We start from the raw sequence: 56413 nt of genomic DNA, 5'->3' as shown, positions 1-56413 counted from the left end.
TCCGCATCTTCGAGCGCAAGGGCAACACCAACCACGGCATCGCCGCCAGCGTGTTCCGCATCATCCGCGCGATCGAGTGCAACGAGCAGTCGATCCTGCCGCTGGGCGTGCTGCTGAAGGGCGAGTACGGCGTCGACGACCTGGTGATGAGCGTGCCCTGCGTCGTCGGCCGCGGCGGCGTGCAGCGCATCCTGGCGCACGAGTTCACGGCCGAGGAGGAGGCCCAGTTCCGCGCGTCGGAGCGGCATCTGCGCAGCCTGCTGGCGCTGGCCTAGGGTCTGCGGCCGGGGGCAAGGTCGCGCCAGCGGGCTCCGGCACTCTGCCGGAGTGCGCCCAATTACCGAAACATCGAACACTCCGGCGGGCGCGGACACCCGCCACGGCCGATCGGTGAAGAATGTCGAACGTGGGCGGTCCCGCGAGTGTTTCGCCGCCCGTTCAACCGATGCCGTTTCGACTTCGTGATCTGCGCCTGAGCATCGCCACCTGGATGGTGGTGGTCATGTTGCTGGCCTGGCTGCCGCTGCTGGGCTTTGCCGGCGCTGCCACCTGGCGCCTGATCGAATGGCGTGAAGGCGATGCGTTCTCCGCGCTGGAGCGGCGGGCTTCCGTGACGGCCAGCGCCGTGGCACGGGAGCTGGCGAGCATCCGGTCGGCCGCCAAGGCGGTCGTGCTCAGCCAGGCGGCACTGTCCGGCGACCTCGCGCAGCTGCACGCGCACTGTGCGCGCCTCGTGCAACAGGACACGCGCCTGCTGTCGATCAGCGTGCACAACCTCGCGGGTGAGCAGTTGTTGAACACGCGGGCGGCGTTCGGCACCCCGGCAGCCGATGTCGCGGAGGTCAAGACACTGCACGCGTCGCTCGACGGGAGCGTCGACGGGGCTTCGGCGCTGACCATCGAGCCGGGCTCCGGACGGCTGGCGCTCGTGCTCGAGGTGCCGTTCTCCACGTCAAACGGGCAGCCGCTGTTCCTGCACGTCGTCGTCACCCCGCAACTGCTCAACACGGTGCTTGCCGAGCAGCGCTGGCCGGCCTCGTGGCTGGGCTCCGTCGTCGATCAGCGTGGAACGATCATCGCGCGCTCCCGCGACGCCGAGCGCTACGTCGGCCAGATGGCCAGCGCGACGCTGCGGGAGCGGCTTCGCGGCCAGCCGACAGGCGTCTACGAATCCGTGACGAACGACCAGATCCCGGTCTACACGGCCTCGCACGAGGTACCGGGCACACGGTGGTGGGTCAACGTCGGGCAACCCATCGGCACCCTGAAGTCCGAAGCCCGCGACGCCCTGGTCGGCTTGGCCGTGGTCGGAGCCCTGTGCCTGGGCGGAGGCTTGATCGGAGCACTTTGGCTCGCGCGGGCAGTCGCCGAGGCCTCGCGCCGCGGCGATCCCAGCCGAAACGTCGTGCGCGAGATCGGCCACCTCCAGGCACAGCTGCATGGCGCCCAGCTCGACCCCCTGACGGGCCTGGCCGGTCGTCGGGCCTTTCTCGAGATGGGCCACCAGCTCCTGACCGCGGCCGCGCACGCCCCCGGCAGAAGCCTTGCCCTGCTCTTCCTCGACCTCGACGGTTTCAAGGGCCTGAACGACCGGCTCGGACACGCCGCCGGCGACCGGGCGCTCCAGGATGTCGCCAAGGTGCTGCGCGAACATGCGCGCAGCGACGACCTGACCGCACGACTGGGCGGTGACGAGTTCGTGCTGGCGTTGCAGGCGCCGCGGGACTCGCTGGACAAGGTCAGCCACGAGGTCGGCACGCGCCTCATCCAGGCGGTCAGCGAGCTTCCTCACGAAACTGGGATGCAGCATCGGGCTGGCCATCGCACGCGACGGGGAGGCGCTGGACGCCCTGCTGGAGCGCGCCGATCGTGCGATGTACGAAGCCAAGCGCGCGGGCCGCGGGCGGGTCATCACAGCCACCTGAGCCGGGCGCTGTCGCGCCGCAGACCACGTCTTGCACGCGGCCTTGCGCGCGGGGAGGACACCCGGGCGGACCCACCGAGCCCGGCCCGCCGGGAACTGCCGCGGATGCCCGCCGCGACGGGCCGAGAACATCCGGCGCAAAAACGAAAAAGGACTTGGCGTTTCCGCTAAGTCCTTGTCGCTCAACGCTTATGGCGTCGAAAATGTTGGTGGGCCCTGTAGGATTCGAACCTACGACCAACGGATTAAGAGTCCGCTGCTCTACCAACTGAGCTAAGAGCCCTGATTCGGTATCCGCTGTTCGCTTGGTGGGTCGTGCGTGACTCGAACACGCGACCAACGGATTAAAAGTCCGCTGCTCTACCGACTGAGCTAACGACCCCGTCGTCTGCGGAGCCTCGCATTATAGGCAGTGTTCAGCGGGCTGTGCAAGAACTTTTTGCGTGCACGATGCGATCAACCGCTTGCGCCGCCGCGACGAGGCCGAAGGTGGCCGTCACCGTGACCGCAGAGCCGTAGCCGGCACAGTTCAGGCTGCCGTCGGTCGCGCAGGCGCCGGCCTGCGGCGGGGCCACCGGCTCGCGCGAGAAGACGCAGGTCAGGCGCGCCGCGCCCTGGCGCGGCACGACGCCGTCGCGGCGCAGGCGCTGGCGCAGGCCGGCGAGCAGCGGGTCGTGCGTGGTCTCCGACAGATCGGCGACCTCGACCCGCTGCGGCTCGCGTTTGCCGCCGGCGGCGCCGACGCAGATCACCGGCACGCCGGCGGCGATGCCCCAGGCCGCCAGCGCGGCCTTGGCGCGCGCCTGGTCGCAGGCGTCGATCAGCACGTCGACCGGGCACGGCAGCAGCGCCGGCCAGTGGTCGGGTTCGACGAACTCCTCGACGCGCACGACCTCGCAGCCGGGGTGGATGTCGGCGATGCGCGCGGCCAGCGCGTCGACCTTGGCCATGCCGAGCGTCGCGCCCAGCGCCTGGATCTGGCGGTTGATGTTGGATTCGGCGACCTGGTCCAGGTCGATCAGCACCAGCCGGGCGACACCGCTGCGCGCCAGGGCCTCGACGGCCCAGGAGCCGACGCCGCCGACGCCGACGACGGCCACACGCGCCGCACGCAGCCGCTCGTAGCCGGCATCGCCGTACAGGCGCCGCAGCCCGCCGAAACGCCGCTCCAGGTCGGCGGCGGCATCGTCGAGCACTGCGCTCACTTCAGCGACGCCAGGCGCTCCTTGCCGGCCACGGCCGCCTCGGACTTCGGATAGGTCTTCAGCAGCTCGTCGATGGTGCGGCGGGCGGCGCGTGTGTCCTTGGCCTCGGCCTGGCTGTTGGCCAGCGCCAGCAGCGCTTCGGGTGCACGCGGATGCTGCGGCGCGGCGGCGACGAAGGCGCGGAAGCTGGCGATCGCGCCCTTGTAGTCGCGGCGGCCGTACTGGGCGTTGCCGAGCCAGAAACGCGCCGAGTCGACATAACCGCTGGACGGGTAGCGCGTCAGGAAGCCCGACAGCGCCGTCGAGGCCTTGTCGAAGTCGCCGGTGCGCAGCACGCCCATCGCGTCTTCGTAGGCCGCCCGCTCGTCGGCGGTGACCTCGAACTCCTTGCCGTCGATGCTGACCTTGGTCGGCTCGAGCTTGCGCAGCCGGTCGTCGAGCACCTGGCTGGCGTCCTTCTGGCGGCGCTGCAGTTCGGAGACGTCGCGCACGAGCTGCTCGTCGCTGCCGCGCAGCCGCGCGACCTCGGCACGCATCGCCTCCAGGTCGTTGTTCAGGGTCAGGATGGTGCGGCGCAGCGAATCGATGGTCTCGTTCTGCTGCGCCGCGGTCGCGGCCGTCTGGTCCTCCACCGCGCGCAGGCGCTGGCGGAGGTCCAGGATGGCCTTGCGCGCCTCGTCGTCCTCGAACAGGCCGGCCTGCGCCGGCATGCTGACGACGACCAGCGCGGCCAGGGCCACCGCAGCGGCCCCGGGCAGGCGACGAATCGTTCCCCGCAGGCCCGGCAGACGGCCCGACGGAGCACTGCGGCCCATCAAGCTGCCGCCATGCACCGGCTTCGCCGGGGCATCGGCGGCGCCACCTTGTGGGGCCGAGCCGGGACGTAGAGCGTCCAGTGGACGCTCTGCGCCAAGCGAGGGGCCGGGCGCACAGCCCGGCGCGGCCTGCAAGGCAGCGCCGAAGGCGCTACGGGGGTGGTTCATCACTTGTCCTTCAGCTCGACGCGACGGTTCTTGGACCAGGCGGCTTCGTCATGGCCCGGATCGGCCGGACGCTCCTTGCCGAAGCTGACCGGCTCGACCTGGCCGGCGGCCGCGCCCATCACCTGCAGCGCCTTGACGACGGCTTCGGCACGCTTCTGGCCCAGGGCCAGGTTGTACTCGCGGCCGCCGCGCTCGTCGGTGTGGCCTTCGGCGGTCAGGCGCACGCTCTTGTCCAGCGTCAGGAACTTGGCGTTGGCGTCGATGACGGGCTTGTACTCGTCCTTGACGACGTAGCTGTCGAAGTCGAAGTAGACGGTGCGCGCCTTGGCGGCAGCCGCGGCAGCGGCATCACGGGCCGACAGTTCGACGGTGGCCACCTTGGACTGCGGCGTCGCGTTCGCGTTGGCGTTCGCGTCGGCGGTGGGACGCGTCTCGACCGGGGCCTTGTTCTCGGACAGGTCGGTCGTCGTGCCGCAGGCAGCCAGCAGCACGGCCGCGGCAGACAGCGCGGAGACGAGCGGCAGGCGGTGGAATCGGGTCATGGGAATACTCCTCTTGGGGGAAAAAACGGAAACAGGAAGAACAACGTCGGCGGGGCGCAACCGGCCGACACGGTCAGCGTTCGAACGGCCCCCAGGCAGGTTCGCGCATGTCGGCGCCGCTGCTCACCAGCCGCGTCTTGAACGAACCGTCGAGCGTGGTCGTCATCAGCACGTCGCGGCCTTGCTGACGCGTCGCGTAGACGATCAGCTTGCCGTTGGGCGCGAAACTCGGGCTCTCGTCGTCGCGCGTGTCGGTGAGCGTGCGCACACCGCCGGCGGCGAGGTCGAGCGTCATCAGCTTGAAGGCGTCGCCCTGGCGCGAGATGTAGGCCAGCAGCTTGCCGTCGGGGCTCACCGCCGGGCTGATGTTGTAGCCGCCGGTGAAGGTGACGCGCTGCGGGCCGCCGCCGTCCAGCGGCAGGCGGTAGACCTGCGGGCCGCCGCCGCGGTCGCTGACGAAGAAGATCGAGCGGCCGTCGGGCGCGTACACCGGCTCGGTGTCGATCGCCGAGCTGCTCGTCAGCCGCCGCGGCGTGCCGCCGGCACGCGGCATCGCGTAGAGCTGCGAGATGCCGTCACGGGTCAGCGTCATCGCCAGCTCGCGGCCGTCGGGCGACCAGGCCGGGGCGCTGTTCGAGCCGCGGAAGTCGGCCAGCTTGCGCCGGCTGCCGGTGATCAGGTCCTGCACCCAGACCACCGCCTTCTGCGTCTCGAACGAGACGTAGGCCAGCTCGCGGCCGTCGGGCGACCAGGCCGGCGAGATGATCGGCTCGGGGCTGGCCAGCGCGACTTGCCCGCCTTCGCCGTCGGCGTCGGTGACGTTCAGCGTGTAGCGCTTGCCGGCCTTGACGACGTAGACGATGCGCGTCGCGTTGACGCCGCGCTCGCCGGTCAGGGCCTCGTGGATGGCGTCGGCGATGCGGTGCGCGGTCAGGCGCAGGTCGGCGGCCAGCACCAGCTTGCTCTGCGCCACCAGCTGCTCGCCCTTGACGATGTCCCAGAGCGTGAAGCGGATGTCCAGGCGGCCGTCGGCCATGCGTGTCACCGAGCCGGCGACCACGGCATCGACACCGCGCGCGCGCCAGTCGGCGGCGGCGACGACGCTGCGCTCGTCCAGCGCCACCGGCGAGCCGGCGACGCGGAACATGCCGCTGCGCGCGAGGTCGGCGCCGACGATGCCCGAGACGGGCGTCGGCAGCGCGCCTTCGTCACGGAAGGGGGCGATCGCGATCGGGATCTGGCGCGCGCCGACGCCGGAGACGTCGACGCGGAACTGCGCGGCCGCCGGGAAGGCGGTGCCGGCGGCGGCCAGGGCGGTGAGGAAACGACGGCGCGGCCAGGCAGGGCTGCTGGACCGGTCTTCGAGGACTGTGTTCAAAGCGGGTAACGGCTTCGCGTCGGCAACCGGAAACGCGCCATTGTAGGCAGCCATCGCAGTGGCCCCTGTGAGCGGCGGTACAAGCCGCGGGTCGCCCCGGGTGGCGGCACGCCGCGCCGGCCGCGAGACTGCGGCGTCGCCACCTAAGCCGATGCCGCCGATGAGCCCCGTGTCCCGCTACCCCGTGCCCGAACTGAAGGACCTTCCCGAGGACCTGCGTGCCCGCATCCTCGAGGTGCAGGAGAAGGCCGGTTTCGTGCCCAACGTCTTCCTCGCGCTGGCCCACCGGCCGGCCGAGTGGCGCGCCTTCTTCGCCTATCACGACGCGCTGATGGCCAAGGAGACCGGCAGCCTGACCAAGGGCGAGCGCGAGATGATCGTCGTCGCCACCTCGGCGCGGAACCAGTGCCTGTACTGCGTCGTCGCGCACGGCGCGATCCTGCGCATCTACGAGAAGAAGCCGCTCGTCGCCGACCAGGTGGCGGTCAACCCCCTGAAGGCCGACATCAGCCCGCGTCAGCGCGCGATGCTGGACTTCGCGCTCAAGGTCTGCAGCGCCTCGCACGAGGTCGGCGAGGCCGACTTCGAGGCCCTGGCGGCACACGGCTTCGATGCCGAGGACGCCTGGGACATCGCCGCGATCACCGCCTTCTTCGGCCTGTCCAACCGCATCGCCAACGTCATCGGCATGCGGCCCAACGACGAGTTCTTCGTGATGGGCCGCGTGCCCCGCAGCAAGAGCTGATCAGCGCGCCGGCGGCAGCAGCGCACGCAGCGTCGCCAGCGTGTCGGCCTCGTGCAGCGGCTTGTCGGGGCGCAGCCGCAGCATGCGCGGGAAACGCACCGCGATGCCGCTCTTGTGGCGGCTGCTCTCGGCCAGGCCCTCGAAACCGAGTTCGAAGACCAGCGTCGGCCGCACGCTGCGCACCGGGCCGAACTTCTCCAGCGTGGTCTGCCGGATCACGCGGTCGACGGCGGCGAACTCGGCGTCGCTGAGGCCCGAGTAGGCCTTGGCGAAGGACACCAGGCGCAGCGGCGGCTCGCCGGCCTCGACCTCGACCTCGGCGTCGGGCTCGGCGGCGCTGCGGCGCCCGGCCGCGGCGACCAGCGCCTCGACCGCCGCCTCGGCTTCGGCGGCGTCGCGCGGCGCGCGGTTCCAGACCGCGAAGCTGTAGTCGGTGTAGACGCTCGCGCGCCGGCCATGCCCGGCCTGGGCGTAGACCAGCACGCAGTCGACCGCGTAAGGCTCGATCTTCCACTTCCACCAGATACCGTCGGCCTTGGTGCGGCCGACGCCGTAGGCCGCACCGCGCTGCTTGAGCATCAGCCCTTCGACGCCGCGCTCACGCGCCTGCGCACGCAGCGCGGCGAGGCCCGCCCAGTCGGGCGCCGTCACCTCGGGCGAGACACGCAGCGGCGTCGGCGCCAGCAGCGCCTCGAGCCGCGCCCGACGCTCGTGCTGCGGCACGGCGCGCAGATCCTGGCCGCCGGCTTCGAGCAGGTCGTAGGCGACGAAGACCACCGGCGCGTCGGCCAGCACCTTCTTCGTCAGCGTCTTGCGGCCGATGCGCTGCTGCAGCAGCGCGAACGGCGCCGGGCGCTCGTCGCCGGGGTGCCAGGCGAGGATCTCGCCGTCGAGCACCGTGCCGTCGGGCAAGCCGGTCGCGGCCGCGACGACCTCCGGGAAACGCTCTGTGACCAGTTCCTCGCCACGCGACCAGATCCAGCAGCCGCCGGCGCGGCACACCAGCTGGGCGCGGATGCCGTCGTACTTCCATTCGGCCAGCCAGTCGGCGACCGGCCCCAGCGTCGGCGGCTCGGCCTGCAGCGGGTGGGCGAGGAAAAACGGATACGGGCGGCCGGCGTCGGTGGCGGCGTCTTCACCCGGGGCGACCAGCGCCCGGTAGCGCTCGGCGCTGGGCGTCGCGCGTGCGTCGGTGTAGCCCATCATGCGCTGGGCGATGCGCTGGGCGTCCAGCCCGGAGGCCTGGGCCAGCGCACGCTGCACCAGCAGCCGGCTGACGCCGACGCGAAAGCCGCCGCCGATCAGCTTGACGTGCAGGAAGCGGCCGGTGGCGTCCAGCGCCGCCCAGTGTTCCGCCAGGCGCGCGGCCTGCTCGGCCGGGGCCAGCCCGCGCAGCGGCAGCAGGCGCTGCTCCACCCATTCGGCCAGGCCGCCGTCGGACGCACGTTCGGGCGCCGGCAGCACGTGGGCGATGGTCTCGGCGAGATCGCCGACGGCCTGGTAGCAGGCCTCGAACAGCCAGTCGTCGAGGCCGGCGAGCTGCTGCGCGGTGGCACGCAGCACGGCCGCCGGCACGAGCTGGCGCGGCCGGCCGCCGGCCAGGAAGTAGACCGCCCAGGCGGCATCCTCGGCCGGCGCCTCGGCGAAGTAACGCGCCAGCGCCGCCACCTTGTCGCCGGTGGCGGTGCTGGCGTCGAGCTGCAGGTACAGCGCGGCGAACTGGCGCATCGTGCGGCCGGCGCCGCCCGGCTTACGGCTCCAGGTCCGCCTGGGGCTCGACCGGCACCGGCGGACGCACGACGGTCACCGGCACCGGGCAGCGCTCGAGCAGGGCCATCGCCACCGGGCCGACGCCCTCGCCTTCTTCCTGCGCGCCCATGATCACGGCGTCGCAGCCGTAGGTCTCGACCAGGTCGACGAGCACGTGGCCCGGCTCGCCACCGGCCACCTCGCTCTCCCAGGAGGCGCCGGCAGCCTCGAGCAGCGCCTCGGCCGGCGCCAGCAGGTCGGCACCGGCGGCGCGGCGCACGTCGTCCAGCACCACCGGGTCGTGGGCGGTCATCACCTCGTACAGCGACGGCGGGGTCTGCACGTTGGCGAGCACGTAGCTCGCGTCCAGGCCCTCCTGGCGCAGGCGCAGCGCGTGCTGCACGGCGAACAGGGCGGACGGGGTGCCATCGACGGGCAACAGGATCTTCATCACCGGGACTTTCGGGTTTCGAGTCAACTCTCGCGCTTAGGTTAACCCTAGACTGGGCCCATGAGCACCCGCCACCTGGATTCGTTGTTCGAACCCCGCTCGGTGGCGGTGTTCGGCGCCTCCGATCGCCCTGCCAGCCTCGGGGCCACCGTCTGGGCCAACGCCGCCGGCAGCGGCTTCGAGGGCCCGGTCTGGGCCGTCAACCCGCGCCGGCCGGTGCTGGGCGGCCAGCGCGCCTACGCCCGCGCCGCCGACCTGCCCGAGGCGCCCGAGCTCGCCGTGCTGTGCACGCCGCCGGACACCGTCGCCAAGCTGGTGGCCGAACTCGGCAAACGCGGCACCCGCGCGGCGATCGTGATGACTGCCGGGCTGTCGCCCGAGCAGCGCCGGGCCGTGCAGGACGCCGCCCGCCCGCACCTGCTGCGGGTGCTGGGCCCGGACTGTCTGGGGCTGTTGAACCCGCGGCTCAAGCTCAATGCCAGCTTCGCCCACGTCACCGCGGCACCGGGCACGCTGGCCTTCGTTTCGCAGTCGGGCGCGCTGGTCACGGCGCTGCTGGACTGGGCGGCGGCGCGCGGCGTCGGCTTCTCGCTGTTCGCGTCACTGGGCGAACAGCTCGACGTCGACTTCGGCGACCTGATCGACCACCTCGCCAGCGACGCCCACACACGCGCCATCCTGCTCTACGTCGAGACGGTGACCGACGCGCGCAAGTTCATGTCGGCCGCACGCGCGGCGGCGCGCAACAAGCCGGTGCTGATCGTCAAGGCCGGCCGCACCCAGGCCGGCCAGCGTGCCGCGGCCTCGCACACCGGCGTTCTGGCGACCTCCGACCTGGTCTTCGACGCCGCGATCCGCCGCGCCGGCATGCTGCGTGTGCAGACGCTGCAGGAACTCTTCGCCGCCGCCGAGACGCTGTCGCACCCGCGGCTGTCGCTGCGCGGCCCGGCCGCCGCCGAGCGCGAGCGCCTGACGGTGCTGACCAACGGCGGTGGCGCCGGCGTGCTGGCTGCCGACGCGGCGCAGGCCGCCGAGGTGCCGCTGGCCGAACCCAGCGCCGCGGTCTATGCCGCGCTGGACCGCGTGCTGCCGCCGCGCTGGTCGCGAGCCAATCCGGTGGACATCGTCGGCGACGCGCCGGTGCAGCGTTATGTCGACGCCATCGCCGCGCTGCACACCGACACCTCGCCGGGCACGCTGCTGTTCGTGCACGCGCCGACGGCCATCGTGCCGGCGGTCGAGGTCGCACGCGCGGTGATCCCGGCGCTGCAGCGTTCGCCGCTGCAGCCGATGACCTGCTGGCTCGGCGGCGACGCGGTGCGCGAGGCGCGTGCGCTGTGCCACGCCGCCGGGCTGCCGACCTACGACACGCCCGAGGACGCGGTGCGGGCACTGGGCATGCTGCAGACCTACCGCCGCAACCAGGAGCTGCTGATCCAGACGCCGCCGGCCGCCCCGCCCGAGCCGCTGTGGCATGCCGCCCAGGTGCACGCGCCGATCGACGCCGCGCTCGCCGAAGGCCGCGAGTGGCTGACCGAGCCCGAGGCCAAGGCGGTGCTGGCCGCCGTCGGCGTGCCGGTCGTCGCCACGCACTCGGTCGCGCCCGACCCCGAGGCCGCGGTCGCCGCAGCGCAGGCGCTGGGCTTCCCGGTGGCGCTGAAGATCGTCGCGCCGGAGCTCGGCCACAAGAGCGACATCGGCGGCGTCGCGCTCGACCTCGACGACGCCGCCTCGGTGCGCGACGCCGCCACGGCGATGCTGCGCCGCGTGCGCGAGCGCCAGCCGGGCGCCGCGATCACCGGCTTCTCGGTGCAGACGATGGTGCGCCGCGCGCGTGGGCTGGAGCTGATCGTCGGCGCGACGCTGGACCCGCTGTTCGGCCCGGTGATCCTGTTCGGCGCCGGCGGCACCGCGGTGGAAGTCGTCGCCGACCGCGCCGTCGCGCTGCCGCCGCTGAACCGGCCGCTGGCGCGCGCGCTGGTCGAACGCACGCGTGTCGCCCGGCTGCTGGCCGGCTGGCGCGACGTGCCGGCAGCCGACGTCGACGCCGTCTGCGACGTGCTGGTGCGCGTCTCGCAGCTGCTGGCCGACGAGCCGCGCATCGCCGAACTCGACCTCAACCCGCTGGTCGCCGACGCCCACGGCGTGCTGGCACTCGACGCCCGCATCCGCGTCGACGCGCGTGGCCCCGGCGGCAGCCGGCGCTTCGCGATCCGGCCCTACCCGGCCGACCTCAGCGAAACCGTCGCCTGGCAGGACCGCCAGCTGACGCTGCGCCCGATCCGCCCCGAAGACGAGGAGCAGCATCTCGAGTTCCTGGCCAAGCTGGACCCGAACGACATCCGCATGCGGGTCTTCTACAGCCGGCGCAGCATCGAGCACAGCGAGCTCGCGCGGCTGACGCAGATCGACTACGAGCGCGAGATGGCCTTCCTCGCCACCGCGCCCAAGACCGACGGCCCCGGCGAGGAGACGCTGGGCGTGGTGCGCGCGCTCTGCGACCCGGACAACGTCGAGGCCGAGTTCGGCATCGTCGTGCGGTCGGACATCAAGGGCGGGCGCCTGGGCGAGCGCCTGATGCGCAAGCTGATCGCCTACCTGAAGGCGCGTGGCACGCAGCGCCTGGTGGCCACCGTGCTCAGCGAGAACCGCCGCATGCTGGACCTGGCCGGCCGCCTGGGCTTCGACTACGACGTCGAGCAGCCCGAGCCGGGCACCCGCCGCATCGTGCTGACGCTCTAGGCCGGCTCGTCGTCGCTGGCGCCGTACTCGGTGCGCAAGCCGCCGGCGTCCAGCCCCTGCTCGCAAAGCCAGCGCACCATCACCGCCTCGTCGCCGTGCGTGACGATGATGCGTTCGGCGCCGGTGGCGACGATGGCGCGCTGCAGCCCCGGCCAGTCGGCATGGTCGCTGAGCACGAAACCGCGGTCCACGCCCTGGCGCCGGCGTGCGCCGCGCAGCTGCATCCAGCCGCTGGCGAAAGCGTCGGAGCAGTCGCCCAGCCGGCGCGCCCAGGCGCTGCCGCGCACCGCCGGCGGCGCGACGACCAGCGCCCGCGACAGTGCCGCCTTGTCGAGCGTGTCGATCGCCTGCGTGGCCGGCAGCGCGACACCGGCGGCGCGGTAGGCCTCGTTGACCGACTCGACCGCGCCGTGGGCGACGATGGGCCCGATCGACGCGTCGACGCCGGCCAGCAGGCGCTGCGCCTTGCCGAAGCTGTAGCCCAGCAGCAGGCTGGCGCGCCCGGCCTCGGCGTTGGCGCGCCACCAGGCGTCGATCTCGGCGAAGACCTCGGCCTGGCGCCGCCAGCGGTAGATCGGCAGGCCGAAGGTGCTCTCGGTGATGAAGCAGTGGCAGCGCTGCGGCTCGAACGGCGGGCAGGTCGGGTTGCGCTCGTCGGCGTGGGCGCTGGCGTAGTAGTCGCCCGAGGCCACCCAGACCCGGCCGCGGTGCTCCAGCCGCACCTGGGCCGAGCCGAGCACGTGGCCGGCCGGGTGCAGGCTGACACGCACGCCGCCGACGTGGACGGCTTCGCCCCAGGCCAGCGTCTGCAGGTTGATGTCGCCCAGGCGCGCGCGCAGCACGCCGGCGCCGTCGGCCTGCGCCAGGTAGGCGCCGTGGCCGCGGCGCGCGTGGTCGGCATGGGCGTGGGTGATGACCGCGCGCGCCACCGGCCGCCAGGGGTCGACGTGGAAGTCTCCGGCCGGGCAGTACAGACCTTCGGGGCGCTGGACGAGCAGGTCCCCGTTCATCGGCACAGCGCCGCGGCCGGCGTGGTGTCGTGCGGGCGCCGCGCTGCGGCGCCGGCCGCGGCCCGGCCCGACGACAATCGACTCATGAGCGGCCCCCGAGAACTCCGTCTGCTGGACGACGACGATAGCGCCAACCCGCTGCGCGTGATGCTGGACCCGCGCGGGCGCGTCTCGCGCCGCACCTTCTGGCTGTACGGCGTCGTCGCGCTCGGCGGCCTGGGGCTGCTGGGGCGCGCGCTGCTGGACATCGCGCGCATCGAGGCCGAGCACCGCGACGCGCTCCTGAACATGCTGCTCGTCTGGCCCGGCATCGCCGTCTCGGCCAAACGCTGGCGGGACCGCAACCGCTCGGGCTGGTGGGTCGCCGTCGGCCTGATCCCGGTGATCGGCCAGCTCTGGATGCTGCTGGACAACGGCTTCGTGCGCGGCACGGCGGGCGCGAACCGCTTCGGCCCGCCGCCCGTGCGCTGACTCAGCGCCCTGCCTCGCGCAGCCAGCAGGCCACGCGCCGCCCCGCCACCTCGGCCAGCGCCGGGCGCTCGCCGGCGCAGCGCGGCTCGGCGATCGGGCAGCGCGCGTGGAAGGCGCAGCCGGCCGGCGGCGACAGCGGCGACGGCAGTTCGCCGGCCAGCACGATGCGCTGGCGGCGCGCCGCCGGGTCGACGGTCGGCGTGGCCGACAGCAGGGCCTGCGTGTAGGGGTGCTGCGGCGCGTCGAACAGCGCGTCGCGAGCGCCCTGCTCCACCGCGCGGCCGAGGTACATGACCATCACCTCGTCGGCCATGTGGCGCACGACGCCCAGGTCGTGCGAGATGAAGACGTAGGCCACACCGAGCTCGGCCTGCAGGTCGGCCAGCAGGTTGAGCACCTGGGCGCGCACCGAGACGTCGAGCGCCGAGACCGGCTCGTCGAGCACCAGCACGCGCGGGCGCAGCATCAGCGCGCGCGCGATCGCGATGCGCTGGCGCTGGCCGCCGCTGAACATGTGCGGCCAGCGGCCGTAGTGCTCGTCGCGCAGGCCGACGCGGCGCAGCATCTCGCGCGCCGCCGCCTCGCGCGACGCGGCGTCGCCCTCGCCCTGCACCTCGAGCGGCTCGGTCAGCGCGGCGCCCACCGTCTGGCGCGGGTTCAGCGAGCCGTAGGGGTTCTGGAAGACGATCTGCACCGCGCGGCGCAGCGCCCGGCGGCGCTCGGCGTCGGCGCCGGCGACGTCCTGGCCGTCGACCAGCAGCCGGCCGCCCGAGGGCGGCTCGATCATCGTCAGCACGCGCGCCAGCGTGCTCTTGCCGCAGCCCGACTCGCCGACCACGGCCAGCGTGCGCCCGGCCTCGACGGCGAACGAGACGCCGGCCAGCGCGTGCACGACACCCGGCTTGGCGAACAGCCCGCGGCGCAGCTCGTAGCGGCGCTGCAGGTCCTCGGCGACCAGCACGGCGCTCACGTCGGCACTCCTCGGATCAACGGAAAGTGGCACAGCGCGCGGCCCAGTTCGTCGGCCGCCGGGCCCGGCGGCGTCGCGCAGCGCGGCTGGGCGTGCGGGCAGCGCGGCGCGAACAGACAGCCTGCCGGGCGGTCGAACTGGCCCGGCACGACGCCGGGGATGGCCGCCAGGCGTTCGCCGACGGCACGCTCGGGCAGCGCCGCCAGCAGCGCCGCGGTGTAGGGGTGGTGCGGGTCGGCGAACAAGGCGTCGACCGGCGCCGTCTCGACCTGGCGCCCGGCGTACTGCACGACGACGCGGTCGGCGGTCTCGGCGACGACGCCCAGGTCGTGCGTGATCAGCACCAGCGCCATGCCGGTGTCGCGCTGCAGCGCCAGCAGCAGGTCCAGGATCTGGGCCTGGATCGTCACGTCCAGCGCGGTGGTCGGCTCGTCGGCGATCAGCAGCCGCGGCTGGCAGGCCAGAGCCATCGCGATCATCACGCGCTGGCACATGCCGCCCGAGAGCTGGTGCGGGAAGGCCGAGGCGCGGCGCGCGGCGTCGGGGATGCCGACCTGCTCCAGCAGTTCGACGACGCGCCGCTTGCGCGCCGCACGGTCCAGCCCGAGGTGCGTGGCCAGCGCCTCGCCGACCTGCCAGCCGACCGTGAAACACGGGTTCAGCGAGGACATCGGCTCCTGGAAGACCATCGCGACGTCGCGGCCGACCAGCGCGCGGCGCTGCCTGGCGCTCAGCGTGCGCAGGTCCTGGCCGTCAAAGGCCATACGGTCAGCGGTGACGGTGGCCGTCCACGGCAGCAGGCCCATCACGGCCAGCATCGCCACCGACTTGCCCGAGCCCGACTCGCCGACCACGGCCAGCACCTCGTCGCGCTCGACGACGAGGTCGATGCCGTCGACGGCGGTGAAAGCGCCGTGGCGCGTCGCGAAGCGCACACGCAGGTTGCGGATGTCGAGGAGGCTCATGAGCTGTGGTTCGGCAGGATTCGCACGCACAGCGGCGGGCGGATCGGGCGGCAGCCGCCGGGGGTTCCGCCTCGGCGGTCGGCCCTGCGGGCCGACTTCGCTGCGCTGCTCGGCTTCGCGGTCGCGCGGCCCAACTCGCTGCGCTCACTGCGTGAGCTCCGCTCAAACAGTCGGCCGCGAGTCAGATCACGATGCGCGCTGACGCGCGCCGACCGCGAAGCCTGCGCTGCTCGCCGCCTCCAGTCACCCCCGACGGCTGCCGCCCGCTCCGCCTGCACACGACAGTGGAACGCCGCCCGGCGCACCAACGCTGGACGCCGGCGCACGTGTTCCAAGGACACAGCCCCGCCCATCACGACCGCCTCATCTTCGGATCGAGCGCGTCGCGCAGCCCGTCGCCCATCAGGTTGATCGACACGACGGTGATCAGGATCGCCAGGCCGGGCAGCGTCACCATCCAGGGGTCGGAGCGGATGAACTCGCGTGCGTCGGCGAGCATCGTGCCCCACTCGGCGGTCGGCGGCTGCGCGCCCAGGCCGAGGAAACCCAGCGCGGCGGCCTCGAGGATCGCGTCGCTGACGCCGAGTGCCGCCTGCACGATCAGCGGCGACAGGCAGTTGGGCAGCACGGTGCGGAACATCAGCCGCACCGGGCCGACGCCGGCCACGCGCGCGGCGACGACGTAGTCCTTGCCGAGCTCGGCCAGCGCCGAGGCGCGCACCAGGCGCACGTAGCGCGGCAGGTAGACGATGGTCACCGCGACGATGGTGTTGACCAGGTTGGGCCCGAGCACCGCGACGACCAGGATCGCCAGCACCAGGCTGGGCACGGCCATGATCAGGTCCATCAGCCGCGTCACCGCGGTGTCCACCGCCAGCCCCAGCGGGCCCTTGAAGGACACGCAGGCCAGGCCCAGCAGCACGCCGAGCACGAAGGACACGCCCATCACCGCCAGGCCGATGAACAGCGACACGCGTGCGCCGTGGATCAGCCGCGACAGCATGTCGCGGCCCAGGCTGTCGGTGCCGAAGACGAACTGCGCGCTGCCGCCCTCGGCCCACATCGGCGGCATCCGCACCGCCTCGCGGAACTGCTCGGTCGGCGAGTACGGCGCGATGACGTCGGCGCCCAGCGCCAGCAGCACGACGAAGGCGACGACGACCAGGCCCGCCACAGCGCCGCGGTTCTCGCGGAACGCGGCCCAGAAGGCGCGCAGCGGCGACAGCTCGGCGACGGGTTGGGCGGAAACCGTTGCGATCTCAGCCTTGCAGGCCGCGTCGGGCCGGTGGCCCGACCCTTCGACCGGCGAGGCCGGCCCACCGGGCCGTCCACGTCCGTTCTCAGCCATGCCGGATCCTCGGGTTCAGCAGCCCGTAGGCCAGGTCGACGAGCAGGTTGACGCCGATGACGACCGCCGAGATCAGCATCACCCCGCCCTGCAGCGCCGGGTAGTCGCGGCGCGAGATCGACTCGATCAGCCACTTGCCGACGCCGGGCCAGGAGAAGATCGTCTCGGTCAGCACCGCGCCGGCCATCAGCGTGCCGACCTGCAGGCCGACGATGGTGACCACCGGGATCATCGCGTTGCGCAAGGCGTGCAGCCCGACGACACGCCACGGCGGCAGGCCCTTGGCGCGTGCGGTGCGCACGTAGTCCTCGCCCAGCACCTCCAGCATCGCCGAGCGGGTCATGCGCGCGATGACCGCCAGCGGGATCGTGCCGAGCACGATGGCCGGCAGCACCAGGTGGTGCAGCGCGTCCTTCACCGCGCCCTCCTGGCCCGACAGCCAGGCGTCGATGACCATGAAGCCGGTCACCGGCTCGAAGTAGAACTGGATCAGGTCGATGCGCCCGGACACCGGGGTCAGGCCCCAGCGCTCGGCGACGAACATGATCAGCAGCAGGCCCCACCAGAAGATCGGCATCGAGTAGCCGGTCACCGACAGGCCCATCAGCACCTGGTCGTAGACGCTGCCGCGGCGCGCCGCGGCGATGGTGCCGGCCGGGATGCCCAGCAGCACCGCCAGCAGCATGCCAGCGGCGGCCAGTTCCAGCGTCGCCGGGAACAGCGCCGCGAACTCGGTCAGCACCTTCTGGTTGGTCGCCAGCGAGGTGCCGAAGTCGCCCTGCAGCAGCTGGCCGCAGTAGTCGAGGAACTGCTTCCAGACCGGCTGGTCGAGGCCCAGCTCGTGGCGGAACATCGCCAGCCGCTCGGGGCTGATGCCGCGTTCGCCGACCCGCACCTCGACCGGATCGCCCGGCACCAGGCGGATCGCGACGAAGGTCACGAACATCAGCGCGACGAAAGTCGGCACCGTCAGCGCCAGGCGGCGCAGGAGGAAACGGAACATTCCGGAATCTCAGCCGGCAAACGGCGCGGATGCCTGCCGACCAGCCGCCATGCCCCCCCGGGGACCGGTCGCCGCAGGCGACCAGGGGGAGCGGCGGTGGAAGACGGGCCGAACCCGATCCGGGTCTCCCGGTCGGGTTCGGAGCCCCCTCGGGGGGCGGCCGCCAGACGGCCGGGGGCTCATCACTTCAGGCTCACGCCGGTGAACTCGTGCGAGCCGAACGGGCTCTGCTTGAAGCCCGTGACCTCCTTGCGCATCACCTCGTAGACCACCGAGTGCGCGATCTTCATGTCGGGCACCTCGGCGGCCTCGATGGCCTGCATCTCCTGGTACAGCTTCAGGCGCGCCTTCTGGTCGGCCATCGTGCGCGCCTTCTCCAGCCGGTCGTCGAAGTCCTTGTTGCACCACTTGCTGAGGTTCTGGCCGCCGGCACGCGCGGCGTCGCAGCCGTGCAGGAAGAAGAAGTTGTCGGGGTCGCCGTTGTCGCCGGTCCAGCCCAGCATGCCGGTCATGTGCTCGCCCTGCTGCATGCGCTTGCGGTACTCGCCCCACTCGTAGGTGACGAGCTTGGCGTTGACGCCGATCTTGGCCAGGTCGGCCTGCATCATCTCGGCGATGCGCTTGGAGTTCGGGTTGTAGGGCCGCTGCACCGGCATGTACCAGAGGTCGATCTCCAGCGGCGTCTTCACGCCGGCCTTGGCCAGCAGCGCCTTGGCCTGGGCCGGGTCGTGCGGGATGGCCTTGGTCTTGTCGTCGTAGGCCCACATCGTCGGCGGGATCAGGTTCTTGGCCGCCTGGCCGGCGCCGAGATAGACGTCGCGGATGATCGCGGCCTTGTCGATCGCCATGTTGAAGGCCAGGCGCACGTCCTTCTTGTCGAACGGCGGCTTCTGGTGGTTGAAGGCCCAGTAGGCGATGTTCAGGCCCGGCTTGCTGATGACCTGCAGCTTCGGGTCCTTCTGCATCTCGGGCAGGTCGGCCGGCCGCGGCGCGATGACGAAGTGGCACTCGCCGGCCTTGAGCTTGCTGTAGCGCGCCGTCGGGTCCGGCGTGATCGCGAACACCAGGCTGTCGACCATCGCCTTCTCGGCGCCCCAGTAGGCCGGATTCGCCTTGTAGCGGATCACCGCGTCCTTCTGGTAGGCGACGAAGCTGAACGGCCCGGTGCCCACCGGCACCTGGTCGAACTGCTCCTTGCGGTTGGCCTTGGCGAGGAAGTCGGCGTACTCGGCGGAGTGGATGGCGGCGAAGTCCATCGCCAGGTTGGCGAGCATCGTCACGTTCGGGCGCTTCAGCGTGATGCGCACCGTGTACGGGTCCAGCTTCTCCAGCGCCTGGAGATCCTGCGCCAGGCCCATGTCGGCGAAGTAGTCGTACTTGCCGCCCGAGACCTTGGCGTAGGGGTGCTCGGCCTTCCACTGGCGCTCGAACGAGAACAGCACGTCGTCGGCGTTGAACTCGCGTGTCGGCGTGAAGCCGTTGACGCCGGCGTGGAACTTGACGCCCTTGCGCAGCTTGAAGGTGAAGACCTTGGCGTCGGGCGACACCGTCCAGCTCTCGGCCAGGCCCGGCTCGACCTCGGTGCTGCCGCGCACGAAGTGCGTCAGCCGGTCGTAGACCGGACGTGCGGCGTCGAAGCTGGTGCCGGTGGTGTTGAGCGCCGGGGTGAAGTTCTCCGGCGAACCTTCGGAGCAGTAGACCAGGGTCTTGGCCTGGGCCGCGGCGCCGAAGGCGAGCAGCGCGGCGGCGGCGACGGCGAGACGGACGGACGGGAGTCGGGTCATCGAAGAGTCCTCCTGTGGGGTGCGGGCGATGCTAAACACTTCGGGCGCGGCATCGGTTGCCGCGCATGCAGGCGCGGAGGCGCCGGCGTCCGGTCCGCGCCACGGCCTTCAGTAGCGCCCGCCGATGCCGGCCAGCCGCAGGTAGACGCCGGCGCACCAGGCGACGAAACCGCGGTGCAGCCAGCTGCGCCAGCCACGCCCGGCGGGCTGGGTCTTGACCTCGTGCGAGGCCTCGATCGCGTTGTCCAGCCGGTCGGCCAGCGCCCGCGCGAACAGCGGGTCGCGCACGACGACGTTGGCCTCCAGGTTCAGCAGCAGCGACAGCGGGTCGATGTTGGAGCTGCCGACCGTCGCCCAGTCGTCGTCGACGACCGCCACCTTGGCGTGCAGGAAGGCCGGCGTGTACTCGTAGATGCGCACGCCGTGGGCGCGCAGCTCGTCGTACAGCGCACGCGCGGCCAGCGCCGCGATGCGGTAGTCGATCTTGCCCTGCAGCAGCAGGCGCACGCGCACGCCGCGCGCGGCGGCGCGGCGCAGCGCGCGGCGGAAGGTCTGGCCCGGGTAGAAGTACGGCACCGCGATGTCGACCCGCTCGCGCGCGCCGCGGATCGCCTCGACGTAGCTGCGTTCGATGGCGCGGCGCTGGCGCAGGTTGTCGCGCACGACGAAGGCCGCACGCACCGGCTCGCCGCCGTCGTCGCCGGGCACCGGCTGCGGCCGCGCACGCAGCTGGCGCAGCAGCTGCACGGTCCGCTCGACCGGCGCCGAGCTGCGCGCCAGCGCCCGCAGCTCCTCGCCCCAGAAGTGGCCGAGGTGGGCGCGGGCCCACATCGCGCGGGCGGTGTCGCGCACCTGCCGGGCGATCGGGCCGCGCAGCTCGACGGCATAGTCCAGCCGCGGCGCGTCGCCCCAGCCGTGGTGCAGGTCGTGACGGTCGTCGATCAGGTTGATGCCGCCGACGTAGGCGATGTCAGCATCGACGACACACAGCTTCTGATGCAGGCGCCGCAACTGCCCCGGCTGCAGCCAGGCCCACCAGCGGTCCAGCGGGCGGAAGACCTCCAGCCGCACGCCACCGGGCAGCAGCCACTCGCGCAGCGTGGCCATGGTCTGCAGCGAACCGAAGCCGTCGACGACGACGTGGACCTCGACGCCGCGCCCGGCGGCCGCCGACAGCGCCGCGGCCACGGCCCGCGCGGCATCGTCGGAATGGAAGATGTAGGTCGCCAGCCAGACCTCGTGGCGCGCGGCGTCGATGGCCTCGACCATGCGCGGGAACAGCTCGTCGCCGCCCTGCAGCAGGCGCACGTCGTTGCCGCCGACGAACCGTGGCCGGGGCACCCCCGACCAGGCCCAGGCCGAGGGATCGTCCAGCGGCAGCGGCATCAGGCCGGCTCCAGTTCCGCGACCAGCGGCAGGTGGTCGGACATGCGCGCCCAGGCCATGCCGCGCGGCACCATCGTCGAGACGCAGCGCAGGCCGCGCAGGTAGAAGCGGTCGAGCGCGAACACCGGCGCCAGCGACGGGAAGGTCAGGCGCTGCTGGCGCGTGGACTCGGGCGCGAAGGCGCGCTGCAGGCCGACCGTCGCCATCGGCGAGTCCAGGCGCTCGCCCCAGTCGTTGAAGTCGCCGGCGACGATCAGCATCTCGCCGGGCGGCACGGTCGCGTCGATGAACTCGGCCAGCCGCGCGACCTGGCGCAGCCGGCTGGCGTGCACCAGGCCGAAGTGGGCGACGACGGCATGCACCGTCATGCCCTGCCACTGCACCGGCACGTGCAGCAGGCCGCGCTGCTCGAAGCGGTGGTCGCTGACGTCGTGGTGGCCGATGTCGCCGATCGGCCAGCGCGACAGCAGCGCGTTGCCGTGTTCGCCATGGCGCGTGATGGCGTTGGTGCGGTAGGCGACGTCGTAGCCCTCGGGAGCGAGGAACTCGGCCTGGCCCTGCTCGGGCCAGCCGAAGGAGGTGCGCTGGAAACGCCGCGACTCGCGCGTGTTGAACAGCCGCACTTCCTGCAGGAAGACCATGTCGGCGTCGAATGACTCGACCGCCAGCCCCAGGTTGTGGATCTCCAGCCGCTTGCCGCGGCCGACGCCGCGCACGCCCTTGTGGATGTTGTAGGTGGCGACACGCAGCGCCTCCAGCCCGGTGGCCGGGGGCATCAGCGTCGACTGCAGCGGGTTCAGCCGGTTCACGCGAAGGTCACGAAACGTGGCAGTTGCAGTATCGCCTCGGCGTTGCTGGGCGAGAAGCAGCGGTCGGCGGCTTCTCGCCACGGCAGCCAGCATGCGTCGCGGTGTTCACGCGGGTTCAGGATGACCGTCGTGTCCGCAGGCACGGTGAGGCCGAAGACGTGCTCGGTGTTGTGCGTGACGCCCGGCGCGTAGCGGTGGCGCCACACCGGGTAGATCTCGTAGACGTTGGAGAGCTGCCAGTCGACGAGTTCGCCACCGGTGATGCCGGTCTCCTCGGCGACCTCGCGCCGCGCCGCGGCCTCCAGCGGCTCGCCGTCGAAGTCGATGGAGCCGGTGACGCTCTGCCAGAAGCCGGCCGGCTGGGCGCGCTCGATCAGCAGCACCTGGCCGTCGAGCCGGTGGATGACCACCAGCACCGACACCGGGATCTTGGGCGGGCGCGTCATCGTGCGCGACGCGCGCGCACGGCCTCGGCGAGGCCGCGCAGCAGCGGCACGGTGTCGTCCCAGCCCAGGCAGGCGTCGGTGATCGACACGCCATGGGCCAGCGGGCAGCCCGGCGTCTGGTCCTGGCGGCCTTCGTGCAGATGGCTCTCGACCATCACGCCGACGATGCGGCGGTCGCCACCGGCGATCTGGCGGCCGACGTCGGCGGCGACCTCGATCTGGCGCCGCGGCTGCTTGGCCGAGTTGGCGTGCGAGCAGTCGATCATCACCTGCTCGCGCAGCCCGGCGCGGCGCAGCACGGCGCAGGCCGTTTGCACGGCGTCGGCGTCGAAGTTGGGCACCTTGCCGCCGCGCAGGATGACGTGGCCGTCGGGGTTGCCGCGCGTCTCGAAGATCGCCGCGACACCCATCTTGGTCATGCCCATGAAGCTGTGCGGCGCGCTGGCGGCCATCAGCGCGTCGGCGGCGACCTGCACGCCGCCGTCGGTGCCGTTCTTGAAGCCCACCGGGCACGACAGGCCGCTGGCGAGCTGGCGGTGGCTCTGGCTCTCGGTGGTGCGGGCGCCGATCGCGCCCCAGGCGATGAGGTCGGCCAGGTACTGCGGCGACAGCAGGTCCAGGAACTCGGTGGCCGCCGGCAGGCCCAGCGCGCTGACGTCCAGCAGCAGCTCGCGCGCGCGGCGCAGGCCTTCGTTGATGCGGAAGCTGCCGTCCAGGCGCGGGTCGTTGACGAAGCCCTTCCAGCCCACCGTCGTGCGCGGCTTCTCGAAGTAGACGCGCATCACCATGACGATCTCGCCGGCCAGCTCGTCGGCCAGCGGCTTCAGGCGCCGCGCGTACTCCATCGCGGCCTCGTAGTCGTGGATCGAACACGGCCCGACGACGGCGACGAGGCGGTCGTCGCGGCCGTGCAGCACCTCGCCGATGGCGCGCCGGGCGCCGTCGACGACGGTCTGCACGGCGGCGGTGGCCGGCAGCTCGTCGAGCAGCACGGCCGGCGAGACCAGCGCGCGCACGGCGGCGATGCGGGTGTCGTCGGTGCGGGTGCTGTCCTGCGTGGCGGGGTCGCGCGGGCCGGCCTCGTGGTCGTGCACGGCGGAGTCTGGAGCGGTGGTCATCGGCGGGCGTCCTGGTGCCGCGGCGGGCGGCAGCGATGCGCCGCCGGGGGCGCCGCAGTATAGCCAGCGCCCCCGGCCGGGCCGGGCCGCAAGGCCGGCCAGAAAAAAGCGGCCCCAAGGGCCGCTTCTTCGTTCAGGCCGCGAGACCTCAGGCCTGCACCGGGTTGCGCAGGCGGATGTGCAGCTCGCGCAGCTGGGCTTCGTCGACGTTGCTCGGCGCGCCGGTCAGCAGGCACTGGGCGCGCTGGGTCTTCGGGAAGGCGATGACGTCGCGGATCGACTCGGCCTTGGTCATCAGCGTGACCAGGCGGTCCAGGCCGAAGGCCAGGCCGCCGTGCGGCGGCGCGCCGTACTGCAGCGCGTCGAGCAGGAAGCCGAACTTCACCTTGGCGTCCTCGGCGCTGATGTTCAGCGCCTTGAAGACCTTGCTCTGCACCTCGGCGCGGTGGATGCGCACCGAGCCGCCGCCGAGCTCCCAGCCGTTGAGCACCATGTCGTAGGCCTTGGCGACGCAGGCGCCCGGGTCGGTGTCCATCAGGTCCTCGTGCCCGTCCTTGGGCGCGGTGAACGGGTGGTGCACCGCGTTCCAGCGGCCGGCCTCGTCGTCGTGCTCGAACATCGGGAAGTCGACGACCCACAGCGGCGCCCACTTGTCCTCGAACAGCCCGTGCGTGCGGCCGAACTCGCTGTGGCCGATCTTCACGCGCAGCGCGCCGAGCGCGTCGTCGACGACCTTGCGCTTGTCGGCGCCGAAGAAGATCAGGTCGCCGGCGGCGGCGCCGGTGCGCTTGAGGATCTCCTCGAGCGCCGCGTCGTGCAGGTTCTTGACGATCGGGCTCTGCAGGCCTTCACGGCCCTTGGCGAGGTCGTTGACCTTGATCCACGCGAGGCCCTTGGCGCCGTAGATCTTGACGAACTCGGTGTAGGCGTCGATCTCGCTGCGGCTCATCTCGGCGCCGCCGGGGATGCGCAGCGCCGCGACGCGGCCGCCCTTCATCGTCGCCGGGCCGGCGAAGACCTTGAAGTCCACCGTCTTCATCACGTCGGTCAGCTCGGTGAACTCGAGCTTGACGCGCAGGTCGGGCTTGTCCGAGCCGTAGCGATGCATCGCCTCGGCGTAGGTCAGCCGCTCGTAGACCGGCAGCTCGACGCCCAGCGCGTTGCGGAAGACACGACGCACCATGCCTTCGGTGATCTCGCGGATCTGCTCCTCGCCGAGGAACGAGGTCTCGATGTCGATCTGCGTGAACTCGGGCTGGCGGTCGGCGCGCAGGTCCTCGTCGCGGAAGCACTTGGTGATCTGGTAGTAGCGGTCGAAGCCCGCGACCATCAGCAGCTGCTTGAAGAGCTGGGGCGACTGCGGCAGCGCGAAGAACATGCCGTCGTGCACGCGGCTGGGCACGAGGTAGTCGCGTGCGCCTTCGGGCGTGCTCTTGGTCAGCATCGGCGTCTCGATGTCGACGAAGCCCTGCTCGTCGAGGTACTTGCGCACCTCCATCGCGACGCGGTAGCGCAGCATCAGGTTTTTCTGCATCGTCGGGCGGCGCAGGTCCAGCACGCGGTGCGTCAAGCGCACCGTCTCCGACAGGTTGTCGTCGTCGAGCTGGAACGGCGGCGTGACGCTGGGGTTCAGCACCTCGAGCTCGTAGGCCAGGACCTCGATCTTGCCGCTGGTGAGGTTGGCGTTCTCGGTGCCGGCCGGACGCGCGCGCACCTTGCCGACGACCTTCAGGCAGAACTCGTTGCGCACGCCTTCGGCGGCCTTGAACATCTCGGGGCGGTCGGGGTCGCAGACGATCTGCACGAGGCCTTCACGGTCGCGCAGGTCGATGAAGATCACGCCGCCGTGGTCGCGGCGACGGTGGGCCCAGCCCATCAGGGTCACGGTCTGGTCCATCAGCGTTTCGCTGACCAGGCCGCAGTACGTCGTTCTCATCGGGACACTCCAGGTATTCGGGGAATTCTTCGGGGAATCGGGTGGCGTCGTGGCGGGGCGGCGAACGCCCTCAGGACCGGCCGCGTGCCGCGGTGGCCGGCCCCGTCAATTTCGCAGCGCGGGCGGCTCGGTGCCGGGCGGGGCGACGACGCCCATCGAGATCACGTACTTCAGCGCCTCGTCGACGCTCATCTTCAGCTCGTGCACGTCGGCACGCGGCACCATCAGGAAAAAGCCCGAGGTCGGGTTCGGCGTCGTCGGCACGTAGACGCTGACGAAGTCGCCCGGCAGGTGGCTGGCGACCTCGCCGCCGGGCTTGCCGGTGACGAAGGCGATGGTCCACGAGCCCTGGCGCGGGTACTGCACCAGCACCGCCTCGCGGAAGGCGTTGCCGCTGGACGAGAACAGCGTGTCCGAGACCTGCTTGACCGAGCTGTAGATCGACTTGACGATCGGGATGCGCACCATCAGCGTATCCCACTGGCGCAGCCACCACTGGCCGACGAAGTTGGCGGCGAACACGCCCGACAGCAGCAGCACGGCAAGCACGACGGCCACGCCGAGGCCGGGCACGCCGCGCAGGAACTCGACGGTCTCGTGGGTGGACTGCGGCAGCACGACCTGCGCCGCCGACAGCAGGCTGACGAAGACGCCGTCGAGCGCGCCCAGCAGCCACGACAGAACCCAGATCGTGACCGTCAGCGGCAGCCAGACCAGCAGGCCGGCGACGAAGTACTTTTTCACGGGTGGCTTTCGCGCGCCTTCAGCTGCCCGCCGACGGCGTGGGGGTGGGCGCGGGCGCCGGGGCCGCGGCAGGGGCCTCGGCCGGCTTGTCGGCCGGCTTGGCCGCGGTGTCGGCCGGTGCGCTCTCGGTCTTGGTGCTGCCGGCCTTGCCGGCGTCGCCGCCGCGGAAATCGGTGACGTACCAGCCCGAGCCCTTCAACTGGAAACCCGCGGCGGTGACCTGTTTCTGGAAGGCCTCGGCGCCGCACGCCGGGCAGACCGTCAGCAGCGGATCGGAGATCTTCTGCAGCACGTCCCGGGCGTGCCCGCAGGCAGCGCAGCGGTACGCATAGATCGGCATGGCTAAACCCTTGATTTGAAAAGCAAAGCGTGAATTCTAACGTTTCGGCGGCAGGGCTTTGGCCGGGCCTCAGGCACCGGAGGTCTGCAGCAGGATGCGCGTGACGACCATCCCGACGACAAACCCCCCCAGCGCCCACAGCACCGCCTGCAGCAGCCGGTTGGTGCGCCGCTGCTCGGCCAGCAGCGCCAGCATCACCGGCGACGGCGCCGGCTCGGGCCGGGGCTTGAGCGCGGCGTGCACCAGCCGCGGCAGCTCGGGAATGATCTGCGCGTAGTGCGGCGCCTCGTGCTGCAGCCGGTCAAGCAGGCCGCGCCAGCCGATCTGCTCGTTCATCCAGCGCTCGAGGAAAGGCTTGGCCGTGGTCCACAGGTCCAGCTCGGGGTCGAGCTGGCGGCCCAGGCCCTCGATGTTCAGCAGCGTCTTCTGCAGCAGCACCAGCTGCGGCTGGATCTCGACGTTGAAGCGGCGCGAGGCCTGGAACAGCCGCATCAGCACCTGGCCGAGCGACAGGTCCTTCAGCGGCCGGTCGAAATGCGGCTCGCAGACGGCGCGGATCGCGCCTTCGAGCGCGTCGATGCGCGTGTCGGCCGGCACCCAGCCGCTCTCGACATGCAACTCGGCCACGCGTTTGTAGTCGCGCCGGAAGAAGGCCAGGAAGTTGTAGGCCAGGTATTCCTTGTCGGTCTCGGTCAGCGTGCCGATGATCCCGAAGTCCAGCGCGATGTAGCGGCCGAAGGTCTCGCTCGCCAGGCTCACCTGGATGTTGCCCGGGTGCATGTCGGCGTGGAAGAAGCCGTCGCGGAAGACCTGGGTGAAGAAGATCGTGACGCCGTCGCGCGCCAGCTTCTTGAAGTCGACGCCGGCCTCGCGCAGGCGCTCGACCTGGCTGATCGGCACGCCGTACATGCGCTCCATGACGATGACCGAGGACGTGCAGTAGTCCCAGATCATCTCGGGCACCAGCAGCAGCTCGAGCCCGTCCATGTTGCGCCGCAACTGGGCGGCGTTGCTGGCCTCGCGCACGAGGTCCAGCTCGTCGTGCAGGTAGACGTCGAACTCGGCGACGACCTCGCGCGGGCGCAGCCGCTTGCCGTCGGCCGACAGGCGCTCGACCCAGCGCGCCAGCGTGTGCAGCAGCGTCAGGTCGTCGTCGATGACCTCGAGCATGCCCGGGCGCAGCACCTTGACGGCGACCTCGCGGCCGTCCTTCAGCGTCGCGAAGTGCACCTGCGCGATCGACGCGCTGGCCACCGGCTCGGTCTCGAAGTGGCTGAAGATGTCGTCGATGCCGCGGCCGAAGGCGCGCTCGACGAGCGCACGCGCGACCGCCGGCGGGAACGGCGGCACACGGTCCTGCAGCTTGGCGAGTTCGTCGGCGAGATCCAGCGGCAGCAGGTCGCGCCGCGTGGACAGCACCTGGCCGAACTTCACGAAGATCGGCCCCAGACGCTCGAAGGCGCGGCGCAAGCGCACGCCGCGCGGCTCGTCCAGGCGGCGGCCGAACGTGACCAGGCGCACCAGCATGCGCACCCAGGGCTGGCGGAAGGCCGACAGCGCCACCTCGTCCAGGCCGAAGCGCAGGACGGTGAAGACGATGAAGATCAGGCGGGCGACACGCCGCATCTCGGGTTCCGGACGGTGAGGACGGGCAGCGTCAGCGCGAGCGCGGCCGCACGCGGCCCAGGCCCTGCACCGCGCTGCGCAGCGCGTGCGCGACAGCCGAACCCATGCGGTGCAGCTGCTGCGCGACGACCGGGCCGAAGAAACGCTCGAGATCGGCGGCGACGTCCCAGCGCAGGTTCTGCATCAGCCAGTTGACGTCACCGGCGAGCTGGGCGTCGCCGTCGATGGCCACCGGGGGCAGCTCGCCGCCGAGGGCACGCGCCAGCAGCAGCGCCGGGTTGGCGGCGTCCACGCGCAGCGCGAGGTCACAGGAGGCCGGGCGGTCCAGGCCGCACCATTCGAGCAGACCGGCGGGCGTGACGCGGAAGGCGAGCACCGGCGGCGGCGGCAGCAGCGAGGGCCAGGCGCTCGCGGCGAGCTCGAGCGTGCGCCCGGCGTGCGGCTTGAGCCGCTCGGTGGCGACCGATTCGCTGGACAGCACGTGGTTGATGACCAGCGTCAGCCGTTCCAGCACGGCCGGCGCGAGCAGGCTGTTGAGGGTTTGCAGCATCGTCGCATTGTAGGCAGGCGGCGCCCGGCATCGATCTTGCGCCATTGCAGCTTGCTGCGCGATTCGGCGGCCGGCGCGCGCAAGGCCGCCGGGGCGGCGGCTTCGCGCGCGGCGCCCGGCCCCGCTCGTGATGCAATAGGGCATGGCCACCATCCTCCTCACCGGCGCGACCGGCTACATCGCCTCGCACACCTGGCTGGCGCTGCAGGCCGCCGGCTTCGAGGTCGTCGGCGTCGACGACTTCTCCAACAGCTCGCCCGTCGTCCTGGAGCGGCTGCACGAGCTCGGCGGCCGGCCGCCGGTCTTCGAGCGCGCCGACGTCTGCGACGCCGCGGCGATGGAGGGCGTGTTCCAGCGCCACCGCATCGACGCGACGGTGCACTTCGCCGCGTTCAAGGCCGTCGGCGAATCGACCGCCAAGCCGCTGGAGTACTACGCGAACAACCTCGGCGGCCTGCTCAACGTCTGCCGCACGATGCGCCGCCACGGCTGCGCGCGATTCGTCTTCAGCTCCAGCGCCACGGTCTACGGCGACCCCGACTCGCTGCCGATCCGCGAGGACGCGCGGCTCACCGCGACCAACCCCTACGGCCAGACCAAGCTCGTCGGCGAGCAGATCCTGCGCGACCTGGGCGCCGCCGATCCGGCCTGGCAGACCGCCTGCCTGCGCTACTTCAACCCCGTCGGCGCGCACGAGAGCGGGCGCATCGGCGAGGACCCGCGCGGCACGCCGAACAACCTGATGCCCTACGTGACGCAGGTCGCGGTCGGCCGGCGCGAGTTCCTGCAGGTCTTCGGCGACGACTACCCGACACCCGACGGCACCGGCGTGCGCGACTACATCCACGTCTGCGACCTCGCCGACGGCCACGTCGCGGCGCTGCGCCGGCTGCTCGACGCGCCGGGCTCGTTCACCGTCAACCTGGGCACCGGGCGCGGCCACTCGGTGCTGGAGGTCGTCACCGCGTTCGCGCGGGCCAGCGGGCGGCCGGTTCCGTACAGAATCGTGCCGCGCCGGCCCGGCGACGTCGCCGCCTGCTGGGCCGACCCGTCGCAGGCGCAGTCGCTGCTCGGCTGGCAGGCGCGGCACGGCCTGGAGCGCATGTGCACCGACAGCTGGCGCTGGCAACAGAACAATCCCCGGGGGTTCGAAGCATGAACATCGCCGTCCAGCCGGTCGTCATGGCCGGGGGCTCGGGCACGCGGCTGTGGCCGCTGTCGCGCGCCGGCTATCCGAAGCAGTTTCTCGTGCTCGCCGGCAACACCAGCCTGTTCCAGCAGGCCGCGGCGCGGCTGCAGGCGCTGGGCCGGGGCACGGTGAAGGCGGCGCCGCCGCTGGTCGTCGGCAACGAGGAGCACCGTTTCCTGATCCTGGACCAGTTGCGTGAACTCGGCGCCGAGCCGGCCGCGGTGCTGCTCGAGCCCGCGGGCCGCAACACCGCGCCGGCGCTGACGCTGGCCGCGCTGCAGGCGCTCGAAGGCGGCGCCGACCCGGTGCTCGTCGTCACGCCGGCCGACCAGACGCTGGCCGACGAGGCCGCGTTCGGCACCGCGATGGCCGCGGCGATCGAGGTCGCGGCGCAGGGCTCGATCGTCATCCTCGGCATCACGCCCGACCGGCCGGAGACCGGCTACGGCTACATCCGCACCGAACGCAGCAGCGGTGCGCGAGTCGTCGCCCAGTTCGTCGAGAAGCCCGACGCCGAGACCGCGGCGCGCTACCTGGCCGAAGGCGGCTACTTCTGGAACGCCGGCATGTTCGTGCTGAAGGCCAGCGTCTGGATGGCGGCGCTGGAGCGCTGGCGGCCGGACATCGCCGCGGCCAGCCGCGCGGCCTGGGCCGCGCGCAGCACCGACCAGCGTTTCGTGCGTCCGGGCAAGGCCGAGTTCGCGGCGGTGCCGGCCGAGTCGGTCGACTACGCGGTGATGGAGCGCTGCCCCGGCAGCGGCCAGGACATCCGCATGATCGAGCTCGACGCCGGCTGGAACGACCTCGGCGCCTGGGAGGCGGTGTGGCAGGTCGCCGCCAAGGACACCGACGGCAACGCCGCGGTCGGCGACGCCATCGTGCACGACAGCCGCGGCACGCTGGTGCACGCGACGAGCCGGCTGGTCGGCGTGGTCGGGCTCGACGACGTCGTCGTCGTCGAGACGCCGGACGCGGTGCTGGTGGCCGACCGCGCGCGCAGCCAGGAGGTCAAGCAGATCGTCAACCGGCTGGGCAGCGCCCGCCGCGGCGAGCACACGCTGCACCGCAAGGTGCACCGGCCCTGGGGCTGGTACGACAGCGTCGACGCCGGGCCGCGCCACCAGGTCAAGCGCATCATGGTCAAGCCGGGCGCATCCCTGAGCCTGCAGATGCACCACCACCGCGCCGAGCACTGGATCGTCGTCAGCGGCACCGCCGAGGTGACGGTCGGCGACAAGGTGATCCTGCTCACCGAGAACCAGAGCACCTACATCCCGCTGGGCGAGACGCACCGGCTGCGCAACCCGGGCAAGCTGCCGCTGGAGCTGATCGAGGTGCAGTCGGGCAGCTACCTCGGCGAGGACGACATCGTGCGCTTCGAGGACACCTACGGGCGCACCGCCGGCTGAACCGGCACGGGCCCGGCGCCATGCCGGGCCCCGGGGTCGGGATCAGGCCCCGGCGCGGCCGATCGCGCGGTACTCGAAGCCCAGCGACTTCATGTAGGCCGGGTCGTAGAGGTTGCGGCCGTCGAAGATCACCGGCTGCTTCAGCGCCGCCTTGATGCCGTCGAAGTCGGGGTTGCGGAACTCCTTCCACTCGGTGACGACGACCAGCGCGTCGGCGCCGGCCAGCGCCTCGGCCTGCGAGGCGACGAAGTCGACGCCCTGCAGGCCTTCCATCACGCGGCGCGCCTCGTCCATCGCCACCGGGTCGTAGGCGCGCACGTGTGCGCCGCGCGCCAGCAGCGCCTCGACGACGACGCGGCTGGGCGCCTCGCGCATGTCGTCGGTGTTGGGCTTGAAGGCCAGGCCCCAGAGCGCGAAGGTGCGGCCGGCGAGGTCCTCGCCGTAGCGCGCGACGATCTTGTCGACCAGCACCAGCTTCTGCCGGTCGTTGACCGACTCGACGGCCTCCAGCACCTCCAGCCGCACGCCGTTCTCGCGCCCGGTGTGGATCAGCGCCTTGACGTCCTTCGGGAAGCAGCTGCCGCCGTAGCCGGTGCCGGCGTAGAGGAAGTGGGTGCCGATGCGCGGGTCGCTGCCGATGCCCTTGCGCACGCTCTCGATGTCGGCGCCGACCTTCTCGGCCAGGCGCGACAGCTCGTTCATGAAGCTGATGCGCGTGGCCAGCATCGCGTTGGCGGCGTACTTGGTGAACTCGGCGCTGGGCAGGTCCATGACCAGCAGGCGGTCGTGGTTGCGCATGAACGGCGTGTACAGCGCGCGCATCAGCAGCACCGCGCGCTCGTCGTCGGCGCCGACGACGATGCGGTCCGGGCGCATGCAGTCCTCGACCGCGGCGCCCTCCTTCAGGAACTCGGGGTTGGAGACGACCGAGAAGTCCATCTCCAGCCCGCGCTCGGCCAGCGCCTGGCGCACCGCGTCGCGCACCTTGGCCGCGGTGCCCACCGGCACCGTGCTCTTGTCGACGATGACCTTGTAGTCGGTCATGTGGCGGCCGATGTTGCGCGCCGCGGCCAGCACGTACTGCAGGTCGGCCGAGCCGTCCTCGTCGGGCGGCGTGCCGACGCCGATGAACTGCACCGTGCCGTGCGCGACGGCGGCCTCGACGTCGGTCGTGAACTGCAGCCGGCCGGCGGCGGCGTTGCGGCGCACGATCTCCTCGAGCCCGGGTTCGTGGATCGGGATGCCGCCCTCGTTGAGGATGCGGATCTTGCGCTCGTCGACGTCGAGGCAGACGACGTGGTTGCCCATCTCGGACAGACAGGCGCCTGTGACGAGGCCGACATAACCGGTACCGACGACGGTGACTTTCAACGTGAACGCTCCTGGCAAACGACTGGCCGGGAGTGTAGGCGCTGGGCGGCCTGCCGACGCGCATCCGGCGCCGGCACCGCGCGGGGCGCTCAGCTCAGCGCCTGGACGCGCGCGATCTGCCAGCCGCGGTCGGCGGACCTCAGGTTGGCGAGCAGCCAGAGCTCGCGGAACGGCGCGGCGCGCTCCTCGAGGCGTTCGCGGATCCAGCCCGAGAACTCGACGCTGGCGACGAGGCCGTCGCCGACCTCGTCGAGCCCGAGCAGCCGGGCCTCGAGCGCCAGCACCTCGGTGCGGTTGGGACCGGGGCCGCGCACCTCGAGCTGCTCGCGCAGCTCGGCCAGCAGCTCCTCGGTGGTGATGGCGGCCAGCGCGCGCAGATCGGCGGCGTCCCAGGCGGCCTGCAGCTCGACGAAGCTGGCCCGCGCGACACGCAGGAAAGCCTCGACGTCGTCGCCGGCGGCCGCCACGGGGGCGGGACGCGCGACGGGCCGCAGCGGGACGACGCGCCGCTTCAGGCGCGCCAGCCGACTCAGCACTTGATCCCCACGTGCAGCGCGACGACACCCGCGCTCATGTTGTGCACGTCGACGTGGCCGAAACCGGCTTCCTTCATCATCGTCTTGAGCGTCTGCTGGTCGGGGTGCATGCGGATCGACTCGGCGAGGTAGCGGTAGCTGTCCTCGTCGCCGGCCACGAAACGCCCGATCTTCGGCATGACGTTGAAGGAATACCAGTCGTAGGGTTTCGCCAGCGGCGCGGCGACCTTGGAGAACTCCAGCACCATCAGCCGGCCGCCGTCGCGCAGCACACGGCCCATCTCGCGCAGCGCGGCGTCCTTGTGCGTCATGTTGCGCAGGCCGAAGGCGACGGTGACGAGGTCGAAGCTGCCGCTGGCGAACGGCAGGTGCTCGGCGTCGCAGGTCGTCGTCGGCAGCACCAGGCCCTCGTCGAGCAGGCGGTCGCGGCCGGTGCGCAGCATGGCCTCGTTGATGTCGGTGTGCACGACCGTGCCGCTCTCGCCGACCTTGCGCGCGAAGGCGCGCGCCAGGTCGCCGGTGCCGCCGGCGATGTCGAGCACGCGGTCGCCCGGCTTCACGTTGGCCACCGCCACCGTGTAGGCCTTCCACGCCCGGTGCATGCCCATCGACAGCAGGTCGTTCATCAGGTCGTAGCGGGAGGCGACCGAGTCGAAGACGCCGCGCACACGGCGCGCCTTCTCGCTCTCGTCGACGGTCTGGTAGCCGAAATGGGTCTGGGCCATGGGAGTTCAGGAATGGTGGGAACCGCAAGAGCGGGCGGGCTTGGGCGGCATCGGCGCGTCGCGGTCGACGCCGGCGGCGGCCAGTTGCTCCTCGTGACGCGTCCACAGGGCGGCCTCGTCGGCACCCAGGCGGTAGAGGTAGTCCCAGGTGTAGATGCCGCTGTCGTGGCCGTCGGAGAAGGTCGGGCGCACGCCGTAGTGGCCGACGGGCTCGAGCGCCTCGACGAGCACGCCGCGCTTGCCGGTCTGCAGCGTCTCCTGGCCGGGGCCGTGGCCCTGGACCTCGGCCGACGGCGAGTACACGCGCATCAGCTCGAACGGAATGCGGAACCGGGCGCCGTCCTCGAAGCCGACCTCCAGCACGCGGGACGCCTGGTGGACGGTGATCGACGTGGGTTGCGGCGCGCGGGGCGGACTCATGCTGGCGGGGGGCGTGAACGGGACGCGCGAGTGTATCGCCGCCCCCCACGAAATCAGGGCCCGGCCCGGCACCGCCCTTGACCCAAGTGGGGCCGTGCCCCGTCGCCGGGCCCCGGAGGCGCCGCGGCGGCGCCCGCGCAGCGGCCGGGCGCGCCGGCCTTACACCAGGACGCGTTCGATGCCGCCCGCATTGGCGCGGGCGACGTAGTCCTCGAGCCAGGTCTCGCCGAGCAGCCGGCGCGCCATCTCGACGACGATGTAGTCGGCCTCGAGCAGACCGGAGGACAGGTCGTCCTGGTAGCGCTTCAGGCCCTGCAGGCAGCTCGGGCAGCTGGTGAGGATCTTCACGCCGGCACCGGCCGGCACCGCGCCCGAGGCGCGCAGCGCGGCCTCGGCCTTGCGGATCTCCTCTTCCTTGCGGAAGCGCACCTGGGTGCTGATGTCCGGGCGCGAGACGCCGAGCGTGCCGCTCTCGCCGCAGCAGCGCTCGCTCTTCACGACGTCGGGGCCGACGAGCGCCTTGACGGTCTTCATCGCGTCCTGCTGCTTCATCGGCGTGTGGCAGGGGTCGTGATAGAGGAACGCGCCGCTGCCGGAGGGCAGCGTGACGCCCTTCTCCAGCAGGTACTCGTGGATGTCGACGATGCGGCAGCCGGGGAAGATGTCCTCGAACTTGTAGCCCTGCAGCTGGTCGAAGCAGGTGCCGCAGGACACGACCACGGTCTTGATGTCCAGGTAGTTCAGCGTGTTGGCCACGCGGTGGAACAGCACCCGGTTGTCGGTGATGAGCTTCTCGGCCTTGTCGAACTGGCCGCTGCCGCGCTGCGGGTAGCCGCAGCACAGGTAGCCCGGCGGCAGCACGGTCTGCACGCCGGCGTGCCACAGCATGGCCTGCGTCGCCAGGCCGACCTGGCTGAACAATCGTTCGCTGCCGCAGCCGGGGAAGTAGAAGACGGCCTCGGTCTCGGCGCTCGTCGCCTGCGGGTCGCGGATGATCGGGACGTACTCCCGGTCCTCGATGTCCAGCAGCGCACGCGCGGTCTTCGTCGGCAGCCCGCCGGGCAGCTTCTTGTTGATGAAGTGCAGCACCTGCTCCTTCACCGGCGCCGGCCCCAGCGTCGCCGGCGGCGCGCCGGTCTGGCGGCGCACGACGGGCTTGAGCAGGTCGTTGGCCAGGCGCTGGGCCTTGAAGCCGACGCCGACCATCGCGCCGCGCATCAGCTTGATGGTCTGCGGGCTGGTCGCGTTCAGGAAGGTCATCGCCACCGCGCTGCCGGGACGGAAGCTCTTCTGCCCCATCTTGCGCAGCAGGTTGCGCATGTTCATCGACACGTCGCCGAAGTCGATCTTCACCGGGCACGGCGTCAGGCACTTGTGGCAGACGGTGCAGTGCTCGGAGACGTCCTCGAACTCCTCCCAGTGGCGCAGGCTGACGCCGCGGCGCGTCTGCTCCTCGTAGAGGAAGGCCTCGACGAGCAGCGAGGTGGCGAGGATCTTGTTGCGCGGGCTGTACAGCAGGTTGGCACGCGGCACGTGCGTCGAGCACACCGGCTTGCACTTGCCGCAGCGCAGGCAGTCCTTGATGCTCTCGCTGATCGCGCCGATGTCGCTCTGCTGCATGATCAGCGACTCGTGACCCATCAGCCCGAAGCTCGGCGTGTAGGCGTCGCTCAGGTCGGCGGCCATCGCGCCGGCGACGCCGCCGCGCATCAGCTTGCCCTTGTTGAAGCGCCCCTCGGGGTCGACCTTGGCCTTGTAGGCGGCGAACGACGCCAGCTCCTCGTCGGTCAGGAACTCCAGCTTGGTGATGCCGATGCCGTGCTCGCCGCTGATGACGCCGCCCAGCCGGCGCGCCAGCGCCATGATGCGTGCGACGGCTTCGTGCGCCGTCTGCAGCATCTCGTAGTTGTCGCTGTTGACCGGGATGTTGGTGTGCACGTTGCCGTCGCCGGCATGCATGTGCAGCGCCACCCAGACGCGCCCGCGCAGCACCTCCTTGTGGATCGCCCGGCAGGCGTCGAGGATGGGCGCGAAGGCGCCGCCGGCGAACACGGCCTGCAGCGGCTTGTACAACTGCCGCTTCCACGACGCGCGCAGCGTGTCGTCCTGCAGCAGCGCGAACACCGTGCGGCCGCTGTCGGCCTGCACCACGTCCAGGTTCTCGAGCCAGAAGCGCCACAGCGCGCCGACCTCGGACAGCAGCGTCAGCGCCTCGGCGGCGCGGTCCTCGAGGATCTCGGCGCCGGGGATCTCGCCGGCTTCGCCACCGGGGCCGATCGGCAGCGGGCCGTCGGCGAAGAAGGCCTTCAGGCGGTCGACCAGCGCCAGCTTGTTGCGCAGCGAGAGCTCGACGTTGATGCGCTCGATGCCCTCGGTGTACTCGCCCATGCGCGGCAACGGGATGACGACGTCCTCGTTGACCTTGAAGGCGTTGGTGTGGCGCGCGATCGCCGCGGTGCGCTTGCGGTCGAGCCAGAACTTCTTGCGCGCGTCGGCGCTGACGGCGACGAAACCCTCGCCGCTGCGGCTGTTGGCGATGCGCACGACCTCGCTGGTGGCACGCGCGACGGCGTCCTCGTCGTCGCCGACGATGTCGCCGATCAGCACCATCTTCGGCAGGCCCTTGCCCTTGAGCGCACGTTTGCTCTTGGTCGCGTAGCCGACGGCCTTCAGATAGCGGTCGTCCAGGTGTTCCAGGCCGGCCAGGATGGCGCCGCCGGGCTTCTTCGCCTCGGCGAACAGGTAGTCCTTGATCTCGACGATCGACGGCACCGCCTCCTTCGGGTTGCCGAAGAACTCCAGGCAGACGGTGCGCGTGTGCGCCGGCATGCGGTGCACGACCCAGCGCGCGCTGGTGATCAGGCCGTCGCAGCCTTCCTTCTGGATGCCGGGCAGGCCGGCGAGGAACTTGTCGGTGACGTCCTTGCCCAGGCCTTCCTTGCGGAACACGCGGCCGGGGATCTCCAGGCGCTCGGTGTGCTCCAGCGTGCGGCCGCTGGTGTCGTAGGTGCGCAGCTCGAAGACCGCGGTCTCGACGTCGTGGATCTTGCCGAGGTTGTGGCCGATGCGCACCACCTCCAGCCACTTGGCCTCGGGCGTGACCATGCGCCAGGACGCCAGGTTGTCCAGCGCCGTGCCCCACAGCACCGCCTTCTTGCCCCCGGCGTTCATCGCGATGTTGCCGCCGATGCACGAGGCCTCGGCCGAGGTCGGATCGACGGCGAAGACATGGCCGGCACGCTCGGCGGCGTCGGCCACGCGCTGCGTGACGACGCCGGCCTCGGTCCAGATCGTGGCCACCGGCTCGTCCAGGCCGGGCAGCGTCACGCGCTCGAGCTCGGTCATCGACTCGAGCTTCTCGGTGTTGATGACCGCGCTGTTCCAGGCCAGCGGCACGGCGCCGCCGGTGTAGCCGGTGCCGCCGCCGCGCGGGATGATCGTCAGCCCCAGCTCGATGCAGCCCTTGACCAGCAAGGCCGTCTCGGCCTCGGTGTCGGGCGTCAGCACGACGAACGGGTACTCGACGCGCCAGTCGGTGGCGTCGGTGACGTGCGCCACGCGCGACAGGCCGTCGAACTTGATGTTGTCCTTGGCCGTCACGCGGCCGAGCACGCGGCGGGCGCGCTGGCGCAGCGCACGCACCTCGTCGAAGCGGCCGGCAAAACGCGCGACGGCGGCGCGCGCGGCGGCCAGCAGTTCGCCGACGTGGCCGTCGCGCTCGGTGTCGTCGGGCTGGCGGCGGCGCTCGATCTCGCGCAGCCGGTGCTCCAGCGCGTCGGTCAGCAGGCGCAGGCGCTTCGGATTGTCGAGAAGGTCGTCCTCGAGGTACGGGTTGCGCTGGACGACCCAGATGTCGCCCAGCACCTCGTAGAGCATGCGCGCCGAACGCCCGGTGCGGCGCTCCTGGCGCAGCCGGTCCAGCAGCTCCCAGGCACGCTCGCCGAGCAGGCGGCGCACGATCTCGCGGTCCGAGAACGAGGTGTAGTTGTACGGGATCTCGCGCAGCCGCGCGGGTGCGTCGTCACCACGGTCCGGGGCGCCACGCAGGGCGGCGTCGGCCGGGACTTGAGGTGTGGCAAAGGCTTGCGGCGCGTTCATGGAGAACCTCGCATGCTACCGCAGTGCAACATCGAGACCGGATCCGGGTCTTGAGTGCCAGCGGGTAAACCCGGGTGTCCGCGCCGGGCGGCGCGTGACAGAACCGGCAACTGTCACAAATGGCACGCATGCTTCGCGTGCTGACAACTCGCTGCAGGAGCCCTCTTTCATGATCAAGAAGCCGATGTTCGCCGCCGCCGCCACGGTGGCGGCGCTGTTCGCCGTGCCCGCGCAGGCCCAGGTCGAGATCCAGTGGTGGCACTCGATGGGCGGCGCGCTGGGCGAATGGGTCAACGACCTCGCCAAGGACTTCAACGCCCAGCAGAAGGACTACAAGGTGGTCCCGGTGTTCAAGGGCACCTACGACGAGTCGATGACCGCCGCGATCGCCGCGTTCCGCGCCGGCAACGCGCCGCACATCCTGCAGGTCTTCGAAGTCGGCACCGCGACGATGATGGCCAGCAAGGGCGCGGTGAAGCCGGTGGCCCAGCTGATGACCGAAGCCGGCGTGAAGTTCGACCCGACGCGCTACATCAGCGCCGTCGCCGGCTACTACACGGCGCCGAACGGCCAGATGATGAGCCTGCCGTTCAACAGCTCGACCACCGTCTTCCACTACAACAAGGACGCCTTCAAGGCCGCCGGTCTGGACCCGAACAAGCCGCCGACCACCTGGCCGGAAGTGGCGCTGGCCGCCGCCAAGCTCAAGGCCAGCGGCCACAAGTGCCCGTTCACGACGAGCTGGGTCAGCTGGACGCAGCTGGAGAGCTTCTCGGCCTGGCACAACGTCGAGTACGCGACCAAGCGCAACGGCTTCGGCGGCCTGGACACGCGCCTGGCGTTCACGACGCCGCTGCACGTGCGTCACATCGAGAACCTGGCCAACATGGCCAAGCAGGGCCTGTTCGTCTACAAGGGCCGCGGCAACGCCGCCGACGCCACCTTCGTCTCCGGCGAGTGCGCGATGATGACCGGCTCCTCGGGCCTGTACGGCAACGTCAAGCGCAACGCCAAGTTCACCGGCGGCATCGGCGCCCTTCCCTACTACCCCGACGTGCAAGGCGCGCCGCAGAACACCGTCATCGGCGGCGCCAGCCTGTGGGTGATGAGCGGCAAGAAGCCGGCCGAGTACAAGGGCGTCGCGCAGTTCTTCCAGTACATCTCGGACCCGAAGGTGCAGGCCGCCAGCCACCAGCGCACCGGCTACCTGCCGATCACGACCGCGGCCTACGAGCTGACCGAGAAGTCCGGCTTCTACAAGGAGAACCCGGGCACCGACGTCGCCGTGACGCAGATGATCCGCAAGGTCACCGACAAGTCGCGCGGCGTGCGCCTGGGCAACTTCGTGCAGATCCGCACCATCGTCGACGAGGAGATGGAGCAGATCTGGGGCGGCAAGAAGACCGCCAAGGAAGCGCTGGAAGCGGCCAAGAAGCGCGGCGACGAGCAGCTGCAGCGCTTCGAGAAGGCCAACCGGTCGTGAGTGTCGCCGCAGCCCCCGCGCATCCATTGCCGGGTGGACGCGGCGCGCGGGCCTGTTAGGCTCGCGGTCTTTGTTTCGCGCCCTGCGGGGCGCTCCGGGCGGCGGGTGTTCCCCTGGCGGGCGCCCGCCGTCGTCGTGACGGGAAGCCAGCGTTGGCTGCAGAAAAAAGAGTCCGCTTCAAGAACGCATGGCTGCCCTGGGTGCTGATCGCACCGCAGATGGCGGTCATCCTCGTCTTCTTCTTCTGGCCGGCGGCGCAGGCGCTGCACTACAGCCTGCTGCAGCAGGACGCGTTCGGCACCAGCGTCGAGTACGTCGGGCTGGAGAACTTCCGCCGCCTGATCGACGACGAGAGCTATCTGCAGTCGTTCCAGATCACCGCCGTGTTCTCGACGCTGGTGGCCGTCGTCGGCATCTCGGTGTCGCTGGTGCTGGCGGTGATGGCCGACCGCGTGGTGCGCGGCGCGCGCTTCTACCGCACGCTGCTGATCTGGCCCTACGCGGTGGCGCCGGCGCTGGCCGGCGTGCTGTGGCTGTTCATGTTCGCGCCATCGATCGGCATCGTCAGCTACTGGCTGCGCGAGGCCGGCATCGAATGGAACCACCTGCTCGACAGCGGCGACGCGATGGCGCTGATCGTCATGGCCGCGGTCTGGAAGCAGGTCTCCTACAACTTCCTGTTCTTCCTGGCCGGGCTGCAGTCGATCCCGAAGTCGCTGATCGAGGCCGCCGCGATCGACGGCGCCGGCCCGTGGCGACGCTTCTGGACGGTGCAGTTCCCGCTGCTGACGCCGACCAGCTTCTTCCTGCTGGTCATCAACATCGTCTACGCCTTCTTCGACACCTTCGCGATCGTCGACGCGGCCACCCACGGCGGCCCGGGCAAGGACACGGCGATCCTCGTCTACCGCGTCTACTACGACGGCTTCAAGGCGCTGGACCTGGGCGGCTCGGCCGCGCAGAGCGTGGTGCTGATGGTCATCGTCGTCGCGCTGACGGTGATCCAGTTCCGCTACGTCGAGAAACGGGTCAACTACTGATGGTCGAGAACCGCCCCGTCGCGACGCTGCTGTCGCACCTCGTGCTGGCGCTCGGCGTGCTGATCGTCGCCTTCCCGGTCTACGTCACCTTCATCGCCAGCACGCAGACCGCCGAGCAGATCGTGCAGAACGTGCCGATGTCGCTGCTGCCCGGCGACAACATGATCGAGAGCTACAAGCTGGCGCTGTTCGGCGGCCAGAGCGGCTACGGCAGCAAGATCGCGCCGGTGCTGCCGATGCTAGAGGTCAGCCTGGTGATGGCCCTGGTCATCGCCATCGGCAAGATCGTCATCTCGCTGCTGTCGGCGTTTGCCGTCGTCTACTTCCGCTTCCCCGGCCGCGGCCTCGTCTTCTGGATGATCTTCGTGACGCTGATGCTGCCCGTGGAGGTGCGCATCGGCCCGACCTACGAGGTCGTCTCCAACCTCGGCATGCTCAACACCTACGCCGGGCTGACGGTGCCGCTGATCGCCTCGGCGACCGCGACCTTCCTGTTCCGGCAGTTCTTCCTCACCGTGCCCGACGAGCTGGTCGAGGCCGCACGCATCGACGGCGCCGGGCCGATGCGCTTCTTCAAGGACGTGCTGCTGCCGCTGTCGAGCACCTCGATCGCGGCGCTGTTCGTCATCCAGTTCATCTACGGCTGGAACCAGTACCTGTGGCCGCTGCTGATCACGACCAGCGAGGACATGTACCCGGTGGTCATGGGCATCAAGAGCATGATCTCCGGCGGCGACGCGCAGACCGAGTGGAACGCGGTGATGGCCACCGCGATCCTGGCGATGCTGCCGCCGGCGGCGGTGGTCATCCTGATGCAGAAGTGGTTCGTCAAGGGCCTCACCGACAGCGAGAAATGAATCCCCCCCGAAGCGCCTTCGGCGCTCCCCCCCAGGGGGGCGCCGCCAGCGGCCCGGAGAAGCCGGTTCCGCGGCGGCCGCTTGATCGGGCCGAGCGCGGGTGATCCACGCGCTCATCGACAAGACACGCGAGAAGACATGGGTTCGATTTCCCTCAGACAGGTCGAGAAGACCTACGGCGCCGGCGCGCGCAGCTTCAAGGCGATCCACGGCGTCGACGCCGAGATCGCGGACGGCGAGTTCATCGTCATCGTCGGCCCCTCGGGCTGCGGCAAGAGCACGCTGCTGCGCATGGTGGCGGGGCTCGAGGACATCTCCGGCGGCGAGATCGACATCGGCGGACGTGTCGTCAACCAGCTCGAGCCGGCGCAGCGCGACATCGCGATGGTCTTCCAGAACTACGCGCTGTACCCGCACATGACGGTCTACGACAACATGGCCTACGGCCTGAAGATCGCCAAGGTGCCCAAGGACGAGATCGAGCGCCGCGTGCAGAAGGCGGCGAAGATCCTCGAGCTCGGCACGCTGCTGCAGCGCCGCCCGCGCGAGCTGTCCGGCGGCCAGCGCCAGCGGGTCGCGATGGGGCGCGCGATCGTGCGCCAGCCGGCGGTCTTCCTGTTCGACGAGCCGCTGTCCAACCTCGACGCCAAGCTGCGCGCCCAGACCCGGCTGGAGATCCAGAAGCTGCACCGCGAGCTCGGCGTCACCTCGCTGTTCGTCACCCACGACCAGGTCGAGGCAATGACGCTGGGCCAGCGGCTGATCGTGATGAACGCCGGCCGCATCGAGCAGATCGGCACGCCCGAGGACGTCTACGGCCGCCCGGCCTCGACCTTCGTCGCCGGCTTCATCGGCTCGCCGCCGATGAACCTGATGGCCGGCCAGGCCGCAGGCGGCCGCTTCGAACTCGGCGGCGCGACGATCGCCCTGCCGGCCGCGGCGCCGCGCGACGGCGCGCTGACGCTGGGCGTGCGCCCCGAACACGCGGCGCTGGGCGCCGGCGGCTGGCCGCTGAAGGTCGAGATGCTGGAGATGCTGGGCGCCGAGCGCCTGGTCTACGGCCACGTCGGCACCGCCGCGTTCACGCTGCGCATCGACGGCACGCTGGTGCCCCCAGCCGCAGGCGACACCGTCGGCCTGGTCGTGCGGCCCGAGCATCTGCACTGGTTCGATGCCGCCAGCGGCCAGCGGGTCGGCTGATGCAAGCCTGGCCTTATCCGCTGTGGCTGGCGCACCGCGGCGCCGGCAAGCTGGCGCCGGAGAACACGCTGGCCGCCTTCCGCCTCGGCGCGTCGCACGGCTACCGGGCCTACGAGTGCGACGTGAAGCTCAGTGCCGACGGCGTGCCCTTCCTGCTGCACGACGCGACGCTGGAGCGCACGACGAACGGCTGCGGCGTCGCCGGCGACCGCCCCTGGAGCGAGCTGTCGCGGCTGGACGCCGGCAGCTGGCACTCGCGGACCTACGCGGGCGAGCCGCCGCCCAGCCTGGAGGCGATCGCCGCCTGGCTGCTGCGCAACGGCTTCCATCTCGACCTGGAGATCAAGCCGACACCGGGCACCGAGCGCCGCACCGGCGAGGTCGTCGCCGCCGCCTGCCGCCGGCTGTGGGCCGGCCAGGACGTGCCGCCGCTGCTCAGCTCGTTCCAGCCCGAGGCGCTGGCCGGGGCGCGCGCCACGGCGCCCGAGCTGCCGCGGGCGCTGCTGATCGACACCTTGCGCGACGGCTGGTACGAGGAGGCGCTGGCGCTCGGCTGCGTCGCCGTGATCCCGAACTACCGCCTCGTCGATGCGGCGCTGGTCGAACGCGCACGCGCCGACGGCCTGCGCGTGCTCTGCTACACCGTCAACGACCCGCCCGAGGCGCACCGGCTGCTGGCCGCCGGCGTCGCCGGGCTGATCACCGACGCCGTCGACCGCTTCTCGCCCGACGCCGCACGCGTCGTCGACTGAAGCCGCGGCTCAGGCGCCGCCGGCCGTCACCGGCTTGGCCGCGCTGGGCAGCGAGCGCACGCCGCGGATCACCGGGTGCCACCAGGCGGCGATCACCAGCAGCATCGACACGCCGCCGGCAAAGGCCAGCGCCGAGCGCAGGCCGTGGTGCTCGCCGAGCCAGCCGCCGATCAGCGCACCGGGGCCGGCCGGCAGCAGGATCAGCCAGCGCATCGTGCTCGTCATGCGGCCGAGCATCGGCTCCGGCGTCACCGCCTGGCGCAGCGCCAGGAAGTTGATGAAGGCCAGCACCGCGCCGGCGCCATACAGCGCCAGCGTCGCGGCAAACGCGGCCACGCCCCAGGGGCCGACCGGCGCAACCGCGAGCAGCAGCCAGCCGCTGCCGCAGACCCCGAAGCCCAGCACCATGCTCGGCCCCGGCCCGATGCGGCGGCTGATGCGGTTGCCCCAGACGCTGGCCGTCACGGTGCCGGCGCCCAGCGCGATGTAGCACAGGCCCACGGCGTGTTCGGACAGACCGAGCGTGCGCGTCGCGAACAGGATCTGCACCACCTGGGCCGCGTTCTGGCACAGCTGCCAGGTGCCGACGGCGACGGCCAGCGCGACCAGCAGCTTGTGCTCGGCGACGAAACGCAGGCCTTCGGCCAGCTCGCGGCCGAAGCGTGCGTCGGGGCGCGGCGTGCGGCGTTCGTCGACATGGATGCCACGCAGGATGGCCGCCGAGACGATGACCAGCACCGCGTCGACCAGCAGCGCCAGCGGCGCACCGAAGAGCTTGATCAGCAGGCCCGCGAACCCGGGGCCGGCGACGTCGGAGCCCGAGGTCGCGAGCGCGTTCTTGGCGTGCGCCTCGACCAGGCGGTCACGCTCGACGACCTGGGTCAGCACGATCTGCGACGCCGTGCCGGCCACCGTGAAGATGCAGCCGATGAAGAAGCCGACGGCATACAGCCAGGGCATCGCCAGCCAGCCCATCGCCCAGGCCAGCGGCACGCTGGCCACCGCGACGCCGATCAGCACCTCGCCGGCGATGTAGACCGGCAGCTTGCGCACGCGGTCCAGCCAGACGCCGGCCGGCAGCGAGAACAGCACGAACGGTGCGATCTCCATCGCCGTCAGCAGCCCCATCTGCGTCGGCGTGGCATGCAGCAGCACCGCCGCGGTCAGCGGCAGCGCGAGCATCGTCACCTGGCCGCCGAGCGAGCTGATGAGGATCGAGGTCCAGAGCCGGCGGTAGGTGGCGTTTCGAAGCAGGTCGCCCGGCGGCAGCGTCAGGGCGGCGCGCAGGCGGGCGAGCAGCGCGCGGGTCATCGTGCGGATCTCCGGTCGTCGGATGCGGGCCTGCCGCGGAACACGGGCGACACCGAGACGACACGATCGGCGGCCCGCGGACGGCGCGCGGCGCGCCGGCCTGTCGACGGCGGCTGGGGCGGTGGACGCCGGCCGGCCGTCGAGGGGGGAAGGGGCCGCGATCCTAGCAGCCATGGACCGGCGGCACGACCGCCGGAGAAGGGATCAGGAGCGGTAGTCGGCGTTGATGCTGACGTAGTCGTGCGACAAGTCGCAGGTCCAGACCGTCGCCGCCGCCGCGCCGCGGTGCAGGTCGACCCGCACCGTGATCTCGGCCTGCTTCATCACGCGCTGGCCGTCCTCCTCGCGGTACGCCGGATGGCGGCCGCCTTCGCGCACGACGTGCACGTCGTCGAGGAAGAGATCGATCAGGCCCTGGTCCAGGTCGGCGATGCCGGCGTAGCCGACGGCCGCCAGGATGCGGCCGAGGTTGGGGTCGCTGGCGAAGAACGCCGTCTTGACGAGCGGCGAATGCGCCACCGCGTAGGCCGCGGCGCGGCATTCGGCCCCGTCGCGGCCGCCCTGCACGGTGACGGTGATGAACTTGGTCGCGCCTTCGCCGTCGCGCACGATGGCCTGCGCCAGCTGCTGCGACACCGCGATGACGGCGTCACGCAGCGCGCGGCCTTCGGCCGAATCGAGCGTGGTGATGGGGGCGTGGCCGGCCTGGCCGGTGGCGATCAGCACGAACGAGTCGTTGGTCGAGGTGTCGCCGTCGATCGTGATGCGGTTGAAGCTCAGGTCGGCAGCCTCGCGCACCAGCGGCTGCAGCAGCGCCGCATCGACGGCGGCGTCGGTGGCGACGAAACCCAGCATCGTGGCCATGTTCGGGCGGATCATGCCGGCGCCCTTGGCGATGCCGGTGACGGTGACCGTGCGCCCGCCGATCTGCACCTGCCGCGACGCCGCCTTCGGCAGCGTGTCGGTGGTCATGATGCCTTCGGCGGCCTCGGCCCAGCCGTCGGCACGCAGCGCGGCCCAGGCGGCCGGCAGGCCGGCTTCGAGGCGCTCGACCGGCAGCGTCTCCATGATGACGCCGGTCGAGAACGGCAGCACCTGGCGCGGCGCGACGCCGGCCACCGCGGCCAGCGCGTCGCAGCTGCGGCGCGCGCGCGCCAGGCCGTCGGCGCCGGTGCCGGCGTTGGCATTGCCGGTGTTGACGACGATCGCGCGGATGCCGTCACCGCCGGCCAGATGCTCGCGGCAGACCTGCACCGGCGCGGCACAGAAGCGGTTCTGCGTGAACACGCCGCCCACCGCCGAACCTTCGGCGAGCTCGAAGACGACGAGGTCGCGCCGGCCGGCCTTGCGGATGCCGGCCATCGTGACACCCAGGCGCACGCCGGCGACCGGCAACAGGGACGCGGGAACAGGGGCGGACAGGTTCACGGGCATGGCGGCGGCGCAACGGCGAGGCGGATGGAGAGCGGATTCTAGGAGCGCCTCCGGTGCAACCCTGCCCCCGTGCGGTGCAGCGCTGCGCCGCCGCGGGGAACCCCGGTCCAACCCGCCCCCGCAGTCGCGGGATGGGGGGTCCCGGGGGCCTGCCGCGGCGCTGCACGCCCAGGGGGCCACTACCCATAATCGTTCGCACTTCGGGGGCGGACCGGCAGCCTGCCACCCGAAACGCATTCGACGGCTGCCCCGCGGGCCACGCCCCGAACCGGCAGCTCTCGCTCGCATCTCCACCCCATGGCCGCCACAGAGGCGCCGCGAGACGGCGCCCGCACAGGAGTGAATGACCTCATGAGAAAGCATCACCTCGTGCCGATGCTGACCGCCGTCGCGGCGGCAGTCGCGCTGTTCGGCGCGTCGGCGCAGGCCGCGTCGGGTTCGGTTCCGGCTTCTGCGGCCGAATCGGGCAGCCTCTGGTTCGTCGAACTCGCGGGCAAGCCGGTGGCCGACGGCAACACGCGCGCCTCGGTGCGCGCCGAACAGGCGGCGATGCGCACGGCCATCAAGGGCGCCAAGCTGCGCCTGAAGGAGCGCCGCGCCTACGACACGCTGTTCAACGGTTTCGTCGTCAAGGTCGACGCCGCCGACCGCGCCAAGCTGGCGATGCTGCCCGGCGTGCAGGCGATCTACCCCGTGACCCAGATCGCGGCCCCCGAGCCCGTGAAGGGCGCCGGCACCGCGCCCGACCTGGCCGCGGCGATCCACATGACCGGCGCCGCGGTCGCCCAGCAGCAGCTGGGCCTCAGCGGCCAGGGCGTCAAGGTCGGCATCATCGACACCGGCATCGACATCGACCACCCGGCCTTCGGCGGCAGCGGCAGCAACGGCACGACCGCGTTCCCGACCGCCCGGGTCGTCAAGGGCTACGACTTCGTCGGTGACGCCTACAACAGCGGCGGCAGCGGCGACGCGCTCGTGCCGGTGCCCGACGAGAACCCGGACGACTGCGGCGGCCACGGCACGCACGTCGCCGGCATCGTCGGCGCCAACGGCGGCGGCCTGGTCGGCGTGGCGCCCAAGGTCACGTTCGGCGCCTACCGGGTGTTCGGCTGCACCGGCACGACCTCGTCGGACATCATGCTCGCGGCGATGGAGCGCGCCTACGAGGACGGCATGCAGGTCATCAACATGAGCCTGGGCGCGGCGCGGCAGTGGCCGCAGTACCCGACCGCCAAGGCCGCCGACAAGCTGGTGTCCAAGGGCGTGGTCGTCGTCGCGTCGATCGGCAACAACGGCCCGGGCGGCTCGTCGCCGGACGCGCTGTACGCCGCCGGTGCGCCCGGCGTCGGCGACAAGGTCATCGGCGTGGCCTCCTACGACAACGCGCAGCTGTCGTTCAAGGTCGGCACCACGCCGTTCGGCTACACCGCCGCCACCGGCTCGCCGATGGCGCCGACCAGCGGCTCGCTGCCGCTGGCCAAGACCGGCACCACGACCACCGCCGACGACGCCTGCGTCGCCCCGGCGGCCGACAGCCTGACCGGCAAGGCGGTGCTGATCCGCCGCGGCACCTGCAGCTTCTACCAGAAGGCCTACAACGCGCAGCTCGGCGGCGCCGCGGCGGTCATCCTCTACAACAACGCCGCCGGCGCACTGAGCCCGACGGTGGCCGGCACCCCGGCGGTGACGATCCCGGTCGTCGCCGTCACCGCCGAGCAGGGCGCGGCGCTCGACGCCGCCATCACCGCCGGCAACGCCAGCCTGGCCTGGACCGGCAGCTACGTCTCCTGGCCCTACGGCACCGGCGGCCTGATCTCCGGCTTCAGCTCCTACGGCCTGGCCGCGGATCTCTCGTTCAAGCCCAACGTCGGGGCCCCGGGCGGCGGCATCTACTCGAGCTACCCGCTGGAGCTCGGCGGCGCGGCCAGCCTGTCGGGCACGTCGATGTCCTCGCCGCACGTGGCCGGCGGCGTCGCGCTGATCCTGGAGTCCAACCCGCGGCTGCGTCCGGCGCAGGTGGCCGAGCGGATCTACAACACCGCCGATCCGGTCAACTGGTCGGGCAACCCGGCGCTCGGCTACCTCGACTTCGCCCACCGCCAGGGCTCGGGCATGCTGGACATCGTCGGCGTGATCCAGAACACCGCGACGGTGTCGCCGAGCCAGCTCGCGCTGGGTGAGAGCGCGGCCGGGCCGTCGCAGCGCACGCTGACGGTGAGCAACCGTTCGGGCGCCCCGGTGACCTACACGATCTCGCACGTCGAGGCGCTGGCGAGCGGGCCGAACACGACGACCGGCGCCAGCTACAACCTCAGCGGTGTCTTCGCGGCACCGGCCACGGTGAGCTTCAGCCAGTCGACGCTGACGGTGCCGGCCCGCGGCACGGCCAAGTTCAGCGCCACGATCACGGCCAACGCCTCCCTGGTCGAGCGCGGCCTGTACGGCGGCTACATCGTGCTGACGCCGACCAACGGCACGGCCCCGCTGCGCGTGCCGTATGCCGGCTTCAAGGGCGACTACCAGTCGACGGTGGTGCTGACGCCGACGGCCAACGGCTTCCCCTGGCTGAGCAAGCTGGCGGCCGGCACCTACACCAACCAGCCCGAAGGCGCGAGCTACACGATGGCCGACGGGGACATCCCGTACTTCCTCGTGCACTTCGACCACCTGTCGCGCAAGGTGGTGCTGGAGGCCTACGACGCCGACACCGGCAAGTCCTGGCACCGCGTCAGCCTGGACGAGTACGTGACCCGCAACTCGACGCCGGGCGGCTTCTTCGCCTACACCTGGGACGGCACGACCTTCCGCGGCAAGGGCCAGAACCCGCGCGCCTGGACGACCGTGCCGAACGGGCGCTACGTCGTCAAGGTCTCGGTGCTGAAGGCGCTGGGCAACGAGGGCACGGCCACCGACTGGGAGACCTGGACCTCGCCGGTCATCACCATCGCGCGGCCCTGAACGCAGGCTGCGCCGTCCAAGGGGCCCTTCGGGGCCCCTTTTTCATCGCCGCGGCGGCCAACGAAACGGGGCCCCGAAGGGCCCCGTCGAATGCGGCGCTGGCGGCGCCGGGTCAGGCGTGCACGGGCCGGCGGCCCCGCACGGCGGGCCTCAGGCCAGCTTGCCGTGGCAGTTCTTGTACTTCTTGCCGCTGCCGCAGGGGCAGGGGTCGTTGCGGCCGACACGCGGCACCTCGGCCACGGCGGTCGCCGGGTCGGCCTCCTGCGAGACGCTGCCGTCCTCGTTGGGATGCGTGTAGGTCACGTTGCTGACCTGGCTGGCCTGCTCCTCGATCGCCTCGGCGGCTTCGCTGGCCTGGTCGCGCGACTGGATGCGCACCGTCATCAGCACGCGCGTGACTTCCATCTTCACGACGTCGAGCAGCTGGCTGAACAGCTCGAAGGCCTCGCGCTTGTACTCCTGCTTCGGGTTCTTCTGCGCGTAGCCGCGCAGGTGGATGCCCTGGCGCAGGTAGTCCAGCGCGGCGAGGTGCTCGCGCCAGTGCGAGTCCATCGCCTGCAGCAGCACCATGCGCATGAACGGCGTGAACTGGTCGGCGCCGACGAGGTCGACCTTGGCCTGGAAATGCGCGTCGGCGGCCGCGGCGACCTTCTCGACGATCTCCTCGTCGGTGATGCTCTCGCTGCCCTCGACGATGCTCTTGAGCGGCAGCTCGAGCTGCCACTCGTCGCGCAGCACGCGCTCCAGGGCCTCGAGGTCCCACTGCTCCTCCAGGCTCTCGGCGGGCACGTAGGTGCGCACGACGTCTTCCATCGTCGCGCGGCGCAGGTTGGCGATCTGCTGGTCCAGCGACGCCGACTCGAGGATCTCGTTGCGCTGCTGGTAGATGACCTTGCGCTGGTCGTTGGAGACGTCGTCGTACTCGAGCAGCTGCTTGCGGATGTCGAAGTTGCGCGCCTCGACCTTGCGCTGCGCGCTCTCGATCGAGCGGTTGACGATGCCGGCCTCGATGGCCTCGCCTTCGGGCATCTTCAGCCGGTCCATCACCGCGCGCACGCGGTCGCCGGCGAAGATGCGCATCAGCGGATCGTCCAGGCTCAGGTAGAAGCGGCTGGAACCCGGGTCGCCCTGGCGGCCCGAGCGGCCGCGCAGCTGGTTGTCGATGCGCCGGCTCTCGTGGCGCTCGGTGGCGACGATGCGCAGCCCGCCCAGCGCCTTGACCTGCTCGTGCAGGCCTTGCCACTCGTCGGTCAGCTGGCGGGCGCGCGCCTGCTTCTCCTCGTCGGACAGCGCCGGGTCGGCCTCGAGGAACTGGATCTGCTTCTCGACGTTGCCGCCGAGCACGATGTCGGTGCCGCGGCCGGCCATGTTGGTGGCGATGGTCACCATCTTCGGCCGGCCGGCCTGGGCGACGATCTCGGCTTCCTTGGCGTGCTGCTTGGCGTTGAGCACCTGGTGCGGCAGCCCGGCCTTGTTCAGCAGATCGGAGATCAGCTCCGAGTTCTCGATCGAGGTCGTGCCGACGAGCACCGGCTGGCCGCGTTCGTAGCAGTCGCGGATGTCGGCGATGACGGCGTCGTAGCGCTCCTTGGCCGTCTTGTAGATGAGGTCGTTCTCGTCCTTGCGGATCGTCGGCTTGTTCGGCGGGATGACCACCGTCTCGAGGCCGTAGATCTCCTGGAACTCGTAGGCCTCGGTGTCGGCCGTGCCCGTCATGCCGGCGAGCTTGCCGTACATGCGGAAGTAGTTCTGGAACGTGACCGAGGCCATCGTCTGGTTCTCGCTCTGGATCCGGACGCCTTCCTTGGCTTCCACGGCCTGGTGCAGGCCGTCGCTCCAGCGCCGGCCCGTCATCAGGCGGCCGGTGAACTCGTCGACGATGACGACCTCGCCGTTCTGCACGACGTAGTGCTGGTCGCGGTTGTAGAGCTGGTGGGCCCGCAGCGCCGCGTACACATGGTGCATCAGCGCGATGTTGGCCGGGTCGTACAGGCTCGCGCCCGGCGCCAGCAGGCCGGCTTCGGAGAGGATCTGCTCGGCCTTCTCGTGGCCGGCCTCGGTCAGGAAGACCTGGTGCGCCTTCTCGTCGACGGTGAAGTCGCCGGGCTCGATGACACCTTCGCCGGTGCGCGGGTCGGCTTCGCCGATCTGCTTCTTGAGCTTGGGGATCACCGCGTTGACGCTGACGTACAGCTCGGTGTGGTCCTCGGCCTGGCCGCTGATGATCAGCGGCGTGCGCGCCTCGTCGATCAGGATCGAGTCGACCTCGTCGACGATGGCGTAGTTCAGGCCGCGCGCGACGCGCTCGCGCACGTCGTAGACCATGTTGTCGCGCAGGTAGTCGAAGCCGAACTCGTTGTTCGTGCCGTAGGTGACGTCGGCGGCGAACGCGGCCTGCTTCTCCTCGCGCGACAGGCCCGGCACGTTGACGCCGACCGTGAGGCCGAGGAAACCGTAGAGCCGGCCCATCCACTCGGCATCGCGGCGCGCGAGGTAGTCGTTGACGGTGACGACGTGCACGCCCTTGCCGGGCAGCGCGTTCAGGTACACCGGCAGCGTCGCGACCAGCGTCTTGCCTTCGCCGGTGCGCATCTCGGCGATCTTGCCGTCGTGCAGCGCCATGCCGCCGATCAGCTGGACGTCGAAGTGGCGCATCTTCAGCACGCGCTTGCCGGCCTCGCGCACGACGGCGAAGGCCTCGGGCAGCAGGTCGTCGAGGGCGGTGCCCTGCGCCAGGCGCTGGCGGAACTCGTCGGTCTTGGCGCGCAGGGCGGCGTCGTCGAGCTTCTGCAGCTGAGACTCCAGCGCATTGATCTTCTCGACCGTGCGACGGTAGCCCTTCAGCAGGCGTTCGTTGCGGCTGCCGAAAATCTGGGTCAGGATCTTGGGAAACATGAAGTCCGCGCTCGAGGTGTGTGCGGTGCCCGCGCTGCGGGCCGGGCGGGCTCAGGCGAGCCGCGCATGGCGACCCCGGGCCGTGCGGCGGGGTCGGGCGGTTCGCTCGGTGGCGCTCGGGCGTCGCGCTGGCGCACGGGCACGAAGCCGACGAGTTTAGCACCCGGACATTGCCGGCCAACGGCAGCCCCGCCGTCCCGCGGCCATCCGGCTAGACTGCCGTGATGGCCCCCCGCTCCCCTCTCGCCGGCACCCTCAGCTTCAGCGACGCACTCGGCGGCCATGCGCCGCTGGCGGGCCTGTTGCAGCGGGTGCGCGAGTCGCGCGAACGCTACGACGCGATCGCGCCGCTGCTGGCCGGCGGCCTGCGCGGCGCGGTGCGACCCGGGCCGCTGGACGAGGAAGGCTGGACGCTGCTGGCCAACCACGGGGCGGCCGCAGCCAAGCTGCGCCAGCTGCTGCCGCGGCTGGACGCACGGCTGCGCGGCGCCGGCTGGGCGCCGGTGGCGATCAAGGTGCGGGTGCTGCCGCCCGAGCCGGGCATTCGCCGCTGAGGCGGGGCTGACGGGAGTCTGGTGCCGGCTGTCAGAGTCGAACTGACGACCTTCCGCTTACAAGGCGGGTGCTCTACCAACTGAGCTAAGCCGGCGCGAGCTGGGGATTGTAGGAGCGCCTACTTGATCCGCTTCAGCGAGGGCCGGCCGCCCGAGCCGCCGGGCTCGGGAGAATCGTCCGGCGAAGGCGCGTGGTCGGCGGGCGCCGGCGGCTCGCCGGACTCGGACGCCAGACGCAGCCCGGAGCGCAGCGGCGTCGGCGCGCGCGCCGGCTCGGCCGCCGCCGCCGCCGCTGCCGGCGAGGCCGCCTCGGCCGGCGCCGGGAAGGCCATGCCCTGCCCGTTCTCGCGCGCGTAGATCGCGACGACGTGATCGACCGGCACGACGATGTCGCGCGGCACGCCGCCAAAGCGGGCCTTGAACTCGATGAACTCGTTGCCGAGCTTGAGCCCGGACGTGGCCTCGAAGCCGACGTTGAGCACGATCTCGTGGTTCTTCACGTACTCCATCGGCACCTGCACGCTCGCGTCGACATAGACCGCGAGGTACGGCGTGAAGCCGTTGTCGGTGCACCAGTCGTGCAGCGCCCGCAGCAGGTACGGGCGCGTGGAGGAACCCTGGTTGTCGCTGGTCGCGCTCATCGCTCGAGGCCCTGTCGGCTTACTTGCGCATCACCTTTTCCGAGGGCGTCAGCGCCTCGATGTAGGCCGGGCGCGAGAAGATGCGCTCGGCGTACTTCAGCAGCGGCACGGCGTTCTTCGACAGGTCGATGCCGTAGTAGTCCAGGCGCCACAGCAGCGGCGCGATCGCGACGTCGAGCATCGAGAAGTCGTCGCCGAGCATGTACTTGTTCTTCAGGAAGATCGGCGCGAGCTGCGTCAGGCGGTCGCGGATCTGCGCACGCGCCTTCTCGAGCTGCTTGTCGGTCGCCTTGATGCCGCGGCCCTCGAGCAGGTTGACGTGGGCGAACAGTTCCTTCTCGAAGTTGAAGAGGAACAGGCGCACGCGCGCACGGGCCACCGGGTCGCCCGGCATCAGCTGCGGATGCGGGAAACGCTCGTCGATGTACTCGTTGATGATGTGCGACTCGTAGAGGATGAGATCGCGCTCGACGAGGATCGGCACCTCGTTGTACGGATTCATCATCGCGATGTCTTCGGGCTTGGCGAAGAGGTCGACGTCGCGGATCTCGAAATCCATGCCCTTCTCGAACAGCACGAAGCGGCAGCGGTGCGAGTAGGGGCAGGTCGTTCCGGAGTAAAGCACCATCATGGCGTGGGGCCCTCAATCGTCAGTGGGGGCCGTGGACGGGCCCCGCGTCAAAAGAAGCGAACGCAGTGGTCGCCCGAAGGCTGCCACTGCGCTCCATGGCCCGGCCCACCGCCGGGCGTGGTGGACGTCTACTTGACGTCCTTCCAGTACACCGCGTTCAGGCGCCAGGCGATCACGGTGAAGATGGCCAGGAAGATCAGCACGCCGATGCCCAGCTGGGTGCGGGTGGAACGCATCGGCTCGGCCATCCAGGTCATGAACGCGACGAGGTCGGCGACGGTGGCGTCGTACTCGGCCTTGGACATCGTGCCGGGGGTCTCGATCTCGAAACCCTTGAACACGTGCGTGACCTTGGTCGGGTCCTGCGGATCCTTGTGCTCCTCGAACACCGCGTGCTGCGTGCCCTGCATCTCCCACAGCGCGTGCGGCATGCCGACGGCGGGGAAGACGATGTTGTTCCAGCCGGTGGGACGGCTGTCGTCGCGGTAGAAGCCGCGCAGGTAGGTGTAGAGGTAGTCGGCGCCGCTGCCCTTGGAGCCGTCGGCACGCGAGCGCGCCACCAGCGTCAGGTCCGGCGGCGTGGCGCCGAACCATTCCTTGGCGTCGCGCGGATCGATCGACGCGGTCATCAGGTCACCGACCTTCACGCCGGTGAAGATCAGGTTCTCGCGGATCTGCTGCTCGGTCAGGCCGATCTCGAGCATGCGGTTGTAGCGCATGTACGAGGCGGAATGGCAGTTCAGGCAGTAGTTGGCGAAGGTCTGCGCGCCGCGTTGCAGCGCCGCCTGGTCGTTCAGGCGCTCGGTCGGGAACTTGTCCCAGGCCGGGCCGGCCGACGAGGCGTGGGCCGCGCCGACGAAGGCCAGGCTGGCGAGCAGGGAGAGGATCAGTTTCTTCATGGTGTCTAGGACTCCGCTCTCGTCGGCTCAGTGGGCGCGGAAGGTCACGCGCTCAGGCACCGGCTTGAACTCGCCGATGCGGCTCCACCAGGGCATCAGCAGGAAGAAGCCCATGTAGAACAGCGTGCCGACCATCGAGATGATCGTGCCGGCGGTCGACGGCGGCTGGATGCCGTAGTAGCCGAGCACCACGAAGTTGACGACGAACACGCCGTAGACCACCTTGTGCCAGGTCGGGCGGTAGCGGATCGACTTCACCGGGCTGCGGTCCAGCCAGGGCAGGAAGAAGAGGATCAGCACCGCGACGCCCATCACCACGACGCCCCAGAACTTGGCGTCGAAGACCTTCAGCAGCACCACCAGCGCAACGGCGCCGATCAGCGGAGCGAACTTCCACGGGCCCTTGAAGCCACCCTTCAGGAAGCCGAGCACACCGGCCGCGGCCACCAGCACCACCAGCACCGTGACCATGTCGTCGGTCACCGCGCGCAGCATCGAGTAGAACGGCGTGAAGTACCACACCGGCGCGATGTGCAGCGGCGTCTTCAGCGGGTCGGCCGGGATGAAGTTGTTGAACTCCAGGAAGTAGCCGCCGCCTTCGGGCGCGAAGAACAGCACGGCGCTGTAGATGATCAGGAAGATCGCCACGCCGAAGATGTCGTGCACCGTGTAGTACGGGTGGAACGGGATGCCGTCCAGCGGCACGCCCTTGGCGTCGGTCTTGGCCTTGATCTCGATGCCGTCGGGGTTGTTCGAACCCACTTCGTGCAGCGCGATGATGTGCGCGACGACCAGGCCCAGCAGCACCAGCGGCACGGCGATGACGTGGAAGCTGAAGAAGCGGTTGAGCGTCGCGTCGCCGACGACGAAGTCACCGCGGATCAGCAGCGACAGGTCGTTGCCGACGAAGGGGATCGCGGCGAACAGGTTGATGATGACCTGCGCGCCCCAGTAGCTCATCTGGCCCCACGGCAGCAGGTAGCCCATGAAGGCTTCGGCCATCAGCGCGAGGAAGATCGCGCAGCCGAAGACCCACACCAGCTCCCGCGGCTTGCGGTAGCTGCCGTAGATCATCCCGCGGAACATGTGCAGGTACACGACGATGAAGAACGCCGAGGCGCCGGTGGAGTGCATGTAGCGCACCAGCCAGCCCCAGGGCACGTCGCGCATGATGTACTCGACCGACGCGAACGCGAGCGCGGCGTCGGGCTTGTAGTGCATCACGAGGAAGATGCCGGTGACGATCTGGATCACCAGGACCAGCATCGCCAGCGAGCCGAAGAAGTACCAGACGTTGAAGTTCTTCGGCGCGTAGTACTCCGACATGTGCTCCTTGAAGAGCTTGGTGGCCGGGAACCGGTTGTCCACCCATGTCATGAACTGCTCGGCCATCGGCGCACCCGGCCGCGCTTGCTTGAATTCAGCCATCGAATTGACCTCGGACTTCGTGGTTTGCGGCGTCAGGCCTTCTTGTCCTCACCGATCAGCAGAACGGTGTCGGACAGGTACATGTGCGGCGGAACCTCGAGGTTGTCCGGCGCGGGCTTGTTCTTGTAGACGCGGCCGGCCAGGTCGAAGGTCGAGCCGTGGCAGGGGCAGAGGAAGCCGCCCGGCCAGTCGGCGGGCACGCTGGCGTTGCCGCTGCCCTTGGCCACGCCGCCGGGCGAGCAGCCCAGGTGCGTGCAGATGCCGATGACGACCAGGAACTCGGGCTTGATCGAGCGCCCGGTGTTCTTCGCGTATTCGGGGATCGGGTAGGCGGTGCGCTCGGAGTTCGGGTCGGCG

General features: G+C 71.0%; 47 protein-coding genes, 3 tRNA genes and 1 pseudogene (2 of these 51 cut by a window edge). 14 read left to right on the top strand and 37 right to left on the bottom strand.

Annotated features, from left to right (window positions below; all coding sequences use genetic code 11):
• Both LOC65_RS18850 and LOC65_RS18845 read left to right on the top strand, forming a co-directional pair.
• On the top strand, positions 1-275 hold the final stretch of the coding sequence (locus LOC65_RS18850; RefSeq protein WP_230248699.1) for a malate dehydrogenase. The gene continues 652 nt to the left of window position 1, outside the view; the window shows 275 of its 927 coding nt (coding positions 653-927); the start codon falls outside the window, past its left edge; its stop codon occupies positions 273-275.
• A 122-nt stretch (positions 276-397) separates the two neighbouring features.
• Positions 398-1925, top strand: a pseudogene (locus tag LOC65_RS18845) (diguanylate cyclase domain-containing protein).
• A gap of 206 nt (positions 1926-2131) precedes the next feature.
• Here LOC65_RS18845 and LOC65_RS18840 read toward each other — a convergent pair.
• The 6 genes from LOC65_RS18840 to tolB all read right to left on the bottom strand — a co-directional run bounded on the left by LOC65_RS18840 (position 2132) and on the right by tolB (position 6032).
• Positions 2132-2207 (bottom strand) — tRNA-Lys (locus LOC65_RS18840).
• Positions 2208-2230: 23 nt separating this feature from the next.
• A tRNA-Lys gene (locus tag LOC65_RS18835) sits at positions 2231-2306 on the bottom strand.
• Between the two features lie 34 nt (positions 2307-2340).
• Positions 2341-3129 carry a ThiF family adenylyltransferase gene (locus tag LOC65_RS18830; RefSeq protein ID WP_230248697.1) on the bottom strand — a complete coding sequence of 263 codons (789 nt, stop codon included), beginning with the start codon at positions 3127-3129 and terminating at the stop codon, positions 2341-2343.
• Positions 3126-3869, bottom strand: coding sequence for a tol-pal system protein YbgF (gene ybgF, locus LOC65_RS18825; RefSeq protein ID WP_009856660.1), 744 nt, complete (start codon positions 3867-3869; stop codon positions 3126-3128). The genes LOC65_RS18830 and ybgF overlap by 4 nt, the downstream gene beginning before the upstream one ends.
• 242 nt (positions 3870-4111) lie before the next feature.
• Positions 4112-4654 carry a peptidoglycan-associated lipoprotein Pal gene (pal, locus tag LOC65_RS18820; protein WP_230248696.1) on the bottom strand — a complete coding sequence of 181 codons (543 nt, stop codon included), beginning with the start codon at positions 4652-4654 and terminating at the stop codon, positions 4112-4114.
• Between the two features lie 73 nt (positions 4655-4727).
• A complete protein-coding gene (tolB, locus tag LOC65_RS18815; protein ID WP_009856658.1) occupies positions 4728-6032 on the bottom strand; it encodes a Tol-Pal system beta propeller repeat protein TolB in 1305 nt (434 codons plus the stop codon).
• Between the two features lie 160 nt (positions 6033-6192).
• On the opposite strand from tolB, the gene LOC65_RS18810 reads away from it, so the two are divergent.
• On the top strand, positions 6193-6777 hold the full coding sequence (locus LOC65_RS18810) for a peroxidase-related enzyme (protein WP_230248695.1): 585 nt from the start codon (positions 6193-6195) through the stop codon (positions 6775-6777).
• Here the strand turns inward: LOC65_RS18810 and LOC65_RS18805 are convergent, their stop codons facing one another.
• Together LOC65_RS18805 and LOC65_RS18800 are read right to left on the bottom strand one after the other, a co-directional pair.
• Positions 6778-8505 (bottom strand): ATP-dependent DNA ligase, encoded by a 1728-nt coding sequence (locus LOC65_RS18805; RefSeq protein ID WP_230248694.1) that lies wholly within the window; start codon positions 8503-8505, stop codon positions 6778-6780.
• A gap of 22 nt (positions 8506-8527) precedes the next feature.
• Entirely contained in the window at positions 8528-8977 is a 450-nt protein-coding gene (locus LOC65_RS18800; protein ID WP_009856655.1) for a universal stress protein, read from the bottom strand.
• A gap of 60 nt (positions 8978-9037) precedes the next feature.
• Between LOC65_RS18800 and LOC65_RS18795 the strand changes: the two genes are divergently transcribed.
• Entirely contained in the window at positions 9038-11719 is a 2682-nt protein-coding gene (locus LOC65_RS18795; RefSeq protein WP_230248693.1) for a bifunctional acetate--CoA ligase family protein/GNAT family N-acetyltransferase, read from the top strand.
• Here LOC65_RS18795 and LOC65_RS18790 read toward each other — a convergent pair.
• On the bottom strand, positions 11716-12729 hold the full coding sequence (locus LOC65_RS18790) for a ligase-associated DNA damage response exonuclease (RefSeq protein ID WP_230248692.1): 1014 nt from the start codon (positions 12727-12729) through the stop codon (positions 11716-11718). The two genes, LOC65_RS18795 and LOC65_RS18790, sit on opposite strands and share 4 nt — an antisense overlap.
• Before the next feature lie 84 nt (positions 12730-12813).
• Between LOC65_RS18790 and LOC65_RS18785 the strand changes: the two genes are divergently transcribed.
• Positions 12814-13200: a DUF805 domain-containing protein gene (locus LOC65_RS18785; protein WP_009856652.1), complete on the top strand. Its 387-nt coding sequence runs from the start codon at positions 12814-12816 to the stop codon at positions 13198-13200.
• Position 13201: 1 nt separating this feature from the next.
• On the opposite strand, the gene LOC65_RS18780 is transcribed toward LOC65_RS18785, so the two are convergent.
• The 14 genes from LOC65_RS18780 to LOC65_RS18715 all read right to left on the bottom strand — a co-directional run bounded on the left by LOC65_RS18780 (position 13202) and on the right by LOC65_RS18715 (position 28225).
• The gene (locus LOC65_RS18780; RefSeq protein WP_230248691.1) at positions 13202-14170 is read right to left on the bottom strand and encodes a dipeptide ABC transporter ATP-binding protein; all 969 of its coding nucleotides are present in this window, start codon (positions 14168-14170) and stop codon (positions 13202-13204) included.
• Positions 14167-15135, bottom strand: coding sequence for an ABC transporter ATP-binding protein (locus LOC65_RS18775; protein WP_230248690.1), 969 nt, complete (start codon positions 15133-15135; stop codon positions 14167-14169). The genes LOC65_RS18780 and LOC65_RS18775 overlap by 4 nt, the downstream gene beginning before the upstream one ends.
• 352 nt (positions 15136-15487) lie before the next feature.
• Positions 15488-16483 carry an ABC transporter permease subunit gene (locus LOC65_RS18770; RefSeq protein WP_230248689.1) on the bottom strand — a complete coding sequence of 332 codons (996 nt, stop codon included), beginning with the start codon at positions 16481-16483 and terminating at the stop codon, positions 15488-15490.
• The gene (locus LOC65_RS18765) at positions 16476-17486 is read right to left on the bottom strand and encodes an ABC transporter permease subunit (RefSeq protein ID WP_009856648.1); all 1011 of its coding nucleotides are present in this window, start codon (positions 17484-17486) and stop codon (positions 16476-16478) included. Before LOC65_RS18765 ends, LOC65_RS18770 begins: the two co-directional genes overlap by 8 nt.
• Positions 17487-17668: 182 nt before the next feature.
• The gene (locus LOC65_RS18760; RefSeq protein WP_009856647.1) at positions 17669-19270 is read right to left on the bottom strand and encodes an ABC transporter substrate-binding protein; all 1602 of its coding nucleotides are present in this window, start codon (positions 19268-19270) and stop codon (positions 17669-17671) included.
• Between the two features lie 108 nt (positions 19271-19378).
• Positions 19379-20656, bottom strand: a complete 1278-nt coding sequence (clsB, locus tag LOC65_RS18755) for a cardiolipin synthase ClsB (protein ID WP_230248688.1) — start codon at positions 20654-20656, stop codon at positions 19379-19381.
• Positions 20656-21465, bottom strand: coding sequence for an endonuclease/exonuclease/phosphatase family protein (locus tag LOC65_RS18750; protein WP_230248687.1), 810 nt, complete (start codon positions 21463-21465; stop codon positions 20656-20658). Before LOC65_RS18750 ends, clsB begins: the two co-directional genes overlap by 1 nt.
• Positions 21462-21911, bottom strand: a complete 450-nt coding sequence (gene nudB, locus LOC65_RS18745) for a dihydroneopterin triphosphate diphosphatase (protein ID WP_009856644.1) — start codon at positions 21909-21911, stop codon at positions 21462-21464. Before nudB ends, LOC65_RS18750 begins: the two co-directional genes overlap by 4 nt.
• Positions 21908-23029, bottom strand: coding sequence for a 3-deoxy-7-phosphoheptulonate synthase (locus LOC65_RS18740; protein WP_029718654.1), 1122 nt, complete (start codon positions 23027-23029; stop codon positions 21908-21910). The genes nudB and LOC65_RS18740 overlap by 4 nt, the downstream gene beginning before the upstream one ends.
• A 148-nt stretch (positions 23030-23177) precedes the next feature.
• On the bottom strand, positions 23178-24965 hold the full coding sequence (aspS, locus tag LOC65_RS18735) for an aspartate--tRNA ligase (protein ID WP_230248686.1): 1788 nt from the start codon (positions 24963-24965) through the stop codon (positions 23178-23180).
• A gap of 105 nt (positions 24966-25070) precedes the next feature.
• The gene (locus LOC65_RS18730; RefSeq protein ID WP_230248685.1) at positions 25071-25709 is read right to left on the bottom strand and encodes a DUF502 domain-containing protein; all 639 of its coding nucleotides are present in this window, start codon (positions 25707-25709) and stop codon (positions 25071-25073) included.
• A 19-nt stretch (positions 25710-25728) separates the two neighbouring features.
• A complete protein-coding gene (locus tag LOC65_RS18725; protein WP_230248684.1) occupies positions 25729-26049 on the bottom strand; it encodes an FmdB family zinc ribbon protein in 321 nt (106 codons plus the stop codon).
• A gap of 69 nt (positions 26050-26118) precedes the next feature.
• Entirely contained in the window at positions 26119-27675 is a 1557-nt protein-coding gene (gene ubiB / locus LOC65_RS18720) for a ubiquinone biosynthesis regulatory protein kinase UbiB (RefSeq protein WP_009856639.1), read from the bottom strand.
• A gap of 31 nt (positions 27676-27706) precedes the next feature.
• The gene (locus LOC65_RS18715) at positions 27707-28225 is read right to left on the bottom strand and encodes a hypothetical protein (RefSeq protein ID WP_009856638.1); all 519 of its coding nucleotides are present in this window, start codon (positions 28223-28225) and stop codon (positions 27707-27709) included.
• A gap of 142 nt (positions 28226-28367) precedes the next feature.
• Here LOC65_RS18715 and galE point away from each other — a divergent pair, with 142 nt between their 5' ends.
• Both galE and LOC65_RS18705 read left to right on the top strand, forming a co-directional pair.
• Positions 28368-29384 carry a UDP-glucose 4-epimerase GalE gene (galE, locus tag LOC65_RS18710; RefSeq protein WP_230248683.1) on the top strand — a complete coding sequence of 339 codons (1017 nt, stop codon included), beginning with the start codon at positions 28368-28370 and terminating at the stop codon, positions 29382-29384.
• The gene (locus tag LOC65_RS18705; RefSeq protein WP_009856636.1) at positions 29381-30823 is read left to right on the top strand and encodes a mannose-1-phosphate guanylyltransferase/mannose-6-phosphate isomerase; all 1443 of its coding nucleotides are present in this window, start codon (positions 29381-29383) and stop codon (positions 30821-30823) included. Before galE ends, LOC65_RS18705 begins: the two co-directional genes overlap by 4 nt.
• 42 nt (positions 30824-30865) lie before the next feature.
• Here the strand turns inward: LOC65_RS18705 and LOC65_RS18700 are convergent, their stop codons facing one another.
• The 5 genes from LOC65_RS18700 to LOC65_RS18680 all read right to left on the bottom strand — a co-directional run bounded on the left by LOC65_RS18700 (position 30866) and on the right by LOC65_RS18680 (position 37973).
• On the bottom strand, positions 30866-32194 hold the full coding sequence (locus LOC65_RS18700; RefSeq protein ID WP_230248681.1) for a UDP-glucose/GDP-mannose dehydrogenase family protein: 1329 nt from the start codon (positions 32192-32194) through the stop codon (positions 30866-30868).
• Between the two features lie 89 nt (positions 32195-32283).
• Positions 32284-32730 carry a TIM44-like domain-containing protein gene (locus LOC65_RS18695; protein ID WP_230248679.1) on the bottom strand — a complete coding sequence of 149 codons (447 nt, stop codon included), beginning with the start codon at positions 32728-32730 and terminating at the stop codon, positions 32284-32286.
• Positions 32724-33455, bottom strand: a complete 732-nt coding sequence (ubiE, locus tag LOC65_RS18690; RefSeq protein WP_009856633.1) for a bifunctional demethylmenaquinone methyltransferase/2-methoxy-6-polyprenyl-1,4-benzoquinol methylase UbiE — start codon at positions 33453-33455, stop codon at positions 32724-32726. The genes LOC65_RS18695 and ubiE overlap by 7 nt, the downstream gene beginning before the upstream one ends.
• A 6-nt stretch (positions 33456-33461) precedes the next feature.
• On the bottom strand, positions 33462-33875 hold the full coding sequence (locus LOC65_RS18685; protein WP_230248678.1) for a gamma-butyrobetaine hydroxylase-like domain-containing protein: 414 nt from the start codon (positions 33873-33875) through the stop codon (positions 33462-33464).
• Between the two features lie 159 nt (positions 33876-34034).
• Positions 34035-37973, bottom strand: coding sequence for a DUF3683 domain-containing protein (locus LOC65_RS18680; protein ID WP_230248675.1), 3939 nt, complete (start codon positions 37971-37973; stop codon positions 34035-34037).
• 169 nt (positions 37974-38142) lie between these two features.
• Here LOC65_RS18680 and ugpB point away from each other — a divergent pair, with 169 nt between their 5' ends.
• The 5 genes from ugpB (at position 38143) to ugpQ (ending at position 43305) form a co-directional block, all read left to right on the top strand.
• Positions 38143-39456, top strand: a complete 1314-nt coding sequence (ugpB, locus tag LOC65_RS18675; RefSeq protein WP_230248670.1) for a sn-glycerol-3-phosphate ABC transporter substrate-binding protein UgpB — start codon at positions 38143-38145, stop codon at positions 39454-39456.
• 218 nt (positions 39457-39674) lie between these two features.
• Positions 39675-40496 carry a sn-glycerol-3-phosphate ABC transporter permease UgpA gene (ugpA, locus tag LOC65_RS18670; RefSeq protein ID WP_230248760.1) on the top strand — a complete coding sequence of 274 codons (822 nt, stop codon included), beginning with the start codon at positions 39675-39677 and terminating at the stop codon, positions 40494-40496.
• Positions 40496-41353: a sn-glycerol-3-phosphate ABC transporter permease UgpE gene (gene ugpE / locus LOC65_RS18665; RefSeq protein ID WP_230248669.1), complete on the top strand. Its 858-nt coding sequence runs from the start codon at positions 40496-40498 to the stop codon at positions 41351-41353. Before ugpA ends, ugpE begins: the two co-directional genes overlap by 1 nt.
• A 138-nt stretch (positions 41354-41491) precedes the next feature.
• Positions 41492-42553 (top strand): sn-glycerol-3-phosphate import ATP-binding protein UgpC, encoded by a 1062-nt coding sequence (locus tag LOC65_RS18660; RefSeq protein ID WP_164963333.1) that lies wholly within the window; start codon positions 41492-41494, stop codon positions 42551-42553.
• Positions 42553-43305, top strand: a complete 753-nt coding sequence (gene ugpQ / locus LOC65_RS18655) for a glycerophosphodiester phosphodiesterase (protein ID WP_230248667.1) — start codon at positions 42553-42555, stop codon at positions 43303-43305. Before LOC65_RS18660 ends, ugpQ begins: the two co-directional genes overlap by 1 nt.
• Before the next feature lie 9 nt (positions 43306-43314).
• Here ugpQ and LOC65_RS18650 read toward each other — a convergent pair whose 3' ends face one another.
• Both LOC65_RS18650 and argJ read right to left on the bottom strand, forming a co-directional pair.
• On the bottom strand, positions 43315-44616 hold the full coding sequence (locus tag LOC65_RS18650; RefSeq protein WP_230248665.1) for an MFS transporter: 1302 nt from the start codon (positions 44614-44616) through the stop codon (positions 43315-43317).
• A 204-nt stretch (positions 44617-44820) separates the two neighbouring features.
• Entirely contained in the window at positions 44821-46050 is a 1230-nt protein-coding gene (gene argJ, locus LOC65_RS18645) for a bifunctional glutamate N-acetyltransferase/amino-acid acetyltransferase ArgJ (protein WP_230248664.1), read from the bottom strand.
• Between the two features lie 351 nt (positions 46051-46401).
• On the opposite strand from argJ, the gene LOC65_RS19540 reads away from it, so the two are divergent.
• Positions 46402-49008, top strand: a complete 2607-nt coding sequence (locus LOC65_RS19540) for a S8 family serine peptidase (protein WP_230248659.1) — start codon at positions 46402-46404, stop codon at positions 49006-49008.
• Positions 49009-49158: 150 nt separating this feature from the next.
• On the opposite strand, the gene secA is transcribed toward LOC65_RS19540, so the two are convergent.
• Complete coding sequence (gene secA / locus LOC65_RS18635; protein ID WP_009856622.1) at positions 49159-51903, bottom strand: preprotein translocase subunit SecA; 2745 nt, start codon at positions 51901-51903, stop codon at positions 49159-49161.
• Between the two features lie 224 nt (positions 51904-52127).
• Between secA and LOC65_RS18630 the strand changes: the two genes are divergently transcribed.
• Positions 52128-52457, top strand: coding sequence for a hypothetical protein (locus LOC65_RS18630; RefSeq protein ID WP_009856621.1), 330 nt, complete (start codon positions 52128-52130; stop codon positions 52455-52457).
• A gap of 19 nt (positions 52458-52476) precedes the next feature.
• Here the strand turns inward: LOC65_RS18630 and LOC65_RS18625 are convergent.
• From LOC65_RS18625 to petA, 6 genes are all read right to left on the bottom strand, one after another.
• Positions 52477-52552, bottom strand: a tRNA-Thr gene (locus LOC65_RS18625).
• Between the two features lie 24 nt (positions 52553-52576).
• Positions 52577-53098 carry a ClpXP protease specificity-enhancing factor gene (locus tag LOC65_RS18620; protein WP_230248658.1) on the bottom strand — a complete coding sequence of 174 codons (522 nt, stop codon included), beginning with the start codon at positions 53096-53098 and terminating at the stop codon, positions 52577-52579.
• 19 nt (positions 53099-53117) lie between these two features.
• Positions 53118-53729 carry a glutathione S-transferase N-terminal domain-containing protein gene (locus LOC65_RS18615; RefSeq protein WP_009856619.1) on the bottom strand — a complete coding sequence of 204 codons (612 nt, stop codon included), beginning with the start codon at positions 53727-53729 and terminating at the stop codon, positions 53118-53120.
• A gap of 128 nt (positions 53730-53857) precedes the next feature.
• On the bottom strand, positions 53858-54628 hold the full coding sequence (locus tag LOC65_RS18610) for a cytochrome c1 (RefSeq protein WP_009856618.1): 771 nt from the start codon (positions 54626-54628) through the stop codon (positions 53858-53860).
• A 27-nt stretch (positions 54629-54655) separates the two neighbouring features.
• Positions 54656-56056: a cytochrome bc complex cytochrome b subunit gene (locus LOC65_RS18605; protein WP_164963337.1), complete on the bottom strand. Its 1401-nt coding sequence runs from the start codon at positions 56054-56056 to the stop codon at positions 54656-54658.
• A gap of 32 nt (positions 56057-56088) precedes the next feature.
• Positions 56089-56413: the 3' portion of a ubiquinol-cytochrome c reductase iron-sulfur subunit gene (gene petA / locus LOC65_RS18600; protein WP_230248657.1), read on the bottom strand. It continues 272 nt past the right edge of the window; 325 of the gene's 597 nt are visible here — the last part of the coding sequence; its start codon lies beyond the right edge, outside the window; its stop codon occupies positions 56089-56091.

The sequence above is a fragment of the Rubrivivax sp. JA1055 genome (assembly GCF_020966565.1).
GTDB lineage: Bacteria > Pseudomonadota > Gammaproteobacteria > Burkholderiales > Burkholderiaceae_C > Rubrivivax > Rubrivivax benzoatilyticus.
Note: the sequence above shows the minus strand (reverse complement) of the source record. Positions and strands in the feature narration are given on the sequence as shown.

Coding starts and splice junctions, on each gene's coding strand:
- LOC65_RS18610 (WP_009856618.1), bottom strand. CDS start 54,628: ATGAAGAAACTGATCCTCTCCCTGCTCGCCAGCCTGGCCTTCGTCGGC.
- clsB (WP_230248688.1), bottom strand. CDS start 20,656: ATGCCGCTGCCGCTGGACGATCCCTCGGCCTGGGCCTGGTCGGGGGTG.
- ubiB (WP_009856639.1), bottom strand. CDS start 27,675: ATGCGGCGTGTCGCCCGCCTGATCTTCATCGTCTTCACCGTCCTGCGC.
- LOC65_RS18805 (WP_230248694.1), bottom strand. CDS start 8,505: ATGCGCCAGTTCGCCGCGCTGTACCTGCAGCTCGACGCCAGCACCGCC.
- LOC65_RS18620 (WP_230248658.1), bottom strand. CDS start 53,098: ATGAGCGCGACCAGCGACAACCAGGGTTCCTCCACGCGCCCGTACCTG.
- aspS (WP_230248686.1), bottom strand. CDS start 24,965: ATGAGAACGACGTACTGCGGCCTGGTCAGCGAAACGCTGATGGACCAG.
- ugpE (WP_230248669.1), top strand. CDS start 40,496: ATGGTCGAGAACCGCCCCGTCGCGACGCTGCTGTCGCACCTCGTGCTG.
- LOC65_RS18810 (WP_230248695.1), top strand. CDS start 6,193: ATGAGCCCCGTGTCCCGCTACCCCGTGCCCGAACTGAAGGACCTTCCC.
- pal (WP_230248696.1), bottom strand. CDS start 4,654: ATGACCCGATTCCACCGCCTGCCGCTCGTCTCCGCGCTGTCTGCCGCG.
- LOC65_RS18790 (WP_230248692.1), bottom strand. CDS start 12,729: ATGAACGGGGACCTGCTCGTCCAGCGCCCCGAAGGTCTGTACTGCCCG.
- argJ (WP_230248664.1), bottom strand. CDS start 46,050: ATGCCCGTGAACCTGTCCGCCCCTGTTCCCGCGTCCCTGTTGCCGGTC.
- LOC65_RS18765 (WP_009856648.1), bottom strand. CDS start 17,486: ATGTTCCGTTTCCTCCTGCGCCGCCTGGCGCTGACGGTGCCGACTTTC.
- LOC65_RS18795 (WP_230248693.1), top strand. CDS start 9,038: ATGAGCACCCGCCACCTGGATTCGTTGTTCGAACCCCGCTCGGTGGCG.
- LOC65_RS18615 (WP_009856619.1), bottom strand. CDS start 53,729: ATGATGGTGCTTTACTCCGGAACGACCTGCCCCTACTCGCACCGCTGC.
- ugpB (WP_230248670.1), top strand. CDS start 38,143: ATGATCAAGAAGCCGATGTTCGCCGCCGCCGCCACGGTGGCGGCGCTG.
- ubiE (WP_009856633.1), bottom strand. CDS start 33,455: ATGGCCCAGACCCATTTCGGCTACCAGACCGTCGACGAGAGCGAGAAG.
- LOC65_RS18800 (WP_009856655.1), bottom strand. CDS start 8,977: ATGAAGATCCTGTTGCCCGTCGATGGCACCCCGTCCGCCCTGTTCGCC.
- LOC65_RS18705 (WP_009856636.1), top strand. CDS start 29,381: ATGAACATCGCCGTCCAGCCGGTCGTCATGGCCGGGGGCTCGGGCACG.
- LOC65_RS18605 (WP_164963337.1), bottom strand. CDS start 56,056: ATGGCTGAATTCAAGCAAGCGCGGCCGGGTGCGCCGATGGCCGAGCAG.
- LOC65_RS18785 (WP_009856652.1), top strand. CDS start 12,814: ATGAGCGGCCCCCGAGAACTCCGTCTGCTGGACGACGACGATAGCGCC.
- nudB (WP_009856644.1), bottom strand. CDS start 21,911: ATGACGCGCCCGCCCAAGATCCCGGTGTCGGTGCTGGTGGTCATCCAC.
- LOC65_RS18725 (WP_230248684.1), bottom strand. CDS start 26,049: ATGCCGATCTATGCGTACCGCTGCGCTGCCTGCGGGCACGCCCGGGAC.
- LOC65_RS18770 (WP_230248689.1), bottom strand. CDS start 16,483: ATGGCTGAGAACGGACGTGGACGGCCCGGTGGGCCGGCCTCGCCGGTC.
- LOC65_RS18775 (WP_230248690.1), bottom strand. CDS start 15,135: ATGAGCCTCCTCGACATCCGCAACCTGCGTGTGCGCTTCGCGACGCGC.
- secA (WP_009856622.1), bottom strand. CDS start 51,903: ATGTTTCCCAAGATCCTGACCCAGATTTTCGGCAGCCGCAACGAACGC.
- LOC65_RS18650 (WP_230248665.1), bottom strand. CDS start 44,616: ATGACCCGCGCGCTGCTCGCCCGCCTGCGCGCCGCCCTGACGCTGCCG.
- LOC65_RS18740 (WP_029718654.1), bottom strand. CDS start 23,029: ATGACCACCGCTCCAGACTCCGCCGTGCACGACCACGAGGCCGGCCCG.
- LOC65_RS18630 (WP_009856621.1), top strand. CDS start 52,128: ATGGCCCCCCGCTCCCCTCTCGCCGGCACCCTCAGCTTCAGCGACGCA.
- galE (WP_230248683.1), top strand. CDS start 28,368: ATGGCCACCATCCTCCTCACCGGCGCGACCGGCTACATCGCCTCGCAC.
- LOC65_RS18685 (WP_230248678.1), bottom strand. CDS start 33,875: ATGAGTCCGCCCCGCGCGCCGCAACCCACGTCGATCACCGTCCACCAG.
- LOC65_RS18660 (WP_164963333.1), top strand. CDS start 41,492: ATGGGTTCGATTTCCCTCAGACAGGTCGAGAAGACCTACGGCGCCGGC.
- ugpQ (WP_230248667.1), top strand. CDS start 42,553: ATGCAAGCCTGGCCTTATCCGCTGTGGCTGGCGCACCGCGGCGCCGGC.
- LOC65_RS19540 (WP_230248659.1), top strand. CDS start 46,402: ATGAGAAAGCATCACCTCGTGCCGATGCTGACCGCCGTCGCGGCGGCA.
- LOC65_RS18680 (WP_230248675.1), bottom strand. CDS start 37,973: ATGAACGCGCCGCAAGCCTTTGCCACACCTCAAGTCCCGGCCGACGCC.
- ugpA (WP_230248760.1), top strand. CDS start 39,675: ATGGCGGTCATCCTCGTCTTCTTCTTCTGGCCGGCGGCGCAGGCGCTG.
- LOC65_RS18715 (WP_009856638.1), bottom strand. CDS start 28,225: ATGCTGCAAACCCTCAACAGCCTGCTCGCGCCGGCCGTGCTGGAACGG.
- LOC65_RS18760 (WP_009856647.1), bottom strand. CDS start 19,270: ATGACCCGACTCCCGTCCGTCCGTCTCGCCGTCGCCGCCGCCGCGCTG.